The organism is Aeromonas genomosp. paramedia (assembly GCF_023093515.1).
GTDB lineage: Bacteria > Pseudomonadota > Gammaproteobacteria > Enterobacterales > Aeromonadaceae > Aeromonas.
In genome coordinates this window covers 57672-115342 of the sequence record NZ_JAAROG010000017.1, presented here as the reverse complement: position 1 = coordinate 115342, position 57671 = coordinate 57672, and the positions used below count along the sequence as shown (strand labels likewise).

Below are 57671 nucleotides of genomic sequence, written 5' to 3'. Positions count from 1 at the left end.
CTGGCAGGGCTCTTGTGTCTGGTCTCTGTCGCCACCTTTGTGCTGCTGAGTTACTCCCCCATCGACCCCATCAAGGCCTATATCGGCAACGATCTGCTCCATGTGCCGCCCGAGCAGTACGCCCGTATCGCCGCCCGCTGGGGGCTGGATCAACCGCTCTGGCTGCGCTACTGGCACTGGTTTACCCAGGTGCTGCAGGGGGATCTCGGCTACTCCATGCTCTATAACGCGCCGGTGGCTCAGGTGATCGGCAGCCGCTTTGCCGCCTCCTTCCTGCTGCTGGCGGGTGCCTGGCTGCTCTCCGGCTTTTTCGGCATCCTGCTTGGGCTCTGCGCCGGTCGCTATCTCAACCGCTGGCCCGATCGCCTTATTTGCCGCTTTGCCTATCTGCTCGCCTCCCTGCCTACCTTCTGGGTTGGCCTGTTGTTGCTGGCGCTGTTTGCGGTGCACTGGCCACTGTTGCCGGTCTGCTGTGCATGGACGCCGGGCCTCTCCGCCGATGAGGTGGATTGGGCCATGCGGGCTCGCCATTTGCTGTTGCCGGTGACCACCCTGGCACTGCTCGGAGTCGGCAACATTGCCCTGCATACCCGGGGGCGGGTGGCCGAGGTGCTGGCGAGCGACTTTATCCGCTACGCCCGTGCCCAGGGGGATGGCGGCTGGCCCATGCTGCGTTTTCATGTGTTGCGCCACGCCCTGACTCCGGCGCTCTGCCTGCAGTTTGCTTCCCTCGGTGAGCTGATTGGCGGATCCCTGCTGGCGGAGAAAGTTTTCTCTTATCCGGGGCTCGGCCAGGCCACCGTGGATGCGGGGCTGCGGGGCGATATCCCCCTGCTGATGGGAATCGTGCTGTTCTGCACCCTGCTGGTCTTTATTGGCAATACGGTGGCCAGTTTGCTGCTGGCCCGCATCAATCGGGGCTGGGAGGGTGAGCATGCTGTTTAATCCGCTTCCCTCAATATTGCGCCTTGGTGTGGCCCTGATCGGACTGGCGCTGCTGGCCACTTACGGCTGGAGCCTCTCTCATCAGGATGTGCCGATGGATCTGCTGGCCCGTCAGCAGCCCCCCTCGCTGGCCCACTGGTTCGGCACCGATCAGATGGGGCGGGATCTCTGGTTGCGGGCCTTTCAGGGCACCCTCACCAGTCTGGAGCTGGGCATCAGCACGGCTCTCTGCAGTGGGCTGCTGGCCATGGTGGCGGCCAGCCTCTCGCTCATTCACCCCAGGTGCGATGCGGCGGTGCGCCTCGTGATCGACGCCATGCTGGCGCTGCCCCATATGCTGCTGTTGATCCTGATCTGCTTTACCGCAGGGGGCGGCATGCGCGGGGTGATCCTGGCGGTGGCGCTGACCCACTGGCCCAAGCTGGCGCTCATTCTCTGTGCCGAAGCGCGGCGGATCGCCTGCAGTGACTATGTGGTGCTGGCCCGCTGTCAGGGGATGGGGGCGCTGCGCCGCTGGCGCACCCACCTGCTGCCGGGGCTGTTGCCCCAGTGGTTTATCGGCACCCTGCTGATGTTTCCCCATGCGGTGCTGCACAGCGCGGCCTTGAGCTTTCTCGGTTTTGGGCTGGCGGCCCACGAGGCCTCGCTGGGCCTGCTGCTGGCCGATGCCCTGCGTTATCTGGCCGGTGGCGGCTGGTGGCTGGCCCTCTTCCCGGGGCTGATGTTGTTGCTGCTGGTGTTGCTGTTTGATCAGGCTACCCGCGCCTTGCAACAGCTGCTGTGGCACAGGAGTGAACCATGCTGAGTTTTGACCAGGTGACCATAGAGGCGGCCCACTACTCCTGGCTGGGGCGGCGCAGCTGGCAGCCATTGCTGACCGATATCAGCTTGCAACTGGCGCCGGGGGAAATAGTGGCGCTGGTGGGGGGGAGCGGCGAGGGCAAGAGCCTGCTGTTGCAAAGCGCTCTGACCCTGCTGCCGGACAATCTGCGGATGCGTGGTGCCATCTCCCTCGATGGCGTGCCCCTATGCGATGCCAGCCGGGCCCGTTTGCGCGGCCACACCCTCTGCTATGTACCGCAGGGTGTAAGCGCCCTCAATCCGCTGCTGACGGTGGAGCGCCAGCTTGGCCGCGCGGCGCGTCTCTGTGGTCAGAGCGGTTCTCGCGAGCGGCTTGGCGAACAACTGCTGCGCTACCAGCTGCCCGCTGCCACCCTGGACAGATACCCGCGCCAGCTCTCCGGCGGCATGGCCAAGCGCATTCTGGCCTGCACCGCGGCGCTCGGTGGCGCCCGTTACATTCTGGCGGACGAGATCACCGCCTGGCTCGATGAAGGACTGGCCTGCCTGTTACTCAGCCAGTTGCGTGAATTGGCCAATCAGGGCAGCGGCATCCTCTGGGTGACCCACGATCTGGCGCTGGCAGCCCGTTTTGCCGATCGCATCGTGGCGCTGCATCAGGGCCAGGTGAGCGATACCTTGAGCAGCCACCATCTGCGCCAGGGGCAGGGGAGCGAGATGCTCCGTGCCCACTGGCAGGCACTGCCGGAATTCAACGCACTCTTCTCCGTGCCGGAGGTGTCCTGATGTTGGTATCTCTGAGACTAGCCGTGTGCTGCGGGGCAGACATTCAGTGGCAGGCGCTGCCGGAGTTCAACGCGCTCTTCTCCGGGCCGGAGGTTTCATAATGTTGGAACTACGAAATCTCACCATCGCCCAGGGGGAACGCCCTCTCTGGCAGGGGTTGTCGCTGACGGTCAAGGCGGGGGAGCGACTCGGTATCTCTGCACCTAGCGGTTATGGCAAGACCACGCTGGGGCGGGTATTGGCGGGTTGGCAACCGATTGGGGCTGGCGGGAAGATCCTGCTGGATGGGCAGCCTGTGCCTGAACGGGTAAAAGGTTATAACCCCATCCAGCTGGTGCCCCAGCACCCGGAGCTCACCTTCAATCCCTATCGCATTACCGGACAGGCGCTGTGGGATGTATGGCGCCCCGATGACGCCATGCTGGCCCGCTTTATGGTCAAGCCTGCGTGGCTTGGCCGTAAACCCGGTCAGCTCTCCGGCGGCGAGCTGGCCCGCATCGCGCTGCTGCGCGCCCTCGATCCCCGCACTCGGCTGCTGATTGCCGACGAGGTGACTGCCCAGCTGGATCCGCAGATTCAGCGCCAGCTCTGGCGGGAGTTGATGATGGAGTGCGAGCAGCGCGGGCTTGGCATGGTGATCTTCAGCCACCAGCAGGCATTATTGCGCCAGATCTGCCATCGGGTGCTGCGCTTTGGTGAGGTGCCTCTTGCGATGGACGTATTGGCCGAAAGCGCGGCTTGAGGGTTGGCTTCCCCCTCATCCCCAACCCTTCTCCCGCGAGGGGAGAAGGGAGCAGAAGGTGCCATCTCGCCAGGCTCGGGGTTTGGGAAACAGGGGCTGGTTGTATGCTCGCAGGGTCTCTGGGGCGAATATTTCGAGCATATTTCCAGCATCCATGAATAGGTTCCCCTTTCCCTGTTGAGAAAGGGTGCGGAATGCGGCATCCACGAATCGGTTCCCTCTCCCTGGGGAGAGGGCCAGGGTGAGGGGGGCGAGTATGAAACGCTGGCCATTTTGGACAGATAGCACGGCGGGCAAGATTCGCAGATAAAAGAGAGGGAGGCATCAGCCTCCCTCTCTTGCTATCCGCCGTTGGTAACGGCATTTAACCGGTTCTGGTTCAGGCCGTTGCCAGCCAGTTAAGCCAGGCATCCATTCCTTCGCCGGTGGTGGCGCTGACCTGGATCACCTGGATATAGGGGTTGACCCGTTTGGCGTTCTCGATGCAGCGGGTCACGTCAAAGCTGACATAGGGCAGCAGATCAATCTTGTTGATCACCATCAGCTGGGCGGCGGCAAACATATCCGGGTATTTCAGCGGCTTCTCTTCCCCCTCAGTGACGGAGAGGATCGCCACCTTGTACTTCTCGCCGAGATCGAAGCTGGCGGGGCAGACCAGATTGCCCACGTTCTCGATAAAGAGGATGCCCCCTTCATTGGCGGGCAGCTGGTGGCAGGCGTCGTGGACCATCTTGGCGTCCAGATGGCAGCCCTTGCCGGTGTTGATCTGCACGGCAGGGACACCGGTGGCACGAATGCGATCCGCATCGGCGCTGGTCTGCTGATCCCCTTCGATCACCGCGCAGGGGCGCTTGTCGGCCAGCTGGCGCAGGGTTTCGCACAGCAGGGTGGTCTTGCCTGAACCCGGGCTCGACACCAGGTTAAGCACCAGCTGGGCCGCCTCGTCGAAGTGCTCGCGGTTGTGGGCCGCCAGCGCATTGTTCTTGGCCAGCACATCCATCTCGATGGCGATCAGCTGGCGCTGCCCCATGCCGGGCACTGACAATCCCGCTTCCCCCTTGCCGTAGTGCAGGGAGCCCTGCTGATGGTCGTGGTCATGGTCATGGCTGTGATCATGGGAATGCGCGTGGGAATGGCCGTGATCATGAGAGTGGGCATGTTCATGATGATGATCGTGGGGGTGATCATGCCCCTCGTGGCTCATCGGTGCCCGCACCCCGTGGTAGTGGTGATGGACATCCCCCTGATGGTGATAGTGGTGGTGAATGATCAGGGTGCGCGGCGTACTCTGCTGGTGGTCATGATGGTGATGGGCGTCATAAGCGTGATGATGGTCGTGCTTATGACCATGTTCATGGTGATGTTCATGTTCGTGATGATGCTCATGATCGTGCTCATGGCCGGCGATCCGCGCCTGGCCGCATCCGCATACGCTACACATATCAACTTACCTCGATGTCGGTGATGCGCAGGCTATCACCCTGCGCGACTCGTAATTTGTATCCGCCACACTCGGGACAGGCCTGCCCGCGCTCGGTGAGGGTGACCGTCTGGTTGCAGTCGTAACACCAGGCCTCTGCCGCCTGGTGTTGAAAGTGCAGTTGGGCGCCTTGGGCCACGGTGCCCTTGGCGGCGGCCTCGAAGCAGAAGGCAATGGTGTCCGGGTCAACGCAGGAGAAGCTGCCGACCTCGAGCCAGAGGGCGGTCACCTTGGTAAAACCCCGCTGGGTGGCCTGCTCGGCCGCCAGATCGATGGCGGCCATGGCCAGAGACATTTCGTGCATGGTGGCTCCTTAACCGATATGGGGAGGGGCAGTGACTCCTACCCCTCATTGGGAAAACGGCATATGGGTGAACGACATGGCCGATCAGCAGATCCGCGGCAGCAGCTCCCCCTGCGGCAGCTCCAGATAACGGCGGCTGCCCCAGGGGTTATTGAGGATCACCTTGTGGCGCTCGCTTGCCTGCACCACGCCGATCTGGCTGGCGGCGGGGTTGAATTGCCGCAAGATGCCCAGTGCGTCCTGTGCCTGTTCGGCAGGCAGGGCCAGCACCATGGTCCCCTCGTTGGCGAGATCATGGGGCTCGAAGCCGTAGAGCTCGCACAGGCCGCGCACCGGATCGCACACCGGAATGGCGGACTCCTCCAGCTCGATGGCAACGCCGGAGGCGGTGCTCCACTCGTTGAGCACGGCGGCGAGGCCGCCGCGGGTGGCATCGCGCAGGGCATGAGGGGTAATGCCAGCTTTTAGCAGCGCTTTGACCTGCGGCCAGAGGGTGGTGCAGTCGCTCTTGAGCTCCGACCCCAGTTGCAGGGCGTCACGGGCCATCAGGATGCAGGCGCCGTGGCTGCCGATATCCCGCGACACCAGAATGGCGTCACCGGCCTTGAGGTTGCGTACCGAGATGCCCCGGCTCTGTTCAGGCTGCGGGAAAGTGCCGACCCCGCTGGTGTTGATAAAGATCTTGTCGGCCGCCCCCTTGGGCACCACCTTGGTGTCTCCGCAGACGATGCGGGCGCCGCTCTTGGCAAGCTCTGATGCCATCGACTCGACGATGCGGGCGAGATCGGCGTAGGGGAAACCCTCCTCGATGATAAAGCTGGCGCTCAGATACTCGGGCTTGGCCCCCATCATGGCGAGATCGTTGACCGTGCCGGCGATGGCCAGCTTGCCGATATCGCCCCCCTCGAAGAAGAGTGGCGAGACGGTAAAGCTGTCGGTGGTGAAGGCGACGGGGCCGTTTACCGGTAGCAGGGCTGCATCTTCACCGCGCAGCAGGATCTCGTTGCCAAAGTGGCGAAAGAAGAGCTGATTGATAAGCTGGTTCATCTCGACACCGCCGCCGCCGTGGCTAAGTTGGATTTCTCTCATCGGGTCTGGTTCTCCACAAGATTGCAGAAATAGGCTGGTTCATCTCTCCTCATCACCCGACCGCCGTGGCCTGACTGAATTTCTCTCATTGGATCCCCATATATCGGTAGTAGGCATTGCAGGCCCCTTCGGAGCTGACCATGCAGCTGCCCATGGGCTGGGTCGGGGTGCAGCCCCGGCCAAAGACTTTGCACTGGTTCGGCTTGGCCAGGCCGCGCAGGATATCGGCGCACTGGCACGCCTTGTGGTCATCGATGGGGGTCTGATCAAGCTGGAAGTGACGCTCCGCATCGCGCTTGGCGAAGGCATCGCGCAGACGCAGGGCGGAGGCGTTGATATCCCCGAGGCCTCGCCAGCGAAAGTGCTCGCGGGTCTCGAAAAAGCGCTCGACCAGCCGCTGGGCGGCTTTATTGCCGCTGGCGGTGACGGCGCGGCTGTACTGCACCTCCAGCGCGTAGCGACCCTCCACCTTCTGGCGCACCATCATCAAGAGCGCCTCCATCACATCCACCGGCTCGAAGCCGCTCACCACCACAGGTACCTGATAGCGATCGACGATGGGCAGGTAGATATCGGCGCCTGTGATCACGCTGACGTGAGAGGGGCCGATAAAGGCGTTCACCTTGGCAACGCCGTCGGCCATCACCGCATGAATGGCGGGCGGCACCAACACATGGTTGATATGAAACAGGAGGTTCAGGGCCCCTTGCTCTTCAGCGGCAGCCAGCAAGGCGGCGGTCATCGGGGTGGAGGTCTCGAAACCGATGGCGAAGAAGACCACGGTTTTCTCCGGATTCTCTTTGGCGATGCGCAGGGCGTCGAGGGGGTCATAGACCGGCCGGATATCGCTCCCCTTGGCCCGCTGCTGGGCCAGCGTGCCTTTGGAGCCCGGCACCCGGATCATGTCCCCCAGGGTGACCAGAATGACGCTCGGTTGACTCGCCAGCTCGATGGCCTGATCGATGCGCTCTTTGGGCATGATGCAGACCGGGCAGCCGGGGCCGTGAACGAACTCGATGCTCGCCGGCAGCAGCTGGTGCAGGCCGTACTTCATGATGGTGTGGGTATGGCCGCCACACACCTCCATCACCCGTAGCGGCTCGGGCAGATCTTTGGCCAGTTCATTAATTTGGGCGGCGAGGGCGCGGATCACCTCGGGCTGGCGAAAGCCCTGAAACAGGTCATTGAGGGTCAGCATGGCAAGATATCCTGTTTGGGCATCAGGGCCACCATCTGGCGGAAGCTCTCGAGGCTGGCCTGCGCCTCCTCTTCGTCAATCTTGCTCATCACAAAGCCGATATGGAGCAGCACATAGTCGCCAAGGTTGAGGGGCTCTTCGAGCAGCATGCAGCTGACGCGCCGCTGCACCCCCAGGGTGTCGACGGTGACGCAGTTATCTTCGGGGTGCAGTTGCACCACCTGAGAGGGGATGGATAGACACATGGATTTTCAGGACTCCGACAAGGTGGCACAACCGGATGTGACAGGCTGATGCGTGGCAAGATGGTGGATGGCAAACCAGAGCTGACCGGCGGCGATGCCACCGTCATTGAGCGGCAGGGTTTCGCTGGTCAATACCTGCCGGCCAGCGGCTTCGAGAGCGGGAACAAGTTTGTCCATCAGCACCCGGTTTTGAAAGACGCCGCCCCCGAGCGCTACCGGATAGCCGGGGAAGCGCTCGGCAAGGGCGATAACCAGATTGCTGATGGCGCGGATAAAACCGGCGGCCAGGCTGGCAGTGGCGGTGCCTTGGCGCCGCTCGTTGACAAGGGTATTGATGAGCTCGGCCCACTCGATATGCAGTGGCCCTTCCGTTGATTGGCTGAGATCAAAGGCGAGGGGGAAGGGCTGTTTATCGGCGGCCAGCTGCAAGGCGGCTGCCTCCAGCAGGAGCCCCGCTTCGCCCTCGTAATCCGGGGTGTCGATCACCCCCAAGAGCGCCGCCACCGCATCGAACAACCGACCGATGGAACTGGTGTAAGGGGTGTTGCTACCAAGGTTCCAGAGCTGGTGCAGGTTGCTGATCCGCACAGTTTGCAACTTGTTGATCAGCGGAATATCGAGGGCGCTGATCTGCTCAGGAGTGTGCGATTCAAACAGCAGCCCCAGCAGTTGGCGCACCGGCTCGCGAATCGCCGCCTCGCCGCCAATAAGCTTGAAAGGCCTGAGATGGGCAACGCGCTCAAATCCCTGAACGTCTGCGATCAGCAGCTCACCGCCCCAGAGGGTGCCGCCATCGCCAAGGCCGGTGCCATCGAAGGCAACACCCAGCACCGGGCCTGTGATGTTGTGCTCGGCCATCACAGCCAGCAGGTGGGCGTGATGGTGCTGCACCTCGAGATGGGTTGCATTGTGATCGCGGCAATAGCCCTTGGCCCACTGGTGGCTGAGGTAGCCCGGGTGACGATCCGACACCAGCAGTTCGGGGTTGAGATCGTAGAGATCGCGAAAGGTGGCCAGGGTCTGCTCGAAGTGCTCCTGCATCGGCAGGCTGTGCAGATCGCCGATATAGGGGCTGTAGATGCGCTGGCGGCCGAAGGCCAGTGCCAGCTGGTTCTTCTGTTGCGCCCCGACTGCCAAGAGCGGCACCCTGACCGCCTCTTGCAGGCTGGGGGTGCAGGGGGCATAGCCCCGGGCCAGCCGCAACATCTGGCGCCGCCCGCCTGCCCACTGCACCAGACTGTCGTCGCACGGGTGCAGGATGGGGCGGTTGTGATCCAGGATGCCGTCAATCTCGCTGCCGAGCTCCCTGACCACTGCCTCGCACTCGATAAGGATTGGGCTGCCGCGACCATTGGCGCTGGTGGCCACCAGCGGCATGGCGCAGGCATCCAGCAGCAGCTGATGGAGCGGGGTATAGGGGAGCATGATGCCAAGGTAGGGGATGCCGGGGGCGATCCCCTCGGCCAGCGGCGCGGTTGTCAGTAGGGATTCTGAGAGCCGATCATCGTTAATGCGCTTGCGCAGCAAGGTGATGGGTCTGGCCTGAGAGGCGAGCAGTTGCCACTCGTCTTCGCTGCCGGTGACATGCAGTTTGGCCTCGGCAAGGGAGCCCATCATCACCGCTAGCGGCTTGCGTTCGCGCCGTTTGAGCATTCGTAATCTGGCAACACTCTGTTCATTGCGGGCATCACACATCAGGTGATAGCCCCCCATCCCCTTGACCGCAATCAGCGCCCCCGCCTGCAGGGCGCTTGCAGCGGCCTGCAGGGCATCCTCGCGCTCGGCCAAGGCATCGCCACGGCCATTTCGCCAGCTGAGATGGGGGCCGCACTCGGGGCAGCTCACCGGCTGGGCGTGGTAGCGTCTGTCCAGCGGGTCTTCATAGGCCGTCGCACAGCGCCGGCACATGGCAAAGCCCGCCATGGCGGTGTGGGGGCGGTCGTAGGGGAGGCGGCGGATGATGGTGTAGCGCGGGCCGCAGTGGGTGCAGTTGGTAAAGGGGTAGTGATGGTGGCGATCGTTGGGATTGGCCACATCCGTGGCGCATGCCTCGCACATCCCCTGATCCGGCGAGATGGCGACCGTGGCGGCGCTCTGCTGCTGGCTGGCTTTAATTCGAAACTGGCTATGAAATTGGCCATCGAAGTCGGGATCATGAGCAAGGGGCAGTTCCCGCTCGCTGAAGTGATCGATGCGGCTAAGCGGCGGCGCCGATTCGCGCAGTTCGCGGGCAAAGGCGGCCAGCTGCTCAGGGGAACCCTCGGCACCTATGGTGACGCCGCTCGCGTCGTTCAACACATAGCCGGCAAGGCCGTGGCGCAGCGCCAACCCATAGACGAAGGGGCGAAAGCCGACCCCCTGCACTATGCCGTCCAGATGAAATTCGCGGCGCAGCCGGGAACGTATCGGGGTCCTGGCCGTCATAACGCCATCCTGAGGGGGGCTGGCGCCCCTCCCTGATAACAAGGGGGCAGATGGCCCGCCTCGATGACAAGAGGGCAGGGTAGGGCCGGCCATCCGGCGATCATCCTGGGGAATGTCATGCGATATCGAACTCCCGTCTGCTGGCCTGCTGCCATGGCACGGGCTCAGGGTGCAACGAACCAGGTTGCAATGGGCGCCGCGAGGGGAAGGGGCCTTGGTTTGGCAGGGAAAGGAGGAGAGTGGCCCCTGCCGCGGGGGCCAAGTTTATCGGGTCAGTGGCCCCCATTACCTTGATCTCGCACCGGTTTGAGTGCCAGACGCGGCGCTTCTTTGCGATCCTGCGAGACGGGCCCGCTCGTTATTGAGAAGGGGCATCAGGTGAGAGGTGAGAGAATCGACGGGACAGTGACGGCACAGCGTATCGGGCGCCCCGATAGCGCCCCTGCAGGGGGGCGAGGCCAGGGGGCGCTGGCCTCGGGAGGTTTTTTTGTTTGGTTTTATTTGACGATGCTCATTAACCGAATAGAAAAACTAAACATTCTGGGCGCTTTTTATCGTCTTCTCAGCCCTGGGTCGGCCTTGTCGGGTCTGCATGGGCCAGAAAGCGGGGGGCGGCCCGGTTTCCCCGGTGTGCCGGGGATCTGTGTGGCAAGGGGGAGGGGCCATTTGGCGGGATCTGCCATTGGCGCTCGGGGCCGGCTCGGGTATAGTCCTGCGCCAACAAGATAGGTTCGGATGGGGGAGTCGGCGCCGCTTCAGGCAAGCGGGCCGACGCCTCCCTTCGGCGCGGCTTTAAAGGATATCCCCATGAAATTCAGTCCCCTGCTCGATGAGATGATGAAGGCGCTGCAGGTCTTGCCGGGCGTGGGCCCCAAGTCGGCCCAGCGCATGGCGTTCACCCTGCTGGAGCGCGAGCGCAGCGGCGGCCTGCGTCTGGCCTCCCTGCTCAATCGGGCGCTGACCGAAATCGGTCACTGCAGCCACTGCCGCACCTTCACCGAGAACGATCGCTGCGAGATCTGCGCCAATCCCAAGCGCGAGGAGAATGGTCTGCTCTGCGTGGTGGAGAGCCCGGCAGACGTGGCCGCCATCGAGCAGACCGGCCAGTTCTCCGGCCGCTACTTCGTGCTGATGGGCCATCTGTCGCCGCTGGACGGCATAGGCCCGGAGGAGCTGGGGCTGGAGATCCTGGAGCGGCGCCTCAAGGATGAGCACATCAAGGAGCTGATCCTCGCCACCAATCCCACCATAGAGGGGGATGCCACCGCCTGGTACATCGCCGACATGGCCCGCGCCGCCGGGGTGGAGGTGAGCCGCATCGCCCACGGGGTACCGGTGGGGGGCGAGCTGGAGCTGGTGGATGGCACTACCCTGTCTCACTCCCTGATGGGGCGTCAGCGCATCTAAACCTGCTTATGTGCCTGCTGCGAAACCGTGATCAAGGCTCATGTGCTGCTCGGAATCCTCATTTATGCCTATAGACTTCGGTTCCTGCGCGGATCGACACCTTGCTGACGGCTTCTCGCGACGGCTCATAAACAGGTTTGGCTGGATGGTACAAAAAATAGGCAGCTGAGCCTGTGACGAGGGGCGACTGTGCAAGTTTGCACAGTCGCCCCTTGATATTTGAAAGGCCAGCCCCATCTAGGTTGGGAATCTGTTCAACCCGACGTTTTGAGGACTGGTCGATGACCCAAAGTGTTCACGCCGAAACCCACGGCTTTCAGACTGAAGTCAAACAACTGCTGAGCCTGATGGCTCACAGCCTCTACTCCAACAAAGAAGTATTCCTGCGCGAGCTGATCTCCAACGCATCCGATGCGGCGGACAAGCTGCGCTTCAAGGCGCTTTCCGATGCCTCTTTGTTCGAAAACGACGGCCAGCTGCGCGTGCGCCTGGTGGTGGACAAAGAGAACAAGACCCTGACCATCTCGGACAACGGCATCGGCATGACCCGTGACCAGGTGATCGAGCATCTGGGCACCATAGCGAAGTCCGGTACCGCCGAGTTCTTCAAGCACCTCTCCGGTGATCAGGGCAAGGACTCCCAGCTGATCGGTCAGTTCGGGGTGGGCTTCTACTCCGCCTTCATCGTCGCCGACAAGGTGACCGTCATCTCCCGCGCCGCCGGCACAGAGCCGGGCCAGGGCGTACAGTGGGAATCCGAAGGGGAAGGCTCCTTCACCGTGGCTGACGTGACCAAAGAGGGTCGCGGCACCGACGTCATCCTGCACCTGCGCAGCGATGAAGAGGAGTTCCTGGACGACTGGCGCCTGCGCTCCGTGGTTGCCAAATATTCCGATCACATCAGCGTGCCGGTGGAGATGTTCAAGGAGGGCACTCCTGACCGCGAAGAAGACGGCGAGACCATAGTCGGCACCCCGGGCGAGTGGGAGCAGGTCAACCGCGCCACCGCGCTCTGGACCCGCAACCCCAAAGACATCAAGGACGAGGAGTATCAGGAGTTCTACAAGCACGTCGCCCACGACTTCGAAGATCCCCTGCTGTGGGGCCACAACCGGGTGGAAGGGGCTCAGGAGTACACCAGCCTGCTCTACATCCCGGCCCGCGCGCCGTTCGATCTCTACAACCGCGAGCAGAAGCACGGCCTCAAGCTCTACGTGCAGCGCGTCTTCATCATGGATGACGCCGAGCAGTTTATGCCGACCTATCTCCGGTTTGTGAAAGGGGTGCTGGACTCCAACGATCTGCCGCTCAACGTCAGTCGTGAAATTTTGCAGGACAACAAGGTGACCGCCTCCCTGCGCAAGGCCTGCTCCAAGCGGGTGCTGACCATGCTGAACAAGCTGGCGAAAGAGGATGGCGAGAAGTACGCCAAGTTCTGGAGCGAGTTCGGCAACGTGCTCAAAGAGGGTCCGGCCGAGGATTACGCCAACCGCGAAGAGATCGCCAAGCTGTTGCGCTTTGCCAGCACCGCCGGCGAGGGCGAGGCCCAGACCGTCTCTCTTGAGGACTACGTTGGCCGCATGAAGGAAGGCCAGCAGAAGATTTACTACATCACCGCCGACTCCTATGCCGCGGCCAAGAACAGCCCGCATCTGGAGATCTTCCGCAAGAAGGGGGTCGAAGTGCTGCTGATGTGGGAGCGGGTCGACGAGTGGTTGATGAGCCACCTCACCGAGTTCGACGGCAAGCAGCTGGTCTCCGTCACCCGTGGCGAGCTGGATCTCGGCGAGCTGGAGGACGAGGCGTCCAAGCAGGCCCAGGAGGAGGCTGAAAAGGCCAACGCCGGTCTGGTGGCGCGGGTCAAGCAGAGCCTGGCCGATGCGGTGAAAGAGGTGCGTGTCACCCACCGCCTGACCGATTCCCCCTCCTGCATCGTCACCGACGACCACGGCATGAGCACCCAGATGATCAAGCTGATGCGCGCCGCCGGTCAGCCGGTGCCGGAGCAGAAGTACATCCTGGAGCTCAACCCCGACCACGCCCTGGTGAAGAAGTTGGGCGCCATCGAAGACGAGGCGCTGTTCGGCGAGTGGGTCGCCCTCTTGCACGAGCAGGCCCAGCTGGCGGAGCAGGGCGGCCTCAATGATCCGGCGAGCTTCGTCTCCCGTATCAACCGTCTGCTACTCCAGGCGTGATGTGATTGGCCCACTGCAAGGCAGTGGGCTTTTTTTTGACCGACGCCGCCCCCGGGGCGGCGTCGGTCGCCCTGGCGGTTGCTGCATTTTCAATCATTTTTGGTGGCAGGGGCCTGCGTCTTTGGTCGCAGAGACGGTGCCAGGGAGTGGTGATAATCTGGCCACTCACACGGGGCGAGCTTGTTAATATGGGCGAAAACGTGTAGTTTTTTGCCTTCTCAAGAATTGAATAACCAATCAATTAGGAGCGTGTATGCGCATTGTTCTGTTGGGAGCACCGGGTGCCGGCAAGGGTACCCAGGCTCAGTTCATCATGGAAAAACACGGTATTCCGCAGATCTCCACCGGCGACATGCTGCGTGCGGCGATCAAGGCGGGCACCGAGCTGGGCCTCAAGGCCAAGGCCGTGATGGACGCAGGTCAGCTCGTCTCCGACGACATCATCATCGGCCTGGTCAAAGAACGTATTGCGCAACCGGATTGCGCCAACGGCTTCCTGCTGGACGGCTTCCCCCGCACCATTCCCCAGGCGCAAGCCATGAAGGATGCCGGTGTGGTGGTGGACTTCGTGCTGGAGTTCGACGTGCCGGACGAAGAGATCGTCAAGCGCATGAGCGGCCGCCGCGTGCACTCCGGCTCCGGCCGTACCTACCACGTGGTGTTCAACCCGCCGAAAGTGGAAGGCAAGGATGACGTGACCGGCGAGGATCTGGTGATCCGTGCCGACGACGAAGAGACCACGGTGCGCAAGCGTCTGGATGTCTACCATCAGCAGACCGCGCCGCTCATCGGCTTCTACGGTAAGGAAGCGGAAGCGGGCAACACCCGTTACGTCAAGATCGACGGCACCCAGCCGGTGGATCAGGTCAGCCAGCAGCTGGCGGCGATCCTCGGCTAAATCTGGTCTTGCCACCGGCATTGCCCGGCGTGCTGGCAATTCTCTTGCCACGCCAGGGGGCTATCGCGGGGCAACGACATTGAGACAAGGGTCCATACAGGGCCCTTTCTTGCATTATCACAAGCACGACAAACACCCCACGACAGGACGCTAACGTGACCACGAAAACCGGGATCTTGCTCGTCAATCTTGGGACCCCAGCGGCGCCAACCTCGGCGGCCGTCAAGGCCTTTCTCAGTCAGTTCCTGCAGGACCCCAGGGTGGTCGAGATACCTCGCCTGCTGTGGGCCCCGCTGCTGACCTTCGCCATACTGCCGTTTCGGGCCCCCAGGGTCGCCAAGCTCTATCAGCAGGTCTGGACCGAGCAGGGCTCGCCCCTGATGGCCATCAGCCAGCGGCAGCGGGCGGCGCTGGAGCAGGAGCTCAAGCGGGAAGGGGTCGATGTGCCCGTGGTGCTGGCCATGACCTATGGCTCGCCCTCCCTCGACGAGGGCTGGCAGGCGCTCAAGGCCCAGGGGGTCAACCGGGTGATACTGCTGCCGCTCTATCCGCAGTATGCCGCCAGCACCACGGCCGCCGTGTTCGACGGCTGGGCCCGGGTGATGAAGAAGGAGCGCCACCTGCCGGTGATGCGCCTGATCCGCGACTATCACAACCACCCTGAGTACATTCAGGCGCTGGCCATGAGCGTGCGTCGCCAGTGGGAGCAGCAGGGCCAGGGTGAGCACCTGCTGATGTCCTTCCACGGCATTCCCCAGCGCAGCGAGGACGAGGGGGATCCTTACGGTCATCAGTGTCGCCGCACCGCCGCCCTGCTGGCGGAGGCGCTGGGTCTGTCCCCCGAGCAGTGGAGTGCCAGCTTCCAGTCCCGCTTTGGCAAGCAGGAGTGGCTCAAGCCCTATACCGACGTCACCATAGCCCAGCTGGCGGAACAAGGGGTCAAGCGGCTCGATGTGATCTGCCCGGCCTTCTCGGCGGATTGCCTCGAGACCCTGGAGGAGATCCAGGTCGAGAACCGCGCCGTCTTCATGGACGCGGGGGGAGAGCAGTTCCACTACATACCGGCCCTCAACAGCGATCAAGCCCACATCCGCATGATGGTGTCGCTGATCTGCCGCGAGCTGGCGTGAGGGGTCTTCACGGTCGCGACTATGCGCGCCGGGTGTTCGGGTTCAACGATAAAGGAGTGTCTTGAGGATGCATATCACGCTGATCTACGCAGGCCTCTTGGGGCTCCTGTTCCTGCTGCTCTCGTTCTGGGTGGTCAAGCGCCGTGCCCAGTTCAAGGTGATGATAGGGGAAGGGGAGGCGCCCGAGATGCTCTCCGCCATCCGTGCCCACGGCAACTTCGCCGAGTACGTGCCGCTCACCCTGCTGCTGATGGCCCTGTGCGAACTGGCCGGGGTGGGGGCGCTCTGGCTGCACCTGGGTGGGTTGCTGCTGCTGGTGGGGCGCATCCTGCACGCCATCGGCATCCAGATCCCAAAGGCGCCGAACAAGCCACGGCTCTTCGGCACCCTGTTCTTCTGGCTGGCCCTGGGACTCTTCTCGGTGCTGGCGCTGGTGCAGGGGCTGTCATTCGGCTGAGGCCGGGGGCCACTTGAGTGCGAAAAACCACCTCACCGCGAGGTGGTTTTTTGATGGGGAAAGATCAAACGTTTTCCTCGCAAACCCTTGCCTATACTGACCTCAAAATTTAATCGGGCGACTTTTCGGCGGGGTGGATTGTGTTAAAATCCCGCCCCTCTTTCCCCCAGAGCACAGAAGATTGCCATGAAATTTCCCGGTCAGCGCAAGTCCAAACACTACTTCCCGGTCGACAGGCGTGATCCCCTGATCCCGCAAAATCCACAGCTCACCGAACTGGGCAAGGCCTATGTGGTGGGCATAGATCAGACTCTGGTGGATATCGAAGCCCATGTGGACGAGGACTTTCTGAACCGGTACGGCCTGAGCAAGGGCCACTCCATGCTCATCTCCGACGACGTGGCCGAGCGGGTCTATGAAGAGCTCAAGGCCAACAACATGGTGGTGAGCGAATTTGCCGGCGGCACCATCGGCAACACCATGCACAACTACTCTGTGCTGGCGGACTCCCACTCCATCCTGCTCGGGGTTATGAGCCAGGACATCCGCATCGGCAGCTACGCCTACCGCTATCTGTGCAACACCTCCTCCCGGGTCAACCTCGACTACCTGCAGCCGGTGGACGGCCCGGTCGGTCGCTGCTTCACCTTCATCACCGAAGGGGGCGAGCGCAGCTTCGGCATCAACGCCGGCAAGATGGACCACCTGGACGTGGCGCACATCCCGGAGGCCATCATCAAGGACTCCTCCGCCCTGGTGATCACCGCCTACCTGGTGCGCGGTGCCGACGGCACCCCCATGAAGGAGGCCGCCATGGCTGCGGTCCGTTATGCCCGCGAGGCCGGTGTGCCCGTGGTGCTGACCCTGGGCACCCGTTTCGTCATCGACGAGAACCCCCAGTGGTGGCGTGACTTCATCAGCGAGAACGTGACCGTGCTCGCCATGAACGAGGACGAAGCCGAGGCCCTGACCGGGATCAAAGACCCGCTCGGCGCCGCCGACAAGGCGCTGGACTGGGCCGACATGGTGCTCTGCACCGCCGGTCCCATCGGCCTCTACATGGCGAGCTACACCGACGAGGATTACAAGCGCGAGACCACCCATACCCTGCTGCCCGGCGTCATCCCCGAGTTCAATATGTATGAGTTCAGCCGTCCCATGGCCCGCGAGAAGTGCCGCAAGCCGGCGCGGATCTACTCCCATATCTCCCCCTACATGGGCGGCCCGGAGAAGATCAAGAACACCAATGGCGCCGGGGATGGCGCCCTGTCCGCCGTGCTGCACGACATGGTGGCCAACGCCTATCACCGCATGAATGTGCCGAACTCCGCCAAGCACCTCTCCGAGTTCCTCACCTACTCCTCCCTGGCCCAGGTGTGCAAGTACGCCAACCGGGTGAGCTACGAGGTGCTGGCCCAGAGCAGCCCGCGTCTCTCCCGCGGCCTGCCGGAGAAGGAAGACAGCCTGGAAGAGGTGTACTGGGAGCGGTGATCCCGTCATCCGGTCGACAACAAGAAAGGGTGCCCAGTGGCACCCTTTCTTGTTTTTGGGGCTGGATCATGTTTTTGGCACTGCTTTTGCTGACATCGTGGACAGGGCGCGCCGTGGCGGCATACCTTGTGTTAAGGATATGTAGCTGCTGCGGGGCTGGGGTATGTTGAGACAATGGAGTATCGGTCGGCGCCTGTCGCTGGTGACCCTGATGGTGCTGGCGCTGCTGGGACTGCTGCTGTTCTTCTGCCTGCAGATCTATCATCAGGGGCTGATGGGGGAGAAGAGCCGCCAGACCCGGGCCCAGGTGGACACCGCCTACAGCCTGGTGGCGGGGCTGGAGGCCAGGGTGCGCAAGGGAGAGCTGGGGGAGGCGAGCGCCAAGGCCGAGGCCCTCGCGCTGATCAAGGGGCTGCGCTATGGCGCCGATGACTACTTCTGGATCAACGACAGCCACCCCACCATGGTGATGCACCCCATGAAACCCGAGCTGGACGGCAAGGATCTCTCCGGGGTGGAGGACAAACAGGGGCTCAGGCTGTTCGTCGCCTTCGCCGATCTGGCGCGGGCGCAGGGGGCCGGGGAGGTGGCCTACTACTGGCCCAAGCCCGGCGTGGAGGAGCCGGTGCGCAAGATCTCCTACATCAAGCGCTTCGCCCCCTGGGACTGGATCATCGGCACCGGCGTCTACGTGGACGACGTCGAAGCCCAATATCAGGAGGTGCTGCGGACCCTGCTCGGGGTCGGCCTGGTGCTGGCCATCCTGCTGTTTGCCGTGGTCGGGCTCATAGTGCGCAGCATAGTGGTGCCCCTCTCCCAGTCGGTATCGGCCCTCGGCAACATCGCCAGGGGGGAGGGGGATCTGCGTTTTCGGCTGCCGGAGTCGGGCCGGGACGAGCTGAGCCAGCTCTCGGTCAACTTCAACCTCTTCGCCGGCCAGATGGCGCAGCTGGTGGGGCGCAGCCAGCAGATCACGGCCCAGAACCGGGAGCAGGCGCACCAGCTGGCCCAGATCGTCGATCGGACAGGCGCCATCGTCACCGGCCAGGAGCAGGACACCCTGCGGGTGGCCAGCGCCATGGAGCAGATGACGGTGAGCAGCCGGGAAGTGGGCCAGCACGCGGCCCAGGCCGCCGAGGCGGCGGACTCCGCGCTCAACCTCGCCCGGCACGGGCGCCAGGTGGTGGCCCAGACCCGGGAGACCATCAGCCAGCTGGCGGACGAGATGGTGGAGACGGTGCAGGCGGTGAGCCGGCTCGAGCAGGAGACCCAGCAGATTGGCTCGGTGCTCGACGTGATCCGGGGAGTGGCGGAGCAGACCAACCTGCTGGCCCTCAACGCCGCCATCGAGGCGGCCCGGGCCGGGGAGCAGGGGCGCGGCTTTGCGGTGGTGGCCGACGAGGTGCGCACCCTGGCGACCCGCACCCACAGCTCCACCGACGAGATCCGGCAGATGATCCAGCGGCTGCAGGAGGGGGCGGGCCGGGTGGTCAGCGGCATCACCCAGTTGCAGCAACTCTCCCGCTCGACCGCGGACAGGGCCGGTGACGCCGACGGCGCCATTCATGCCATCGATGGATCCGTGCACACCATCAATGCGATGAATAGCCAGATCGCCACCGCCGCCGCCGAGCAGAGCCGGGCGGCCGAGGAGATCAACCAGCGGCTGGTGGCCATCACCGAGCTGGCGGCAGATGCCCTGGCCCAGAACCGGTTGACCGAGCAGGCGGCAAGCCAGCTGGCGCTCTCCTGCGATGAGTTGGGGGCCCTGGTCGCCCAATATCGTACCTGATGGCGCTTATCCCCGCCTTTTTGGGGATAAGGCTTGAGTCTGGGGGGCTTTTGGGACACCATCAGCCCCATTATTGGCCAGCGTTGGCCGACCGCCTGCAAGAGAGAGACCCCCATGAGCAAACTAACTGACAATCTTGACGCCAATTTCCAGCTGTTCATCGAAGAAGTCCGCGAGTCGGGTCAGGTGTGGGGTCTGCGTTACGGTGAAGACTGGGTGGTGTGCCGCTCCGCCGAGTTCGAAGATGCCGACGTCATGCCGCTCTGGTCTGCCGAGGGCGATGCCCGTCTGCACTGCGTGGACGAGTGGGCGGACTACGAGCCGGAAGTGATCGAGCTGGAAGAGTTCCTCGACATCTGGGTCAACGATCTGGACGAAGACGATGTGCTGGTCGGTCCGAACTGGAACGCCGATCTGGAAGGCCAGGAGCTCGAGCCCATCGAGCTGGCCAAGGCGCTGGTTGAGCTGGACGCCTGAACCGTGCTGCACTGATGGCCCCGACGCGGGCCATCGCCGAGACCAGAACCGACGGCTGCGAGGCCGTCGGTTTTTTTATGGCCGGCAGGGCGCCACGCTGGGCAGGCGATTTGGCTTTGCACCCGTCGCCGAGATGGGTCATCATCAACCCTTTGCCGATCGGGAGGTGCCATGTTTGTCTTTGACGTGACCACAGCGGCGGGCGCGCGGGCCCGGATCCGGGTGCAGGCGCTGGACTGGGGCCAGAGCGGTCCCGTGACCTTCCAGTGCGACAGCGACGCCCTGGCCCTGGTGCTGCTGACCGGCTGCCGCTGCGATGCGGTGGGCTATTTCGATCTGCTGGCCGGTTGCAAGCCGCTCTATGTGGAGCAGTGGCTCGCCTACCTGCAGGAGAGCGGCCATCTCGACAAGCAGAGCTGCCAGCTGGAGAGCCCGTCCCAGGAGGACTATCTGGCCCGGGCCGGGCTGGATGACGAAGAGCTCAATGCTCTGCTGGGACAGGTCTACAAGGTGGCCGGCTTCAATCGCCTGCAGATCAACCGTTACCTCAAGAACCGCCACAACCCGACCATGCTGGCGACCCGTTACGATCAGAAGGAGCTGGAGCGCTATCGCCAGCTCAATGACATCATTCTGACCTTGCTGAAGTTGAAACGTCCCCAGTGAAGATCCCCGGATGGGGAATGTCGGGCCTCAGCTCCTGGGGCCGTGCGATCAGATACCCCTGCAATCCGTCCACATACATGCCTTGCAACAACTGCTTCTGACCGAGCTCCTCCACCCCTTCCGCTATCACCAGACAGCCCATGCGATGGGAGACGTCGACTATCATCCGCACGAACTGCTGGTTGGCGATGTCCCGCTCCAGGGTGCCAAGCAGCAGCGGATCCAGCTTCACATAGTCCGGCCTCAGCTCATGAAGCAGGGTGAAGGAGTCCATCCCCTTGCCGAAGTTGCGAATGGTGGAGCGACTGCCATGGCGCCTGAGCAGTTCAAACAGCCGCTTTCCACCGACCATGTTGTGTTTCAGGTGCTCTTCATCCAGGGCGAAGACCAGATTGGCGCTGATGTTCGCATCCTTTTGCAGCTGGTGATCAAACCAGATCAAAAAGGCGCTGTTCTGCAACAGGCAGATGGAGAGGTTGATCCCCCAGCGGTGGGGCTGCTGGTCGAAGGCGCGATACTGGCGCATGACATGGGTGATCAGCATCTGCTCCAGCCGCATCAGCATTTCCAGTCGCTGCGCCATGGCAAAGAGCGTGTCTGTGGGGAGCTGTATGCCCTCTCGATTGCTGAAGCGGGCAGAGATGTCCTGGTAGGGCACCATGTCCCGATTGAACGACTGCACCGGCTGGCTGTAGAGCGTGATGCAATCCGGCTGCGACAGCAGATCCTCCAGCACTCTCTTCCAGTGCTGCTGGCCATGGAGGTTGCTGGAGTGATCATGCTGCTGGATGGCCCAGCCGTTGATGGTTTCAGTCTGGGCCCGTGCCAGGGCGAGATCGGCGCGGGCCAGGATAGCCTCGATATTCTGCGCGCGGGAGAGCTGGGTCAGCCCTGTGTAGGCCACGTTTTCCAGCTCCCGCTCCCGATGATAGTGATCGAAGGCCCGCTTGAACTCCTGTCCCAGCAAATGGGGCGGAATGTTGATGTCAGAGGGGAGCAGCACCGCAAAATCAGAGCCCGAGATGCGATAGACCTGGTGCCCGGGAAAGCGGTTGACCACCAGATTGATGAGGTTGGAAATATCCCGGATGTAGGCATCCCCGGACTGGAAGCCGCGCTGGGCGTTGAGGCGGGCAAGCTCGGTGGCGCGGATCAGCACCAGGATGGCGGTCTGGGTCGTCTCCTGCAGCAGCAGCTCGGTGAGATCGCGCCTGAACGCATGGCGGTTGCGCAGGCCCGTCATCTCGTCCTGGGTCGCCTGCTGCTGCAGCTCGCTTATCTGGCGATGTGCATCGAGTTCGGCTTCACTGAAGGAGGCAAGCAGCTGGCGTAGCGCCGTTTGTGCCTGCGGACTCTCCAGCATGGCGGGATCCCGTTGTTGCAGCGCCAGCAGCCAGCGCTGCTCCTGCCTCTCCCGCTCCCCCTTGCGCACGCTGTGGGTGAGAAAGAGCAGCAGGGCAAAACCGATGAGGGTGGTCATCAGGACCAGCAGCAGGGTGAGGGGGGAGGCCGGAGGCGCAAGCCAGAGCCCCTGCAGCAACAGCATGGGAATGCAGACCAGGGCGCTGACCAGCAGCAGATTTCCCTCGTGTTTATTCAACATCGTTTCATCCTTGATGATGCTCGTGATGTAGAAATTCTAACCAAGCCGCCGGCACAACGCTTGAGTACTCACGCAACTCCATGAAAAGGGCCGTCGGAAAGCGACTAAATGTGAGTGAAAACACTTTCACAGTTCGCAAAAAAAGCGAAGATGGGTTGAAAACAGCCCCAACAGAGCAGAGGTAGATATGTTGCTAGAACCCGTAGACACAGCCAAAGCACGGCAACTATTGAATCAGAGTATGGCCTTGGTGCTCGCAGGGGGACGCGGTAGTCGCCTGAAGCAGTTGACCGACAATCGCGCCAAGCCTGCCGTCCATTTCGGCGGCAAGTTCCGCATCATCGATTTCGTGCTTTCCAACTGCATCAACTCCGGCATTCGCCGGGTGGGTGTGGTCACCCAGTACAAGTCCCACAGCCTGCTGCGCCACCTGCAATCCGGCTGGTCCTTCCTGCGCTATCAGATGAACGAGTTCATCGATCTGCTGCCCGCCCAGCAGCGGGTGGACGAGGTGCACTGGTATCGCGGCACCGCCGATGCCATCTACCAGAACGTCGATATCATTCGTGACTACGGCCCCAAATACATAGTGGTGCTGGCGGGGGATCACATCTACAAGATGGACTACGCCGCCATGCTGCTGGATCACGTGCGCCTCGGCGCCAAGGTGACGGTGGCCTGCATCGAGGTGCCGCGCGCGGAGGCGTCCGCCTTCGGGGTCATGGACATCGACGAGCAGCGCAAGATCCGCGCCTTCGTGGAGAAGCCGGCCAACCCGCCCGCCATGCCGGGCAATGACCAGGTCTCCCTGGCCTCCATGGGGATCTACATCTTCGATGCGGAATACCTCTATCAGCTGCTGGAGGAGGACATCCACAACCAGGAGTCCAAGCACGACTTCGGCATGGACGTGATCCCGCGCATCGTGGGAGAGGGCAAGGCCTTTGCACACCCCTTCACCATCTCCTGCGTCGGGGCCAAGGAGGGACAAAAGCCCTACTGGCGCGACGTGGGAACCCTGGACTCCTTCTGGGAGGCGAACATGGATCTCGCCTCCGTGGTGCCCGAGCTCGACATCTATGACGAGAACTGGCCCATCTGGACCAGCCAGAACATGTCGCCCCCCGCCAAGTTCGTGCAGGACAGAAACGGTCAGCACGGCATGACCATCAACTCCATGTTCGCGGGCGGCTCCATCGTCAGCGGCTCCTTCGTGCTGAACTCGGTGCTCTTCACCAATGTGCGGGTGCACTCCTTCTGCACCCTGGATCAGGCGGTGATCTTCCCCGGGGTCGAAGTGGGGGCGGGCTGCCGCCTGCGCCGGGTGGTGGTGGACAAGGGCTGCAAGCTGCCCGATGGCCTGGTGGTGGGGGAGAACGCGGACGAGGATGCCCGTCGCTTCTACCGCTCCGAGCAGGGCATAGTGCTGGTGACCAAGGAGATGCTGGCCAAGCTCGCCTGATGAGATCGAGACCAACAAAAAGGGAGCCGTATAGGCTCCCTTTTTCATGCGGTCATCGCCGACTTATTCGCTGACGATGGCCTTGCCGGCCATCACCATGGCGGTGCCGTGCTTGCCACCGGCGGCGGTCACCTGGGGCACGCCGTCTTCGTCGGTGTCACCACCGGCGCCGTCGATGACGTTCTCGCCGGAGTCGCCGACCCACTCGGCCATCTGCATGCCGCCGTTGACGGTGCCACGGAACCAGCTGACGTACTGCTGGGTCAGCTTGGCCAGCTCCAGCTCGGGGGCCTTCTCGGCCCCTTCGTTGCGCAGGTTCAGCATGGCGGAGCGCAGGGCGCCGGAGATGGCGGCCTGGGTCCAGGGGGTGTATTCACCCTGCTTGCCCGCCAGCCAGGTGCCCGCCTTGGCATTGAAGTAGGCCTTGTCGGTGGCGATGAAGAGATCCCGTGCGGCAGTGCGGTACTTGGCATCCGAGGTGGCCAGGAAGGCGGCGGTCAGGCCACGGATGGCGGCAAATTGCGCCTCCATGGATTGACCGGCGTCCAGCGCCCCGCCCAGGGTCAGGCCGTCGTGGACCAGGCCGTTCTTGCCCACCAGCTTGCCGAGGATGAAGTCAGCCTGCTTGCGTACCAGCTCGAGTGCCTGTTGACCCTGCCGGGTCTTGAGGTTCAGCTCGCCGTTGTCACCGGCGGCGTAGCCGACCGGCAGGGCATCCTGGGCGCGCTGGAAGATCTGCAGGGCGACCAGGGCGTAGGCGGCGTCGAAGGTGGTGACGTGAGTGCCCTGCTTGCCACCTTGCCAGCTGTCCACCAGGGTACCGGCCTTGGGCTCGAAGTGCAGGGCGGCCAGGTTCTTGAAGGTCAGGTTGGAGAGATTCAGCGCCAGGGAGAAGGCATCGCTGCCCGCCACCGCCTTGCCCAGATCATTGGCCTTGTTGGCGGCCGGGGCCGCGGCAAACGGGGCGCCGTCAAACACGGCGTGGAAGGCCGGGTTCTGGTTGGTGTTGGCCGTGCGCTGATCGCTGAAGGCGTAGAACTCGGAGAGCGGCCACAGCAGCATCCAGGCGTCGCGCAGCTGGGCGGAGCCGTCCACCACCTCCAGCTTGCCGATGGCGCCGACCTCATTCTTGCTGGTCTCGGTCACTTTCACCTGATGGGGGAAGTAGACGACCCCCTTGGCCGGATCGTACTGGGGGCTGATCTTGGCGCCGAGCTGCTTGCCGTCGAAGCCGAGCTGGTTCTGCATGATGGCCAGCTTGTCGATGGACTGCTCGGTCAGCATCATGCCGTTGAAGCCGTCGGCGGCAGAGACGCCAAGCTTGTGCTTGCCATCCTGATCCATGGTGGCGGACGCGGCTTCCACCTCTTCATCGCTCTCGGCCACGTGCATGCCGCCGAGGAAGTCCTGGGACCACATCACTTCCTTGAGCAGTATGCCGCCCACGGCCGCCGGCACCAGCAGGTTGTCACTGCCGCTCCAGCGCAGGGTGGCGTAGTCGCGGAAGTAGGCCGGCAGCTGGGTCTTGACCGCTTTTTCCGTGCCCTTGGCGGTCTTGATGGTGAGCTGATCGCCGTTGACCGGGGCGGCGTTCACCGCCTGGGCGAACTCCGGATTGGCGGAGGCGTAGGGCAGGGAGAGGGGATACATGCCCTGGGGCACTTCATCGGCCGGGAAGCCGACGGCGTCGGCCATGGCCAGCACCCGCTTGCCAAGGTCGGCCAGGGTGCCGCCACGGGCCAGGTTCTGCGGCCCGTTCACCAGGTGCGGGCCCATGCCGGACTGGTAGTTGAGGGCGTACATCGCCTCTTCGGAATACTCGTAGGATTCGATGCCGGCGGCGAAGTCGAAGGGGGTCGGCTCATCGGCGCGGTTGGCGTCCAGCACGTCCAGATCCAGCCCCAGGGCCTCGGCCAGCGGCTCGCCGGAGAGTTCGAATTCAGTATAGGCCAGCATGCTGGCGGCGGTGTTGAAGGTCTTGTCTTCCACCTTGACGGCAGCGTGCGCGGCGCTGCTGAGCAGTGCACAGGCGATCGCCTGCACCAGTACGGTCTTTCTCATGTCCTTTTCACCCATATGTTTGATTTTATTATGACGCTTCTCATGAATCTAAATGAGAATGGTGTGCATTATGAGGCAAGGGAGGGAACTTTAGAAGCGAAAAACCGCGCCCCGGGTCCCGGGAATAGGGGGGCGCGGCGGCAGGGGTTAGGTAGGGGTTACATCAGCTTGAAGGGGATCACCAGGCGACCCGGCTCCACCTTGAGGGCCTCGACCTTCTCCTTGATACGCGCCTCGTTCTTGCGGCTGCCATCGAGCCGATAGACGGGGGTCTGGGAGAGGAAGAGGGAGAGGGACTGGTTGAAAGTGGGCAGCAGCGGGGTGAGGGCGGCGCCCACGTCGGCCGGCTCTGTCTTGACCGAGATGAGTTCGAGGTCACGCAGGTAGATGGCGCCCTGCTCCGCCACATAGTCCGGACGTGCGCTGAGGGAGAGGCGGATCTTCATCTGCTGGCTGCCAAGGGGGCTCGCCACCTGCAGATCGCCGGCGGCATCCAGCTCGACCCTGTCGGTCTGGTTGCGACCGATGCGACTCTCCATGTCGTCCAGGCGGATCTTGCTCGACATGATGCCGGGGATCCCCAGCTGTTTCTCGAAGGCGACTCGCTCCTTGAGGTACTGGTTGATCTCGCCCTCGCTGACGCTGTACTGGGTGAGGGAGCAGGCCGCCAGCAGCAGGGCGAAGGGGAGCAGAAGCAGGTGCTTTAACATGGGAAGGTTCCATCAAATGGGTGGCAACAACGGATGGCGCCATCTTAGGGGCAAAGCGGGTCGGCCGCCAGTGGAGGCTCCCTCGTCCCGTTTCTGTCGCATCCCCCATATGGGGATGGCAATTCGTGTTCATTCGAGTAGCGTTGTCATCCCCTGCGCCAGCAGGCCCGCCACGGCGCCATGGCGCCAATATCCACAGAAAAGCCCCTGTTTTATCGACTCAAAATCCCATTGACCCCGTGATTTCAAAGCGAGTATTTTACCGCCGCACAAAGTCAAACTGATAATCATTATCATTTTGAATCTTCTTTGAGGGTGTAACGTGAATACTCGAGTAATGGAAAATGGCGCACCTGCCGAGGCGAAGATGTCGCCTGATTTCTTGTTTACCTCGGGTCAGGGCACGATCAGTGCCACTGACCTGGGCCAGCCCATCACCACCCCCGCCTGTGAATGGCCTTTGCTAGAACAGCAGATTGCCGACGCGCTGGCTGCCGCCAGGGCCGCCGGCCAGGCCAATCCCTTGCTGATCGGCGCCTTCGCCTTCGACCCGGCGGAAGCCTCCTGTCTCTATGTGCCCGGCCGCTATGAGCGGGGCGATCGTCCTGTCCCGTTGGCACAGGCGGTGGCAGAGCAGGCCGCCGAGACCAACAGTGTCATCTCGGTGCAGAGCACCCCGGCGTCTGGCGAATTCCAGGCCTCGGTGAGTGCTGCGCTGGATGCGTTCGCCCAAGGCAAGCTCGCCAAGGTGGTGCTGTCACGCAAGCTCACCCTTACCCTGCATCAGCCCGCCGACCCTAAGCGGGTGCTGGCCCGTCTGATGGCCCAGAATCCCCACGCCTTCCACTTCTCCCTGCCGCTCGGCCAGGGCCGCCGCCTGCTCGGCGCCAGCCCGGAGCTGCTGCTGCGGGTCAGCGGGGGAGAGGTGTTCACCCACCCGCTGGCGGGCTCCGCCAGACGGGCGAGCGAACCGGCGCAGGACGAGGCGGTGGCCCGGGAGCTGCTGGCCTCTCGCAAGGATCAGCATGAACACAAGTTGGTGATCGACGAGATCCGCCGGGTGCTGACGCCTCACTGCCGCGAGCTGGCGATCCCCTCCCACCCTTCCCTGATGAGCACGGACACCCTCTGGCATCTGGGCACCCCCATAGCGGGACAGCTGCACGGCAGCGATGCTTCGGTGTTGTCGCTTGCCTGCCAGCTCCATCCTACCCCGGCCCTGTGCGGTTATCCCACGGATCTGGCTCGCGAGTTCATCCGCGAGCAGGAACCTTTCCGGCGTGCCCTGTTCAGCGGCATCGTCGGCTGGTGCGACAGCCAGGGCAACGGCGAGTGGGCCGTGGTGATCCGCTGCGGCGTGCTCGATGGCCACCAGGTGGAGCTGTTCGCCGGCGCTGGAATCGTCGCGGGCTCGGATCCCGCCATGGAGTGGGCCGAGACCGGCACCAAGCTGGGCACCATGCTCAAGGCCCTGGGCCTGAGTCCGGAGGTGGCGCAATGAGCCAACGTCAATACCTGGGCTGGCCGAGCGGGCAGCCGAATCTGAAAGCCCTGGGCCTGAGTCCGGAGGTGGCGCAATGAGCCAACGTCAATACCTGGGCTGGCCGAGCGGGCAGCCGAATCTGAACGCCCTGGGCCTGAGTCCGGAGGTGACGCCATGACTCGGTCTAACCGCTTCCTGCCCTATACCCGCTGGCCCGACGCGTTGGCGGAGCTGTACCGCGCCAAGGGCTATTGGCGCGGTGAGCCCCTGACCGCCATGCTGGCGTGTCAGTGCGAGCTGGCCCCCGATGCCGAGGCCATCCTCTGCGGCGAGCGTCGCTTCAGCTATGGCGAGCTGGACGCCGCCTCGAGCCGGCTGGCCGCAAATCTGGTCCGCCACGGCCTGGGAGTGGGAGATACCGCCCTGGTGCAGCTCCCCAACGTGGCCGAGTTCTATCTGGTGTTCTTCGCCCTGCTCAAGGCCGGCATAGCGCCGGTCAATGCGCTCTTTAGTCACAACCGGCTGGAGCTGGTGTCTTACGCAGAGCAGATTAAACCCCGCCTCTTTGTCGGTTCGCTGGCCCATCCGCTGTTTGCGACCAAGGGTCGCGAGAGCGAGCTGCTGGCAACCATAGGCGCAGAGCTGGTGTTGCTGGATGGTGACGCGGGAGAGCTGAGCCTGGCCCATTGGCTAGGGGAACTGGATACCGATGGCGCAGCATCTCCCGCCTTTGGCCCGACTCCGGCGGACGAGGTGGCCTTCTTCCAGCTCTCCGGCGGCAGCACAGGCACCCCCAAACTCATCCCCCGCACCCACGACGACTACCTCTACAGCGTGCGCCGCAGCAATGAAATCTGTGAATTGGGGCCCCACACCCGCTATCTGTGCGCCCTGCCGGCACCCCACAACTTCCCCCTGAGCTCCCCGGGTGCCCTGGGGGTATTCGAGGCGGGCGGCACCGTGGTGCTGGCGCCGGATCCCAGCCCCATCAGCTGTTTCCCGCTGATCACCCGCCACCGGGTCAACCTCACCTCGCTGGTGCCGCCGGCGGTCTCCCTCTGGCTGCAGGCTGCCGAAGCGGACTCCGCTGCGCGCACTCAGCTCGAGAGCCTCGACTTGCTGCAAGTGGGCGGCGCCAAGCTGGGGGAGGCGGTGGCCAGCAAGATAGGGCCGCTGCTCGGCTGTAGGCTGCAGCAGGTGTTCGGCATGGCGGAGGGCTTGGTCAACTACACCCGGCTGGACGACCCGGACGAGAAGGTCATTCACACCCAGGGTCGCCCCATGAGCCCGGACGACGAGGTGCGCATCCTCGATGAGGCGGGCAACCCGGTCGCCCTCGGCCAGCCTGGCGCCCTGCACACCCGCGGCCCCTATACCTTCCGCGGTTACTTCCAGAGCCCGGCCCACAACGCCCGGGTGTTCGATGCCGAGGGCTTCTACTGCTCCGGCGATCTGGTGGTCCAGGATGCCGATGGTTACCTCACCGTGGTTGGGCGACAGAAGGATCAGATCAACAGAGGCGGCGAGAAGATCGCGGCGGAAGAGGTGGAAAACCAGTTGCTGCACCACCCGGCCATCACCCATGCGGCCTTGGTCTCCATGCCCGACAGCGCCATGGGGGAGAAGAGCTGCGCCTTTATCGTCACCACAGAGCCGGGTCTCAAGGCGCTGGCCTTGCGCAAGTTTCTGCGCGAGCGCGGGGTGGCGGACTTTAAGCTGCCCGACCGTTTCGAAACCCTGGATGCCCTGCCCATGACGGCGGTGGGCAAGATTGACAAGCAGGGGCTGCGGGCGCGCATTGCGCACCTCATCGCCGCCGGCAATCCCCTGACAACAGCATAAAACTAACAAGGAATCATGACGTTATGGCTATCCCAACCCTGAACAACTACGCCATGCCCAGCCAGTGGAAGGCCAACAAGGTCAACTGGTCTCTGGATCCCAAGCGCGCCGCCCTGCTGATCCACGACATGCAGGAGTACTTCACCGCCTTCTACGGCGAGAACAGCCCGCTGATCGCGGCCCTGACCGAGCGCCTGGCCGCCGTGCGCAAGCAGTGCAAGGCCCTCGGCATTCCGGTCTTCTACACCGCCCAGCCCAAGGATCAATCCCCTGAAGATCGCGCCCTGCTCAACGACATGTGGGGCCCGGGTCTCAACAAACGGCCCGAGCAGCAGCAGGTGGTGGCCGCGCTGCGCCCGGAGCGTGACGACACCGTGCTGGTCAAGTGGCGCTACAGCGCCTTCCAGCGCTCCGAGCTCGAGCAGATGCTCAAAGCGCTGGGGCGGGATCAGCTGATCATCGGCGGCATCTACGGCCATATCGGTTGCATGATGACCGCCTGCGACGCCTTCATGCGCGACATCCAGCCCTTCTTCCTGGCGGACGGGGTGGCGGACTTCTCCCTGGCCGACCACCAGATGGCGCTCGACTACGTGGCGACCCGCTGCGGCAAGGTGATCCCCTGCGAGGAGGTGCTGGCGCTCGCTCCGGCTTCCGTTTCTGCCGCCCAAACCAATCCGTTACTGACGTACGAGGGGCTCAAGGCACGGCTGCTGAGTCATATCGACGAGGAGGAAGGGGAGTTTGACCCCGACGAGAACCTCATCGACTACGGTCTGGATTCGGTGCGGATCATGGCCCTGCTCACCGAGTGGCGCGCCGCCGGGGTGGAGCTCGGCTTCGTGGACTTGGCCAAGCTGCCGACCCTCAACGGCTGGTGGCGCCTCATCGAGGCCAAACTGGCAGCCCAGGCCCTGGAGGTGACTCCATGAGCCGCTTCCCCTTGACCATACCCCAGCAGGGGCTCTGGTCCGGTCATCTGCTGAACGACGACAAGGCGATGTTCAACACCGCCGAGTGCATCGCCTTCGACGGCAAGGTCGAGGCGGCCGTGCTGGTGGCCGCCCTTGCCAGGGCGGTGGGGGAGTGCGAGGCGCTCAAGGGCCATTTCGAGCAAGACGGCGAGACGGTCTGCTTCGTCCCGGCCGAGCTGCCCCTAGCCTATGAAGAGGTCTCCCTCGAGCGCGATGACGAGACGCTGGCCCGCGCCTGGGCCTGGGCCGATCTGCGCCGCCCGTTCGAGCTGACCCAAGAGGCGCCCTGCCGCTTCGCCCTGCTGCGCGGCCCTGGCCGCGATTATCTCTACAGCTGCGTGCACCACATCGCCCTCGACGGCTTTGGCACCACCCTGCTGTTCCAGCGCATCGCCGAGCTGTATGCAGAGGTGCTGGCCGGTGAGATGGACTCCCCATCTCCCTTCGGCTCGTTGGCTGAGGTGCTGGCGGAAGAGGCGAGCCGCGAGCAGAGCGGCAAGAACGCCGCCACCCGCACCTTCTGGCAGGATCAGTTGCAAGACTGGCCCGAGGTGAAGTCCTTTGGCGAGACCCGCGCCCCCATCGCGGCCGAATTTATCCGCGAGAGCCGCCCACTGCCGGCGGCGCTCTGGCAATCCCTGACCGGCTTTGCCGACGAGCACAAGCTGGGCTGGCCCGATCTGCTGCTGGCCGGCCTCTCTGCCCAGCTCTCTTTGGCAAGCGGCCAGCGCCAGACCCTGCTCGGCCTGATGATGATGAACCGCATCGGCTCGGCGTCCCTGACCGTGCCCTGCATGCAGATGAACATTACCCCCCTTGCTCTGGAGCTCGAAGAGGGGTTGGATCTGGAGGGAGCCGCCAGCGCCGTGGCCAAGGCCAAGCGTGGCGTGCGCAAGCACCAGCACTACCGCTACGAGCTGCTGCGCCGCGACCTCGGTCTGGTGGGGGGCGAGAAGCGCTTGTTCGGCCCCCTGGTCAACATCATGCCGTTCGATCACGCCCGTCGCTTCGGGCCGCTCGAAGCCCATATTCTTAACATCAGCGCCGGCCCGGTGGAGGATCTCACCATCGAGGTGCAGGTCGGCGTCGATGGCCAGCCACGCCTGGATCTGGATGCCAACCCCGGCTGCTACCGGCAGGCGGATCTGGCAGCCATCGCCGATACCCTGTTTGCCCTGCTGGGCCGCTGGCTGGCCGAGCCCGCCCAGACCCTGGGTGCGCTCAAGGCCGACTGGCTGGCGGAGCAGCGAGCCAGCGCCCTGATCGCCGGCCCCACCCACGAGGCTATCCAGGTGCGCCCGGTGCTGGAGGCGCTCTGCCACTTCGCCGCCCAGACCCCAGACAAGATAGCGCTGGAGCAGGGAGAGACCCGCTTCAGCTACGAGGCGCTGCTGGCCCGATCCGAACAGATGGCGGCCGCTCTGCAGGCCGAAGGCGTCGCCCCCGGCGACAAGGTGGGGGTCATGCTGGCCCGCACCCCCCAGGCCATCTTCGCCCAGCTGGCGGTGCTCTTGGCGGGCGCCGTCTACGTGCCACTCGACCCCGAGCAGCCCCTGGAGCGTCAGGGCCATATCCTGCGGCTGGGGGAGGTCAAGACCCTGATCACCCAGGCCGAGTACCGTCACAAGCTGGCCAGCCTGTTCGAGGGACGCACCCTCCTGGCGGGGGATCTGGTGAGCGATAACCGCTTGAACCAGCCGGCTGCCGGCCGCGCCGTCGCCTACCTGATGTTCACCTCGGGCTCCACCGGTCTGCCCAAGGGGGTGGCGGTCAGCCACGGCGCGCTGGATCACTTCGCCGCCGCCGCCCGCTGCCGCTACCACCTGGGCGAGGGGGCGCGGATGCTGCAATTCGCCCCCTTCAACTTCGACGCCAGCATCGAGGAGGTGTTCGCCACCTTGAGCGCCGGCGCCACCCTGGTGCTGCGCACCGACGCCCTGCTCGAATCCATGCCCGCCTTTGCGGCCGGGGTGGAGCAGATGGGGATCACCCACCTCGACCTGCCCACCGCGTTCTGGAACGAGTGGGTGGTGGCGCTGACGGCGGGTCAGGCCCAGATACCTTCCGGGTTGGCCACCGTTATCATCGGCGGCGAGGCGGTCTACCCCGAGCAGCTGGCCCAGTGGCAGCGCCAGGGCCGCGCCGATGTGCGCCTCTTCAACACCTACGGCCCCACCGAAACGACCGTGGTGGTGACCACCCAGGAGCTGCAGCAGGAAGATCCGAGCCAGGCCCAGCTACCCATCGGCCTGCCGCTCCCCGGCATGCAGGCGCTCATCCTGGGGGCGGGGGAACAACCTGCCGAGGAAGGCGAACTGGTGCTGCTCGGCCCGCAGCTGGCCAACGGCTATGTGGGCAGCGCGCAGAGCGCGAATGTGCAGAGTGCGCAGGGCGGTTTCGGCGCCCTGCGGATCGGTGAGGAGGATGTACCCGTCTATCGCACCGGCGATCGGGTGCGCTTGGTGGCTGGCCGGCTGGTCTACCTCGGCCGGCGCGACAACGAATTCAAGATAAGTGGCTATCGCATCCAGCCCGGCGAAGTGGAGGCCCAGCTGCTGGCTCTGCCCGGGGTGGACGAGGCCTGCGTGCAGGGGGTGAGCCAGGGCAGCGTGCGCCGGCTGGTGGCCTTCGTGGCGGGGCCTGAGCGCGACAGCCGGGTCATCAAGGCGCAGCTGGCCAGGGTGCTGCCTGCCGCCATGATCCCCACCGACTATCGCCACTATGACCAGCTGCCCCGCACCGGCTCCAACAAGCTGGATCGCAAGGCCTTGCTGGCCGCCTACCAGGCGGGCGGCGAAGCCCTGACCTTGGGCAGCGAGACCGAGAACCGGGTCGGCGCCATCTGGCAGCAGATCCTGGGGCTCGCCACCATGGCGCCGGCGGACAACTTCTTCGAGTTGGGGGGCCAGTCCCTGCAGACCATCCAGATCGTCAACCGGCTCGGCGCCGAGTTCGGGGTGCAGGTCAAGGTCTCCGACGTGTTCGATCACCCGCGCCTCGACGACTTCTGCCGTTTCCTCGACGGCCTGCTTTCCGAGGACGAAGAGAGCGTGGAGATGGTGTGGTGATGAGCAAGGAGCAACAAGCAATGGCCTTTGATTTCACTGGCAAGCGGGTCTGGGTGACCGGGGCCGGGCGCGGCATCGGCCGCGAGGTGGCAACGCAGTTCGTGGCGGCCGGAGCAATCGTGGTGGGGCTGGATCTGGCGTTTCCCGAAGCGGACTACCCCTATGCCACCCGGCTGCTCGATATCGGCGACTCGAAGGCGGTCAACGCCTGCTGCGCAGCGCTGCTGGCGGACGGCGGGCTCGATGTGCTGGTGAACGGGGCCGGGGTGCTGCGCCTCGGTTCTACCGAAACCTTAAGCGATGACGACTGGCACGACTGCATGACGGTCAACGCCAGCGGTGTCTTCTATCTGCTGCGGGCCCTGGTGCCCCACTTCAAGGGGCAGCAGCGCGGTGCCATCGTCACCATCGGCTCCAACGCCGCCCATGTGCCGCGCATGCAGATGGCGGCCTACTGCGCCTCCAAGGCGGCGGTCACCAGCCTGACCCAGACGGTGGGGCTGGAGCTGGCCCCCTTCGGCGTGCGTGCCAACCTGGTGTCGCCGGGCTCGACGGATACCCCCATGCTGCGCGGCATGCTGCCGGACGAGGGGGCCATGGCCCGCACCATTGCCGGGCTGCCGGAGCAGTTCAAGCTCGGCATCCCCCTGCGCAAGGTCGCTACCCCGGCGGAGATCGCCCATACCGTCCTCTTCCTGGCCTCGGATCTGGCCAGCCACATCACGCTGCAGGATCTGGTCGTCGATGGCGGCGCCACCCTGAGTGCCTGAGGCTTGAGAAACAGATGAACAATATGATTTTGCTGTTGAAACAGCTGGAGCGGCAGGGGGTCAAGCTGGCTCTGAACGAGAAAGGCCAGCTTATCTCCCAGTCGAGCAAGGAGGCGGTGACGCCAGCCATCGGCGCCACCATCAAGGCCCACAAGGATGAGCTGGTGCGCTGCCTGGCGGCCCGCGCCGCCTTCGAGGCGCCCATTGTCGCCGAGGGCGCCCTGCAGGGGCCGCTCTCGTCCTCCCAGAGCGGGCTCTGGTTTATCGAGCAGTACGAGGAGGCCTCCCACCTCTACAATATGCCGGTCTACTTTCGCGTTAAGGGAGAGCTGGACACGGCGGCGCTGGAGTTTGCCTTCGACCACCTGTTTGCCCGCCACCCCAGCATGCGCACTCGCTTCATCAAGGACGAGGCGGGCAGGGGGGCTCAGGAGATCCTGCCCCACACGCCCTTCAAGTTGCAGATTGAGGACGTGAGCGCAGAGCCCATTGTCGAGCGTGAGGCCTATGTGGCCCGCCGGGTGCGCGAGGAGATCGGGCGTCCCTTCTCCCTGACCCAGGGGGATCTCAGCCGGGTGCACCTGATCCGCCTCGGCAGCCGCGAGCACGTGCTGCTGATCACCCAGCACCACATCATCTCCGACGGCTGGTCGGTCAAGAACATGTTCGCGGATCTCAAGCGCGCCTTTCTTGCGCATCAGAACCGCGAGCCCCTGCAGCTGAGCGAGCTACCGCTCACCTACATCGACTATGCCCGCTGGTTCAACTCACCGCGCTTTCTCGATTATCACGCCGAGTTCAAGCCGTTCTGGGTCGACCGGCTCGGTGGCAGCCCCGAGGTGCACGGTCTGCCGCTCGACAAGCCGCGCCCGGCCCATCAGGACAGCGGGGGCGAGCTGGTCTTCTCCACCATCGACAACGAGTTGTGGGAGAGCTTCAAGCGCCTCTGCCAGCGCCACAGCACCTCCAACTTCATCGGCCTGCACGCCCTGTTTGCCTTGCTGATGGTGCGCCAGAGCGGCGAGAAGGAGGTGGTGATCGGCACCCCGCTCGCCTATCGTGAGCGCCACGAGATCGAGTCCCTGGTGGGCTTTTTCGTCAATACCCTGGTGCTGAGAACCCAGCTGACAGGGCGGCCCAGCTTTGTCGACTACCTGCAGCAGTGCCGGGAGGAGGATCTGGCGGCCTTCGATCACCAGCTCTACCGATTCGAGGCGCTGGCCGAGGCCATTGGCGCCGATCGCACCACCGCCATCAACCCCATCTTCCAGATCATGCTGGTTTATCAGGCCAAGGTGGACTTCAACGATCTCATCCCTGGCTGCCAGCTGGTGGAGGAGACCTCGCCTGTGCTGCCGGCCAAGACCGACATCTCGGTCAAGGTGACCGAGCTGATGGACTCCGTCAGGGTGGACTGGCTGTTTGCCACCGCATTGTTCGAGCGAGAGACCATCCAGGCTCTTGCCGATCGCCTGCTGCACCTGATGCGCGCCGTGGTGGCGGCTCCCGAGACCGACATCTGGCAGTTGCCGCTGGAGGCGGGCACCGACCAGGCAGCGCTCGCCGCACAGCTTGCCGAGCTGCCGCTGGACTACCCGAGTCGCGACACCCTGCTCTGTCATATCGAGCGGCGCGCCGGGAAGTCGCCGGACGCGCTGGCGGTCAGCGACGGTGCGCAATCTTTGACCTATGGCGAGCTGGAGGTGCGTGCCAACCGGCTGGCCCACTGGTTGCTGGCTTGCGGCGTCACCCCGGGCGCCGCCATCGGCATCCAGGCGAGACGCGATGTCGCCTTTGTCATCGCCCTGCTCGCCTGCTGGAAGGCGGGGGCGGCCTATGTGCCGCTCGACCCTGCCTATCCCGCCGAGCGGCTGGCCCATATCCTCACCGACGCTGGCATCAGCCTGGTACTGGGTGGCGTGCCGGATGGGCGCCTTGGCGAGGCGCTGGCGGGCACGACTGCCGCGTATCACGATCTGCACCAGCTTGCGCTGGACAAGATGCCAACCAGCACGCCTGCACTGCCTCGGGACGCCGCCATGCTGGCCCAGATCATCTACACCTCCGGCAGCACCGGCCTGCCCAAGGGGGTCATGGTGGAGCAGGGCAGCCTGGTCAACCTGATGGCGGATCACGGCGAGCGCATCGCCCTTGAGAGCGGTGGGGCCATGTTCAACTGCATGTCCCTCTCGTTTGATGCGGGCAACATGACCAGCTTGCTGCCCCTGTACTGCGGCGCGGCCCTGCACTTCGGCGAGCCGGGGGAGGGGGTGATCGGTGCCGCGATCGCGCGGGGTGCCAGCCACATGATCCTGCCCACGGCGCTGTTGGCGAATCTATTGCCCCCGGCGGATCTCGGATCGCTGCGGGCCATCGGCTTTGGCGGCGAGGCGTGCCCGAGCAGCCTGGTGGAGCGTTGGGGGGAGCGGGTGGCGCTCTACAACATGTACGGCCCGACCGAGTGCACCGTCACCGCGCTCTGCGCGCGGCTCACCCCGGGGGCGCCCATCACCATAGGTCGCCCCGTCAACAACCTGAAGGCGCTGATCCTGGACGAGGCGGGCAACCTCTGCCCGGTGGGGGTGCCCGGCGAGCTCTGCCTGGCGGGGCTGGGGCTGGCCCGCGGCTATCTCAATCTGCCAGAGCGCACCCAGGAGGCCTTTATCGAGCTGGCGCTGGCTGATCGTACCCATCGCCTCTATCGCACCGGCGATCGGGCCCTTATGCGCCGCGACGGCAACATCCAGTATCTGGGCCGGATAGACGAGCAGATCAAGCTGCGGGGCTATCGCATCGAGCCGGGTGAGATAGAGACCCGGCTTGCCGAATTGTGCCCGGCGATGCGCCAGATCAAGGTGGTGGTGCAGGAGGGTCGCCTGCTGGCGTATGCCTGTCTGCAGGCCGGGGAAAACGAGCCCGACGGCGATGCCCTGCTGCAGCGGGCCGGCGAGTGCTTGCCCGAATACATGGTGCCAGCACGCCTCTGCTGGCTGCCCGAGATGCCGCTCACCCCCAACGGCAAGCTGGACCTGCGCCGTCTGCCCGCCATCGTCTGGCAGCAGAGCAAGGGCGAGCCGCAAAACGCACTGGAGCAGACAGTGCTTGCCATCTGGCAAGGGGTGCTCAAGCAGCCCCTCGGGGTGGAGGATGACTTCTTCCGCTTAGGCGGTGACTCCATCCTCAGCATCCAGCTCACCACCCGGTTGCGGGATGCGGGGCTGCACTGCAGCGTGAAGGACGTGTTCGAAGCCAAGACGGTGCGCCGCCTCTGCCGCCAGCTCGGCCAGCAGCAGGCGGTCAGCCACAGGAGCGAGCAGGGCAGCCTGACCGGCGAGTTCCCGCTTCACCCCATTCAGCACTGGTTCTTCGAGCAGGGCTTTGCCAGGTCCGGTCACTGGAACCAGGGGGTGATACTGCGCCTGCCAGCCGGGGTGGAAGACGAGGCCCTGCGCGGCTGGCTGGATGCGTTGCGCCAGCACCACGATGCCCTGCGCCTGGCGGTGACCCCGACCGGCCAGCGCTACCTGGCCGAGCTGCCATTGCCGCCGCTGCCGACCCTGGATGCCGGCAGCCTCGATGAGGCCGGGCTGCAGGCCCGCCTGACCGAACTGCAGGGGGATCTCGATCCTGCCTGTGGCCATACCCTGGCCTGGGCCCGCCTGCGCAATTTGATGGTGGACGGGGAGACGGTGGAGGGGCTCTTCCTAGCCTTCCATCATCTGGTGATCGATGCGGTCTCCTGGCGCATTCTGGCCGAGGATCTGGCCCGGGTGAGCAGGGGCGAGCCGCTGCCCGCCAAGGGCAGCAGCTATCGCCAGTGGGGCGAGGGGCTCGCGGTCTACGCCAAACGGGAAGAGGAGCAGATGGGCTTCTGGCTGGCTCAGGGGGAGGGCAGCCAGGGTCACTTGCTGGAAGCGGCTCGTGCTGCCGATGGCCGCGCCGCCGCCAGCCTGCTGCAACTGAGTCAGGAGACCACGGCCCGCCTCATCGACACCGCCAACCAGGCCTATTTCACCCGGGTGCCAGACCTGTTGCTGGCGGCACTGACCCGCACCCTGAGCGAGCAGGGTTACGGCAACCGTCACTGCGTGATGCTGGAAGGACACGGCCGCGAGGCCATCGATGCCGAACTCGATGTGAGCCGTACCCTGGGCTGGTTCACCAGCACCTACCCGCTGGCGCTGGAGGATGCCAGGGAGTGGGATGCGCTGGTGTGCGCCACCAAGGAGCGGCTGCGCGCCGTGCCGGACAAGGGGGTGGGCTTCAACGCCCTGCGCCTGCACCATCCCCGTGGGCAGGAACTGCCCCAGGCCCTTGTCGTCTTCAACTATCTGGGGGTCAGCCATCAGGGGGAGGCCGCTCAGCCCTGGCAGCCCCTGCCCGTGGCGCCGGGGGCTCCCTCTTCGCCGGACAACCTGCCGCGGGAGCTCATCAGCCTGCACGGGGGCGTCTATGACGGCCGCCTCACCCTGCGCCAGGTGGGCGCCCTCAACCAGCAAGGGAGCGACGCCCTGATGGCGCGGCTGGCGGACAACCTGACGGCGCTGGTGGAGCACTGCTGCACCCGGGCGGCTCCGCACCACACCCCGAGCGACTTCCCGGGGCTGGGACTCTCCCAATCTGCGCTCGATAGGGTGCTGGCCGGGCGCGAGGTGGAGACCCTGCTGCCCATGACGTCGCTTCAGCAGAGCATGTTCCATCACAGGGCGCTGGTGCCCGGTGACACGGCCTATCACCTGCAGACCGAGATCGACTATCACCAGCCGCTGGACGTGGCGGTCTACCGTCAGGCCTGGCAGGGGCAGATCGCCCGCTGGCCGGCCCTTCGCAGCGAACTGGTGCTGGCGGACGGAGTCGCGCTGCAGCGCATCATGAAGCGCGCCGAGCTGCCGTTCCACTATGAGGACTTGTCCGAGGTGGAAAATGCAGAGGCACGGATCCAGGCCTATCGCCAGCAGGATCTGGCCCGCCCGATCCCGCTCGAGCAGGCACCTCTGCTGCGCCTTGCCTGCTTCAAACTGGCCCCCGATCACCACAAGGTTGTCTTCAGCGCCCATCACGGCGTGCTGGATGGCTGGAGCGGCCCGGTGTTGCTGGGGGCGCTGCATCACGGCTATCAGGCGCTGATGAATGGCCTGCTACCGCAGCGAGATCCGGACACCGCCTGGTTCGAGTTTGGCCGCCATATCGTGAGCCAGACCCGCAGCGCCGACGCCTACTGGCAGGGGCGTGGCGAGCTGCTGGCCAGGCCCAACGATCTCGCCTGCCTGTTCGGGGTGGCGCTGGATCCCCAGCTGACCCGGTGCCATACCCAGCGTCGGCCTGCGGTGTGCGGCCAGCCCCTGGCACCGGCGCTGTCGCGCCAGCTGGAGAGCCGTGCCCGCGATCTTGGCGTGACTGCGGGCCTGTTGGCCCAATATGCCTGGCATCGTTTGCTGGCATGCCGCTCGGGCGATGCCGTCACCCTGGTGGGGAACGTGACCCCGGGCCGGGACTACCCCATCGAGGGGATCACCCAGAGCGTCGGCCTCTACATCAACAGCCTGCCGCTGGCCCTGGCGTGGTGCACCGAGCTGAGCCTGGCCGAGCATATCGCCCGGCTGCAGTCGGACCTGATGGCCCTCAACGAGCACGGCACCCAGTCGCTGGCGGCGCTGACGAAAGGGCGGGCGCGTCTGTTCCAGAGCCTGTTCGTGTTCGAGAACTACCCCATGCCGGCGGCCCCTGCCGCCCCCGAGCCCCACCAGCTGGTGCCGCGCTTTGGCGCCGTGGTGGAGAAGGTGGAGCTGCCGCTCTCCCTGGTGGTCAATGCCCGTGGCGGCCAGCTCAACCTGCGCCTCGAGTTCGACGGGGATCAGATCCCCATGGCGAAGGCCGAGGCCGTGCTGGCCGACTGGATAAGAGAGCTGGAATGGCTGGCGCAGGCGAGTCTGGCGCAATCGGCCAGATCCGAGGCGCCGACTCTGACGACGCAGGTGACCGCGCCCGCCGCAGGGGCTGAGCCCTGCCCGGCTGACATCCCTGTGGCGGCCCGCTCCCTGGTGGATCTGTGGCAGCGTCATGGCGGCGTGCCAGGGGGCTGGCAGCAGAGCCTGCAGGATCTTGGGGTGGACTCGGTGCAGCAGCTCGCCCTGCTGGCGGCCCTCAATGAGGCCTTTGCCGATGGGCGGGTCCCCCTCACCCTGGGGGATCTCAAGAGATATGGCTCCCCCAGCCGGCTGTTCAACCATTGGCTGGTGCGCCAGCCCGAGGAGGTGCTATGACGATGGCGATAGGCTCAGGCAAGGGGGCGGGGGGCGGGGCCAGGGAGCACTCCCTCGGCTCTCGGCTGGCGGCTTGCCTCGCCGCCACCCCGCTGGCCCCCGCCATCCGTATGGGCGTGGGCATGAGTGTGGAAATGGCAGAGACCCGGGATGGTGCAACCGCAGGGCAGTGGCTCAGCTACGGTGCGCTCAATGGGCGGGTCGAGCACGTCGCCGCCCGCCTGCAGGGGCTGGCGGTGGGAGAGCGGGTCGGCCTCTATCTCTCCCGCAGCCCGGATCTGGTGGCCAGCCTGCTGGCCTGCCTGCGGCTCGGCCTCTGCTTCGTGCCGCTCGAACCTGACTTTCCCCTGGAGCGGCTGCAGGGGATAGCCCGCCAGGCCAGGCTCTCGGCGGTGATCTGCGATGAGGAGGCGGGGACCCCGGACTTCGGTTGCCCCCTGCGCCCCCTCAAGGGGCCGGCAGCGGCAGGGCCCGTCTCCTGGCCCCAGGTGGATGACGCCCTGGCGGCCTACATGATGTTCACCTCGGGCTCCACCGGCGAGCCCAAGGGGGTGGTCATCAGCCGCCGGGCCCTGCTCTGTTTCCTCGACGGGATCCGCGAGCGGCTAGGACTCTCCCCGAGCTGCCACTGGCTCTTTATCACCACCCCGGCCTTCGACATCTCCTTGCTGGAGATGCTGGGGCCGCTCTGGGGCGGTGGCCGGCTGACGGTGGCGGGCGGCGAGCACAACAAGGATCCCCTGGGGATGCTGGCGCTGCTGGCGGCAGATCCTTCCATCAACGTCCTGCAGGCCACTCCGGCCTGCTGGCGCATGCTGCTCAAGGCCGGCTGGCAGGGGGACGATACCCTCACCGCCCTGTGCGGCGGCGAGGCGCTGGATATGGGGCTGGCCGAGCAGCTTTGCGCTCGCACCCGGCGGTTGTGGAACTGCTACGGGCCCACCGAGGCCACCGTCTGGTCCCTGGTGAGCGAGGTGCGCTGGCCACCGGCTGGGGGGCAGATCACCATCAGCCACAGCCTGCCCGGCTATCGCCACTGGGTGCTGGACGAAGCGGGGCGGCAGGTGCAGGAAGGGGAGGTCGGTGAGCTCTGCATCGAGAGCCCGGCCCTGTGCGAGGGGTACTGGCGCAAGCCCGCCCTGACGGCGACCGCCTTCCTGCGCCTGGGGAGCCATCGCCTCTATCGCACCGGCGATAGGGTACGACTGCTTGGGGCGGACAGCTTCCTCTATCTGGGGCGGCGGGACGATCAAGTCAAGCTGCGGGGCTTTCGCATCGAACTCGGGGAGGTGGAGGCGGGGCTGCGCCGTCAACCCGGGGTGCAGGAGGCTGCGGTGCGCCTGGTGGGCGAGGGGGACGAGGCCATGCTGGTGGGCTATGTGGAGGCGAAAAGCGGGGTGACCCTCCATCGCCTGGCCCTGCGCAAGGGGCTGCAGGCCACGCTCCCTCACTACATGGTGCCGGCGCGACTTATCCTGCTGGATGCCCTGCCCAAGACCGGCAGCGGCAAGCTCGATAGAAAGGCGCTGCCCCTGCCGGAGTAGCATTGCCCGTTGCTCGCAAGCGTTGATAAACAAAGAAGCCCGCATCAAGCGGGCTTCTTGTTGGCAGTCAACCGAGATGGGGATCAGTGCGCGATGGGGGCCGCGTCCGGCTTGGTGAGCAGCTGCTCGACGTCGTCGATCACCTTGAGGGCCGCCTGGGGGCCGCCGGTGGAGGTCCAGAGCGACCCGTCCACGGCGCCGAAGCGCTTGCCCTTGATGGCGCCAAGTTGCTGGAAGGCCGGGGTCTGCTCGGCCTGCTTCATGGCATCCACCGCATCGCCGCTGGTGCTCAGGGTGCCGACCACCAGCCAGTCACCGTCCAGCAGGTTGAGGGATTCGAGGCTCAGCGCCGGGGAGTGGGGGCTCTTGTCGCCGATCTGGTGGGCAGGGCGAGCCAGCCCCATCTCGGTGACCACGCTGCTGGCGAAGGTGCCGCCATGCATGTAGCTAGGCCCCTTGGGGTTCCAGCGCACTATGCTCACCTGCTCCCCCTGGTGCTTGGCGAGCTTGCTGCGGGCCTCTGCCAGGCGGGCGTCATACCGGGCGAGGAAGGCCTTGGCCTCGGCCTCCTTGTTCATCACATTGGCGCTGCGGTTGAACACGGTCTTCCAGGGCTCGCCCCAGTTGCCGGTGACGACTGTGGGGGCTATCTCCTTGAGCAGGGCCAGGAGCTCGGGCTTGGTCTGGCCGGTGAGGATGAGGTCGGGCTCCAGATCGATGAGTTTCTCCAGATTGGGGTTGTCCAGATCCCCGACCACCTGGATCTCCTTGCCCGCCATGCCCAGCAGATAGCGGGGCAGGGTGGACTGGCCGCGGCCGTTGACTGTGCCGACCGGTTGCACCCCCAGGGTCAGGGCGCTGTCGAGATCGAGCTCGCTCAGCACCACGACCCGCCGGGGCGCATCGGGGACAGTGTGGGTCTGGCCGTTGGCATCGAGCACCTGGCGGGTGCCTGCCTGGGCCTGAAAGCCGACCAGACTGGCCAGCATGAGCGCGGCGGCCAGGGGGGAGAAGATCTTCATGGTTACATCCTTAATGGGTGAAATCGGCGGCACGCTTGGCCCATGCAGGGCGGCCCCTGTTGGTCGTGCCTGCCAGTCAGCCTAAAACCGGGGTCCAAATGGGCGGGGACATGCTATCACAGAAGCGCAAGTGAGAAACATTGTCATTTGTATTTGTGGTGTCTACCCTGGGGGTTTTGATACCATGAGGCGCCATTGCGAGGAGCCCAGATGCCCCCCTTATCCCCTCTCACCGCCTTCCTTTTGCAACGGGATCAGCTGCTGCTGCCGGGAACGCCCCCCTTGACCCTGCATCGCATCTGTTTCGATGCCGCCGCCTTTACTCCCGCCTGCTTCGCGGCCCACGACATGGCGCTGCCCGCCAGCCTGCAGCGTGCGGCCCCCAAGCGGCTGGGGGAGTTTCTGGCCGGTAGGCTGGCAGCCCGCGAGGCCCTGCGCCCCTTTGGCCTTGCGGAATGCCGCGTGGCCATCGGGAGCGCCCGGGAGCCGCTCTGGCCTGCGGGAATGGAGGGGAGCATCAGCCACAGCCAGCTGGCGGGGCAGGGGGTGGCGCTGTGCGGGGTGCGCCCCGCACAGGGGGGGATGGGGCTGGATCTGGAGGCCTGGCTGGGGCCGGAGCAGGGGAGTCAGCTCTGGCCCGGCATAGTCGATGAGGATGAGTGGGGGCGACTGGAGGCCGGGGCCCGCGCGCTCGGGCTGGACAGGGCCAGAGGGCTGACCCTGGTGTTTTCCGCCAAGGAGAGCCTGTTCAAGGCGCTCCATCCCAGGGTGGGGCGCTACTTCGACTTTCTCGATGCCCGCTGGCTGGGGATGACGGCCCAGAGCCTCACCCTGGAGCTGAAGGTCCCGCTGACGCCGGCCCTGCCGGCCGGCTGGCGCTGCACCCTGCACTGGCAGCCACTGCCGGGGGGCGTGCTCACCGCATTGTTGCTATGAGAGTGAGGCTTCGGCCCAGACAAAGAAACCGCCATCAGGCGGTTTCTTGCTATCCGGCTCAGGCCGATTGCGCATGGTCGACGCGCCTGCGGGGCACTATGACGGGGGCTCCGTCGCCGGGGGCGTGCAGTATGTCCACGTCGGTCTGGTAGAGCCGATCGATGAGGGACTTGGTCACCACCTCCCGGGCCGGGCCCATGGCCTGGATGCCGCCGTCCCCCAGGGCAATCAGCTCGTCGCAGTAGCGGGCGGCGGTGGCGAGATCATGGATGACGATGAGCACTGTCTTGCCCTCGGCGGCGACCCTGTGGATGGCCTCCATCACCTCGGTCTGGTGGCCTATGTCCAGGGCGCTGGTGGGCTCGTCCAGCAAGATGAGATCCGCATCCTGGGCCAGCACCATGGCGAGCCAGACCCGCTGGGCCTGGCCGCCGGAGAGGGAGCTGGCGCTCTGCTGCCAGATGGCATCGAGCTGCATCCGCTCCCTGGCCCAGCCCACCATGCGGGCATCCTCCTCGCTCCACTGGGTGAACCAGCCCTGATGGGGATGGCGGCCATATTGCACCAGCTGCTCGACCCGGATGCCGGGCGGCACCAGGGGGCGCTGGGGCAGGTAGGCCAGCTCCCGGGCCAGGGCCTTCATGCCATAGCTCCCCAGGGGCTTGCCCTTGAGCAGTATCTCCCCGGACTGGGGCTGCTCCTGGCCCGCCAGCAGTTTGAGCAGGGTGGACTTGCCGCCCCCGTTGGGGCCGACGATGCCCACCAGCTTGCCCTGGGGGATGGAGAGGGAGATCTCCTTGAAGATGGCCTTGTGCTGATAGCCGAAATGGAGTCGATTCACGGTGAGCGTCATCAGGCGGCCCTCGGTCTGTCTTGGAAATGGATGAATGGCATGGTCAGTCCGCCCGTTGTCTGTCTTTGATCAGGATGAACAGCAGCAGCAGGCCGCCGAGAATGCGGGTCATGATGCCGGTGGCCACCTCGTGGGGGCTGGCCAGCACCCGCACCAGGGTGTCGCTGGCGAGCAGCATCAGGGCGCCGCACAGGGCCGCAATCCAGAGCGGCACTATGCGATCCCGGGAGAGCCAGGAGGCGAGTATGGGGGCCGCCATGGCGATGAAGACCACAGGGCCGCCGATGGCGGTGCCAAGGGCCGCGACTATGATGGCCTGGGCCAGTACCCCGAGCTGCACCCGGTTCACGTTCACCCCCAGGGTTCTGGCGGTGACGGGGCCGAGGCGCAGCACGCCGAGGGCGCGGGAGAGATAGACGACCCAGGGGCAGACCAGCAGGATCAGTATCCCCACCGGCAGCACCGTGCCGTAGCCCTGGCCGACGAAGTTGCCCATGTTCCAGAGATAAAGGCTGGTGAGGTGCACCAGGGACTGGGTGGACATGGCGAACTGGCCGATGGCGTTCATCAGCTCGGAGACGCCGATGCCGATCACCACGAATAGGTAGCCCTGCTCCCCGGGCTTGTTGCACAGGGCATAGAGCACGGCGGCGGCAAACAGGGCGCCGAAGGGGGCGGCCCACCAGGGCCAACTGCCGAGGGTCAGGTAGAGGGAGAAGATGATGATGGCAAGGGACGCCCCCTCGTTGACCCCTATCATGTCCGGGGTGGCGAGGCGGTTGCGGACCAGGGTCTGCACCAGGCAGCCGGAGAGGCCCATGGCGGCGCCAGCCACCAGCACGGCGACGATGCGCGGCAGCCGGATCTTGAACACTGTCACCTGGTCGAGCCGGCTCCCCTCTCCAAGCAGTGTCTGGATCACCCCCGGCATGGTGATCTTGCCTGAGCCCAGGGTCAGGGCCAGCAGGGAGAGCAGGATGAGGGCGAGCACCAGCGCCAGGGTGACGAGCCAGGCGCGGCGCTCCAGCAGCAGGGTGCGGCGGCCGAGGCGCAGGCGCAGGGTGCCGGTGGGGAGTGGGGTCTCGGGCAGGGAGCCCGGCAGGGTGTCATTCATGGGGTTGTTCATGGGAGGGCACCTTATTTGACGGCCAGCAGGGAGCGGAAGCCGCCGCTGCGCACCACCAGGATGAGCACGGGGGCGCCGATCAGCGCCAGAATGACGCCGTTGGGCAGCTCGAACGGCTGCAGCAGCCAGCGCGCCAGTATGTCGGCACCGAGCAGGAACAGCACCCCGAACAGGGCGGAGAAGCGCACCTGGATGGCGAGGCGCACCGGCTCCACCAGGCGGGCGCAGTAGGCGGCCAGGAAGCCGACGAAGCCGATGGGCCCGGCGATGGCGATGGCGCAGGCGGTGAACAGGGTGGCGGCCAGCAGCACGCCGATGCGCACCCGGGTCGGCCGGATGCCGAGGGCCTGGGCCTGGTTGTCCCCCATCTGCATCAGGGTGAGCTGGCGGCAGAGCGCCAGGGTCAGCAGCAGGGCGGCCAGCGCGAAGGGGGCGACCGTCAGCACGGACTCCAGGCTGGAGGCGGCAAGGGACCCTAAGTTCCAGAAGCGGAACTGCTCCAGCACCACCCGGTTGGAGAGCAGCAGGAAGTTGGAGAGACCGCCGAAGGTGGCGGAGAGGGCGACCCCCACCAGGATGAGCTTGAGGGGGTTGGAGCGCCCCACCATGAGGCCGAGGCCGAGCACGATGAGGTTGCCAAGCAGGGCCCCCATGCCGGACCAGAGCAGGTAACCGTAGGCGGATTCGACGCCAAACCAGGTGAGGCCGATCACCAGGGCGAACACGGCGCCGGCGTTGACCCCGAGCAGGCCGGGCTCGGCCAGGGGATTGCGGGTGGCGCTCTGCAGCATGGAGGCGGCGAGCGCGAGACAGACCCCCACCACCAGGGCCGCCAGGGTGCGGGGCAGGCGCAGGGTATTGACTATCATGGCGAGTTTTTCATCGGCCAGGAAGGCGGGATCGCCCATCAGGAAACCGGCGACCTCGCGGCCACCATAGACACCGGCACCTGTGGCCAGTGACAGAGAAATCAGCAGTAAGAGGAGCAGCACTCCGAGCCAGAACAGCTGTGCTTGGTATCTGAGCACGCAACAACTCCTTTGATACGGGGCAGTAGAAACGCAAAAAGGGAGCCCCGATCTCGGGGCTCCCGCAGGGAGAGCTTACAGCTTGTAATCGACACCGGCGTAGACGGTGCGTCCTTCCAGGATGAAGTCGGCGTCGGTGGCCACCTCGTCACGCTTGGTGTTGGTGAGGTTGGTGATGCCGAGCTTGAAGTCCAGCGCCGGGGTGACGGTCCAGTTGGTGTTCACGTCCAGGGTCTGGTAGTGCTTGGAGGTGAACGCCTGGGAGTTGCGGGCCGGCACCTTGATCACCTGGCTGCCTACGTACTGCCAGGCCAGGTTGGCGCTGACGAGCTCGCTCGCCTGCCAGTCCAGGCCGAGGTTGCCGGTGTGATCCGGGGTCTTGGCCAGATCATCCCCTGTACTCCTGTCCTCGGAGTCCAGCAGAGTGAAGTTGCCGGTCAGCTTGACGTTGTCCAGCACGTCGACCCAGCCGGTCAGCTCCAGACCCTTGATGCGGGCCTCCTTGACGTTGAGGTAGGTCATCACGGTCGGACGGTAGCCCGGGCCCCACTGATCGCTCTGGATCAGATCCTCGATCTCGTTGTGGAAGCCGGTCACCCCGGCGCCGAAGCGCGCGGCCTCGTAGGCGGTGCCCAGCTCGTAGCTGACGGCGGTTTCCGGCTTCAGGTTCGGGTTGCCGATGACCTGGCAGGCGCCGCGGCAGGCGGTGGTGGAGAAGCCTTCGCTGGACTGGGCCAGGGTCGGGGCCTTGAACGCCTTGCCGGCGCCACCCTTGATCACCCACTCGTCGGTCAGGGTGTAGAGGGCGTAGGCGCGCGGGCTGAACTCGGTGCCATAGGTCTCGTGGTGATCCAGACGACCGGAGAGGGTCAGGGCCAGATCGCCGAAGCCGAACTCGTCTTGCAGGTAGACGGCGCTCTGGGTCGCATCCACGCTGCCATTGGCGATGTTGCGGCTGTGCTCCAGCTCGGTCTTGCGCAGCTCGGCGCCTGAGGTGAGCAGGTGATCACCCAGGTAACCGCTGACCTGACCGTCCACCGTGTTGTTGGTCTGGGTGATGTCGGCGGCGCCGCCATTGAGCTGGGAGTCATCCATCAGATCAATCTGCTCGAAGTAGTAACGAGCGCGGCTGTCGAAGTGCTCCCAACGGCCGTTGTGGGTCAGCCCCAGGCTCAGGCGATCCAGGTTCTGCACGTTGTGGGGGGTGGCCGGTGCGGTCGGGGCGCGGGGCACGTTGTTGAAGTAGCTGTCCATGTCGTTCTGGTTGTAACCCAGATCGAAGTCGATGTCCTGGTTGTCCGCCACCAGCCACTTCAGGCTGGTCAGCACGTTGACCACTTCACGCTTCTCCAGGGCATCGGCGTCCGGGTTGTTGGACTGATCGCTCTTCCAGTTGTCGCGCTGATAGCCTTCCACCACCACGCTGCCCAGCAGCTTGTTGTCGATCAGGGCGCCGGAGACATAGGCGCTGGCCTGGTTGGCATCGCCGCCATCACCCTCGGTGGGCATGCTGTGGGTGTAACCGACGGCAGCCTCTGTCTTCTCCTTGGCCTGGCGCAGGATCACGTTGACCACGCCCCCCAGGGCATCGGCCCCGTACAGGGAGGAGACGGGACCACGGATCACCTCGATGCGCTCGATGGCGGCCATGGGGATGGAGCTCAGGTCGAAGTCGTTGCCGTAGGCGCTGCCCAGGGTCTCGCGGGCGTTGACCCGCTTGCCGTTGATCAGCAGCAGGGTGTAGTCACCCCCCATGCCGCGGATCTTGATCTCGTTGCGGCCGGTGGGGTTGGTGGAGACGATGTTGACGCCCGGCACGTGCTTGAGGGCATCGCCGATGTTGTTGACGTTCATCTTGTCCAGATCGGCACGGGTCACTACCGAGACGCTGGCCGGGGCGGACAGCTCGGTGTGCTTGGTCTGGGTGGCGGTGACCACCATGGTCTCGTTGGCCTTGACCGACTCTGCCTGGGCCAGGCCCGGTACGGCCAGCAGGCCGAGAGAGAGCAAAATCGGGTTCAAACGAAATACGCCATGCTGCAACTGCATTGTCAAAACTCCATGAATAAACAGAGGTTATGGGGTAGGGCGCGGTGGGCCCAAATGCTCACTGACTTCCTTGTCTGGCAGTACCAGAGGCAGGATTATTGTTATCTCTTGTCCGCTCCAGTCCCCGGATGAGGAACCAGACGCCGGTGCAGGCCAGGAGGCCGCAGCCGATGTTGATCCAGGCCAGGGTGGAGAAACCGTGCAATGCGCCTCCCTCGTCGGAGACCAGGTATCTGGCGGAGATCAGGCTGCCGAGGCCCGCCGCCACATTGGTGACCGTGCCCTGGAAGGACATGAAGGCTGCGCGCTGATGGGGGGCCGGAATGGCGGCGGTGACCGCGAGGGTGGTGCTGGCGCGGGCCGAGCTCAGGGCCATGAAGAGGGTGAACAGCAGGTAGACGGGCAGACCGACCGGCAGGGCGAAGCCGAGCAGGGTGACCAGGGCCAGCAGCAGGCTGGTGAGCAAGATGGCGCCCTGGGCGCGGCCCTGGTCTATCCAGCCGCCGCACAGGCGCATGGTGGCCATGCTGGCGAGGCCGCCGCACAGATAGAGGGCGGCGATCTGCTGGCGCGGGAAACCGAGGTTGAACTGGAAATAGTTCGCAAAGTGCGGGATCAGCAGGAAGTGGCCGAACATCTGCAGACAGAGGATGCACAGGGCTCCCTGACAGAGCGGCGATCCTAGCAACTGGCGCAGCCCCTGGCCCTGCGGGGCGCGGCTGACCGGCAGCGAAGGCAGCAGGCGGGCGCAGATCAGGGCCAGCAGCAGGCCGATCGCGCCAAACAGCAGGAAGGGGCTCTGCCAGCCGAGCCACTGGGCCAGCACCAGGGCGACGGGCACCACCAGGATGGCGGCAAGTGAAAACGCCATACCCACGTAGGCGAGGCGGCGTCCACGCTCGGCCGGTGGCACCAGGTCCAGCACGGCGGCCATCAGGATGGCGGCAAGGGGCCCGGCCACGCAGCCAGAGAGGATAAAAAGCAGCAAGAGTTGCTGGCTGTCCTGCACCAGGGCGCAGGCCATCAGCAGCAGGAAACGCAGGGTGAGCAGCACCAGCAGGGCGGGTTTGCGATTGACCCGATCGAGCCAGGGGGCGGCAAGGAGCCCCATCAGGGCGGCTCCCAGGGTGGCGCCGCCGCTGAAGTAACCTGTCTGCTCCGGGGCCATGCCGAGGCTGGTCACCAGATCGGGCCCGAGCGGCATCACCATCATCATGCTGCCCATGGAGAGCATGTTGATCAGCAGGGCCAGATGGATGGCAGCAGGGGAGGAGACGACAGGTTCTGGCTTCATCAGAGGCTGACTCGAAAAAATGAGTCCGAATTGTATCCGAGGGATATTGTCGTGACAACAAATGATAACCATTTTTATTTGTATTGAGTGGTCTCTCAATGAGTCTTTGCTTTGGGCTCTAAAGCGAGCCGGAAAAGGACCTTCATGATATCGTTCTGGGCCAGGCAGCTTGCCCCTTGCCATTGCAATCGGGGCGCCATGGCCCATGATCGCAAGGAGTGATGAGAAAGACGCCATGAGAGACGCCATGAGAGACGGCAAGAGGGAGACGAGGATGAGAGCTTGGTGTTGGGTGCTCGGGTGTTGCGGACTCTGGGCCTTGCCCCTGCAGGCCGAGGTGAAGGTCATCCCGGTGTTTGAGGCAGAGGGGACGGTGCAGACCCTCAAGGAGCTCTACCCCGAGCTTGGGGTCAGTGCCATGGGCAACCAGCTGGTGCTGAGCGGGACGCCCGCCCAGTTGCAGGAGGCCGAGAAGGTGCTGGATAAGCTCAATCAGCCGCCCCAGAGCCTGCTCATCGAGTGGCGGGTGGCGGGGGAGTCCGGCAGTCGACAGGTGGGAATCGGCGTCGGCAATGACAATGCCAAACGGCGCTGGCTGGTGGAAGGGGGCGCCGAGGATTACCAGCGCACCCAGCAGGACAACTGGCAGGTGCGCGGCCTCTCTGGGCGGCCCGTGCTGCTGCAGATGGGCTCCTATCAGCCGGTCACCTTCTACCGCTGGCAGGGAGGCCGGGTGGTGGCCATGATGCCGCTGATAAGCGGTCTCTACGCCACCGCTACCCTGATAGGGGACAGGGTACAGATAGCGCTCAGCAGCGAGCAGGCCAGGCTTGAGCGGGGCGACATCAAGACCGGCCAGAGCGCCACCGAGGTGAGCGGCGCCCCGGGTCAGTGGCTGACGGTGGGGGAGCTCTCCACCAGCCAGGAGGATCAGGGGGCCGCGCTATCCAATCCGTCACGGGTCGGGGTGGCGAGCGGCAGCGAACGCCAGACCCTGCAGATCCGGGTCACCCGTCAATGAGGCGGCCGACGGCGCCTGTTAATGGGGTTGATCCCGAGTGTAATCCCGCAACTGGCGGCTCTTGAGCAGATACCAGAGCGCCCAGAGGCTGGCGACCAGCACCAGGGCGGTGGGCCAGCTGAACGACCACGCCTGCAGATTGAGGCTGTGCAGCTGCATCACCAGACCGCTCGCGGTGGAGCAGAGCAGCAGGCCCCGGCTGTGGCGCCTGAGTCTGGCGCGAATGCCCTGGGTCTGCTGATAGGTGCCGCCGCAGGCGAGCAGCGCCAGCATGGCGGGCACGTCCGTCAACAGGCCGAGATAGAGGCTCATCTTGTCCGGGTAGAAGAGGGTCAGGATGGCGCTGCCGCTCTCCCGGGTGACGCCGGCCATCAGAAACAGCCAGACCGAGCGGGTCAGCAAGAGGGCGATGGGCCAGAACCAGAGCGGCGGGCGCAGCTGGCCATGATCGTCGTAGCGATGTTCGGGGTAGAGGGTCATAAGGCCCGTTCCGGGGTTGAACTATTGATGCAGGGGATATGGGGCGGGGGGCGGCCCTTTGCAAGGCGGGGCAATGAATCGGGGGGCCATGCCCCCCAATCTCTGTGCCGCTTGTCTGACGCCGGAAGACGTTACAGCCAGCCCTTGCGCTTGAAGAAGAGGCCGGTGCCGAGCGACGACATCACCATCAGCACCAGCGACATCTGATAGCCGTACTCCCAGGCGAGCTCCGGCATGCGGCCGAAGTTCATGCCGTAGATGCTGGCGATAAGCGTCGGCGGCAGGAAGATCACCGCGGCCACCGAGAAGATCTTGATCACCTTGTTCTGCTCCAGATTGGTCACCCCCATGGACGCCTCCAGCTGGAAGTTGATCTTGTCGAACAGGAACTGGGTGTGGGGCAAGAGGGACTCCACGTCGTGCAGCATTTCGTCGATCCACTTGTTCTGCTCCCCTGTCATGCGCTGGCGCAGGCTGCGTTTGAGGAAGCGCAGGGCACGACGGGTATCGTGCAGGGAGAGACGGATCTGGCCGTTGGCCTCTTCCTGGGCCATCAGCTCCTTGAGCATGGAGTTGATCTGATCCGGCTCGAAGATCTGATCGGCGGTGTTCTCCAGGGTCTTGTAGCCATCCTCGATGAGATCCGAGAGGTACTCCACCTTGAGGTTCTGCACCTCCAGCAGGATATCGAGGGCATTCTCCACCTCCAGCCGGTCCTGACGCATGTAGTGGCGCAGCAGGCGCACCAGGCCGATGTCATCCTCGCGAATGCTGATCAGCAGGTTGTTGCGCAGGGTAAAGGAGACGTGGACACCCTTGGTGTCGCGGCCGATGCGCTGGGGGAACAGGGAGTGGATGTGCAGACCATCTGTGTCCCAGTAGAAACGGGCGGACGCCTCTATGTCGTCCAGCTCTTCCTTGTCGGGGACCTCTTCCAGAAACAGGCCCGTCAACCATTCTCGCTCCGCCGTATCCGGCTTGTAGGCATCCAGCCAGACGGTGTTGTCGGGGACTATGTCGTCCGGCCCGAGCGTGACTATGTCCAGCACCTTGTTGTTGAGAATGTAGGCGGTGATCATCTGTCCCCCCTTAAGAAGTCGTGGGTAATCAGGGATGGTTGCACAGGTTCATGCGGCCCTAGATCGCACAGAAAGCGATCCCATGAAATAGCATAACGAGGCCGATGGACAACCTGAATGCGGCGAACTATACAGGGGCGGGCCCCGCTTGTCAGGGGCTATTCATCGGGGCTTCAGCCTGTTTGCTCAAAAAAACGGCGAGGTCGGAGCAGCTGTTGACATCCCGTTACCGCTTCAAAGAATGCGCTGCTCTGCCTCCCCGGGACTGGGCATCTTTGGCGTTTTCAGACTCAGATCTGGAGCGCACCGGTCAGATATTGGGGTAGTTCACCCCCGAGCCTCCCAGGGGCTGAGCATCCTTGATGTTGCAGGTCCTTGTACCATCACATATTGGGATAGTTTGGCCCCGAGCCTCCCTGGGGCGGTGTCCAGACGATGTTCTGGCTGGGATCCTTGATGTCACAGGTCTTGCAGTGAATGCAGTTGGCGGCGTTGATCTGCAGCCTTGGCCGGGTATCCCCATCCAGGATCTCGAACACCCCGGCCGGGCAGTAACGCTGGGCGGGTTCGGCCCAGGTGGGCAGGTTGACCGCCACCGGGATGCGCTCGTCCTGGAGCCTCAGGTGGCAGGGCTGATCCTCGTCGTGGCTGGTGTTGGCCAGGTACACCGAAGAGAGCTTGTCAAAGCTGAGCCGCCCGTCCGGCTTGGGGTAGTCGATGGGCCGGCAGCGGCTGGCCAGGCGCAGTTGGCGATAGTCCGGCTCCTTGTCCAGCAGGGTAAAAGGAGAGGCGCGGGGGAACAGCCGCTGCTCCAGCCAGTTGAAGGCGCCGCCGAGCCAGGGGCCGAAACGGTGCAGGGCGGCGCCAAAGTTGCGGGCCGCGATCAACTCCCGGGCCAGCCAGCTCTGTTGCAGCGCATCGCTATACTCGGCGAGATCCCGCCCGCCCTCATCGCCGCCGCGCAGGCTCATGGCGACCGTGGCGGCCGTCAGCATGCCGGACTTCATGGCGGTGTGAATGCCCTTGATGCGGGAGAAATCCAGGGTGCCCGCATCGCAGCCGATGAGCAGGCCGCCGGGAAAGTGCATGCGGGGCAGGGAGTGCCAGCCCCCCTTGGTGATGGCACGGGCGCCGTAGCTGATGCGCTCTCCCCCCTGCAGGGTCTCTGCGATAAGAGGGTGGTGCTTGAGGCGCTGGAACTCGTCGAACGGACTGAGCCAGGGATTCTGGTAGTTGAGATCGACGATAAGGCCGACCGCCACCTGGTTATCCGCCAGATGATAGAGATAGAAGCCCCCCTGACTCTTGCTGCCCCGCTGCTCTCCGAGCGGCCAGCCGCTGCCGTGCAGCACGCGGCCGGGATGGCATTGACCGGCGGGCACCTGCCACAGCTCCTTGAAGCCGATGGCATAGTGCTGCGGTTGGTGCCGGGGCTGGGCGGTTTTTTCCAGCGTGAACAGGGCGCCAAGCTGCTTGCCGAGGTGGCCGCGGGCCCCTTCGGCGAACAGGGTATAGCGGCCATAGAGTGCCATGCCGGGCACGTGATCTGCCTTGGGATTGCCCTCTTTGTCGAGACCCAGATCCCCCGTCAGCACCCCTCTTATCCTGCTCTCTTCCACTATGAGCTCGCTCGCCGCGAAGCCGGGGTAGATCTCGACCCCGAGCGCCTCGGCCTCCCGGGCGAGCCAGCGGCAGAGGTTGCCGAGGCTGATGATGTGGCAGCCGTCATTGTGCATGCGCGGCGGCACCGCCCAGCGGGGCAATTGCAGGGAGTTGGACGCGCTTTGCAGCAGATGAACCTGATCATCCGTGACCGGCACGCCGAGGGGGGCCTCTTGCCAGCGCGCCGGCAGCAGCTCCTTGAGGGCGACGGGATCGAGCAGGGCGCCGGAGAGCAGATGGGCACCCACTTCCGCCCCCTTCTCCAGCAGGCAGACCGAGAGATCCGGGGCCTGCTGCTTCAATGCGATGGCGGCACTGAGGCCAGCCGGGCCGCCACCGACGATGACGACATCAAATTCCATTGCTTCGCGTTCCATCTTGCCTCTGCGCTCGACTTGGCCTAGGGTAGTGCTGGTAGTTTACGTAAACGTAAATCATTTTGTCAGCATAAAAGTGTGAGAGTGCAAAATGGATTCACTCAACCGATACGAGGGATGACCGCCATGAAGCTGCTGGTCGCTGTCAAACGGGTCGTTGATTTCAACGTCAGGATCCGGGTCAAGAGCGATGGCTCCGATGTGGAGCTCGCCAATGTGAAGATGGGCATCAACCCGTTTTGTGAGATCGCGGTGGAGGAGGGGGTGAGGCTGCGCGAAGCCGGGGTGGCCACCGAGCTGGTGGTGGTGACCTTGGGCCCCGAGGCGGCGGCCGAACAGCTGCGCCATGCCCTGGCGCTGGGGGCGGATCGGGCCCTGCACTATGTCACCGACGAGACCCTGGCCCCACTCACCGTGGCCCGTGCCCTGCAACAGGTGTGCGAGCAGGAACAGCCAGATCTGGTGTTGCTCGGCAAGCAGTCCATCGACTCTGACAACAACCAGGTCGGCCAGATGCTCTCGGCCCTGTGCGACTGGCCGCTCGCCACCTTCGCCTCCGCCGTCAGGCTGGTGGAGGGGGAGCTGCAGGTGACCCGCGAGATAGACGGCGGTCTCGAGACCCTCGGCATGGGGCTGCCTGCCGTGGTGACCGTGGATCTGCGCCTCAACGAGCCCCGCTTCGCCTCGCTGCCCAACATCATGAAGGCCAAGCGCAAACCGCTTGAGAGTGCCCCCTTTGCGGCCCTGGGGGTCGAGCCCGCCGGTCAGACCCGGTTGCTCGGGGTGATGGCGCCAGCCCCCCGACGCGCCGGTGTCAGGGTGGGCTCGGTGGACGAGCTGCTGGACAAGCTCAAGAACGAAGCCAAGGTGATCCCATGAGCGCATTGAGGGTCAAGGCCTATCCCGCGGGCCGGCTGATTGCCGCCAGCGGGCGCGCTGGCGAATGGACAGGAAGATCAACGGACGACATCAAGGTGCTGCCATGAGCGTACTCATCATTGCCGAACATCATCAGGGCCAGCTGGCGGACAGCGCCGCCCGTCTGGTCACGGCGGCGAGCCTGCTCGGCGCCGAGGTCCACCTGCTGCTGCTGGGTCAGGGTCTGGCGGAGGCGGGGGAGCAGGCGGCCTCCTTGCAGGGGGTCAACCGGGTGCTGCTGGCCGAGCATCCCATGCTGGCGGAAGGGCTCAATGACGGGCTCGATCGACTGCTGGCCCCCGTGGTGCGGGACTATCAGCACTGCCTGATGGCGGCGAGCAGCCACGGCAAGGATCTGCTGCCGCGGGTGGCGGCCAGGCTGGGGGTGGAGATGATCTCCGAGGTGACGGGCATAGAGGGGCCGGATACCTTCCTGCGCCCCCTCTATGCGGGCAACGCCATTGCCCGGGTGGCGAGCACGGCGCCCGTCAAGGTGCTCGGCATACGGGCATCGGCCTTCCCAGGCGTCGAGAGCGGGGGGGCTGGGGCCAGGGTCGAGCACCTTCCCGTCCCCGAGCTGGCGTGCCGGACCCGGCTCATCGAGCGGCGTGCGGTGCGATCCGCACGGCCCGAGCTCGGCGCCGCGCGAGTGGTGGTCTCAGGCGGGCGGGCGCTCGGCTCCAAGGCGCAGTTTGCCCTGATTGAAGCCCTGGCCGACAAGCTCGGCGGGGCTGTGGGTGCCTCGCGGGCCGCGGTGGACGCAGGCTTCGTGGCCAACGATCTGCAGGTGGGACAGACCGGCAAGGTGGTGGCCCCCGAGCTCTACATCGCCATCGGCATCTCCGGGGCCATCCAGCATCTGGCGGGGATGAAGGAGTCCAAGGTGATCGTCGCCATCAACAAGGACGCCGAGGCCCCCATCTTCCAGGTGGCGGACTACGGCCTGGTGGGGGATCTCTTCACCCTGCTGCCTGAGCTCACCGCCAAGCTGTAAATGTGCCAAAAGGGGGCGCAGAAAGCCGTCTGTGCTGTCTCGCCTCCGTTTCCATGCATGTTCTCTGCAAGCCCTGGCCCGTTCAGGGCTTTTTCCATGGCGGCGACGTAGGCCAGGTGAGGCAAAAGGTTGCGCTGGATCCCAAAAAGCCTTTGCCCCCACGGGGGCCTGTCGTGTAAAAACATTCAAGTCATCGATCACACTCATCCATTCACGGAAAGCGTCATGAGCAAACAGATTTACAACTTCTGCGCCGGCCCCGCCATGTTGCCGGTTGAAGTCATGGAGCGCGCCCAGCGCGAATTTTGTAATTTCCAGGGGCTGGGAGCCTCGGTCATGGAGCTGTCCCATCGCGGCAAGCCCTATATGGCGGTCGCCGAGAAGGCCGAAGCGGATCTGCGGGATCTGCTGGCGGTGCCGGACAACTACAAGGTGTTGTTCATGCACGGCGGCGGTCGCGGCCAGTTCTCTGCCGTGCCCATGAACCTGCTGGGTGGCGCCAACAAGAAGGCGGATTATCTGCTG

Annotated in this window: 46 protein-coding genes (2 of these 46 cut by a window edge); 27 read left to right on the top strand and 19 right to left on the bottom strand. The window is 64.8% G+C overall.

What is annotated here, in order from left to right:
* The 4 genes from HB860_RS11070 to HB860_RS11055 all read left to right on the top strand — a co-directional run.
* On the top strand, nucleotides 1-945 hold the 3' portion of the coding sequence (locus HB860_RS11070) for an ABC transporter permease (protein WP_247626680.1). 66 nt of this gene lie to the left of the window's left edge; the window shows 945 of its 1011 coding nt (coding positions 67-1011); its start codon lies off the left edge, out of view; its stop codon occupies nucleotides 943-945.
* Nucleotides 935-1750 carry an ABC transporter permease gene (locus tag HB860_RS11065; protein ID WP_247626679.1) on the top strand — a complete coding sequence of 272 codons (816 nt, stop codon included), beginning with the start codon at nucleotides 935-937 and terminating at the stop codon, nucleotides 1748-1750. Before HB860_RS11070 ends, HB860_RS11065 begins: the two co-directional genes overlap by 11 nt.
* A complete protein-coding gene (locus HB860_RS11060; RefSeq protein ID WP_247626678.1) occupies nucleotides 1744-2532 on the top strand; it encodes an ATP-binding cassette domain-containing protein in 789 nt (262 codons plus the stop codon). The genes HB860_RS11065 and HB860_RS11060 overlap by 7 nt, the downstream gene beginning before the upstream one ends.
* 100 nt (nucleotides 2533-2632) lie before the next feature.
* Nucleotides 2633-3274, top strand: a complete 642-nt coding sequence (locus tag HB860_RS11055; RefSeq protein WP_247626677.1) for an ATP-binding cassette domain-containing protein — start codon at nucleotides 2633-2635, stop codon at nucleotides 3272-3274.
* Between the two features lie 379 nt (nucleotides 3275-3653).
* Here HB860_RS11055 and hypB read toward each other — a convergent pair whose 3' ends face one another.
* Nucleotides 3654-4478: a hydrogenase nickel incorporation protein HypB gene (gene hypB / locus HB860_RS11050; RefSeq protein ID WP_247626676.1), complete on the bottom strand. Its 825-nt coding sequence runs from the start codon at nucleotides 4476-4478 to the stop codon at nucleotides 3654-3656.
* Between hypB and HB860_RS11045 the strand changes: the two genes are divergently transcribed.
* Nucleotides 4359-4739 (top strand): hypothetical protein, encoded by a 381-nt coding sequence (locus tag HB860_RS11045; RefSeq protein WP_247626675.1) that lies wholly within the window; start codon nucleotides 4359-4361, stop codon nucleotides 4737-4739. The genes hypB and HB860_RS11045 overlap by 120 nt on opposite strands.
* On the opposite strand, the gene hypA is transcribed toward HB860_RS11045, so the two are convergent.
* From hypA to hypF, 5 genes are all read right to left on the bottom strand, one after another.
* Nucleotides 4717-5058: a hydrogenase maturation nickel metallochaperone HypA gene (hypA, locus tag HB860_RS11040; RefSeq protein WP_069652614.1), complete on the bottom strand. Its 342-nt coding sequence runs from the start codon at nucleotides 5056-5058 to the stop codon at nucleotides 4717-4719. The two genes, HB860_RS11045 and hypA, sit on opposite strands and share 23 nt — an antisense overlap.
* Before the next feature lie 84 nt (nucleotides 5059-5142).
* Nucleotides 5143-6147, bottom strand: coding sequence for a hydrogenase expression/formation protein HypE (hypE, locus tag HB860_RS11035; protein WP_247626674.1), 1005 nt, complete (start codon nucleotides 6145-6147; stop codon nucleotides 5143-5145).
* A gap of 85 nt (nucleotides 6148-6232) precedes the next feature.
* Nucleotides 6233-7345 (bottom strand): hydrogenase formation protein HypD, encoded by a 1113-nt coding sequence (gene hypD / locus HB860_RS11030; RefSeq protein WP_247626673.1) that lies wholly within the window; start codon nucleotides 7343-7345, stop codon nucleotides 6233-6235.
* Nucleotides 7339-7590, bottom strand: a complete 252-nt coding sequence (locus tag HB860_RS11025) for a HypC/HybG/HupF family hydrogenase formation chaperone (RefSeq protein ID WP_043136559.1) — start codon at nucleotides 7588-7590, stop codon at nucleotides 7339-7341. Before HB860_RS11025 ends, hypD begins: the two co-directional genes overlap by 7 nt.
* Before the next feature lie 6 nt (nucleotides 7591-7596).
* Nucleotides 7597-10014 (bottom strand): carbamoyltransferase HypF, encoded by a 2418-nt coding sequence (hypF, locus tag HB860_RS11020; protein WP_247626672.1) that lies wholly within the window; start codon nucleotides 10012-10014, stop codon nucleotides 7597-7599.
* An 807-nt stretch (nucleotides 10015-10821) separates the two neighbouring features.
* On the opposite strand from hypF, the gene recR reads away from it, so the two are divergent.
* The 9 genes from recR to HB860_RS10975 all read left to right on the top strand — a co-directional run bounded on the left by recR (nucleotide 10822) and on the right by HB860_RS10975 (nucleotide 20527).
* Entirely contained in the window at nucleotides 10822-11421 is a 600-nt protein-coding gene (recR, locus tag HB860_RS11015; protein WP_025326665.1) for a recombination mediator RecR, read from the top strand.
* Between the two features lie 281 nt (nucleotides 11422-11702).
* Nucleotides 11703-13616, top strand: a complete 1914-nt coding sequence (gene htpG / locus HB860_RS11010) for a molecular chaperone HtpG (protein ID WP_247626671.1) — start codon at nucleotides 11703-11705, stop codon at nucleotides 13614-13616.
* A gap of 253 nt (nucleotides 13617-13869) precedes the next feature.
* A complete protein-coding gene (adk, locus tag HB860_RS11005; RefSeq protein ID WP_025326667.1) occupies nucleotides 13870-14514 on the top strand; it encodes an adenylate kinase in 645 nt (214 codons plus the stop codon).
* Nucleotides 14515-14669: 155 nt separating this feature from the next.
* Nucleotides 14670-15644 carry a ferrochelatase gene (gene hemH / locus HB860_RS11000; protein WP_025326668.1) on the top strand — a complete coding sequence of 325 codons (975 nt, stop codon included), beginning with the start codon at nucleotides 14670-14672 and terminating at the stop codon, nucleotides 15642-15644.
* Between the two features lie 67 nt (nucleotides 15645-15711).
* The gene (locus tag HB860_RS10995) at nucleotides 15712-16101 is read left to right on the top strand and encodes an MAPEG family protein (protein ID WP_247626670.1); all 390 of its coding nucleotides are present in this window, start codon (nucleotides 15712-15714) and stop codon (nucleotides 16099-16101) included.
* A gap of 186 nt (nucleotides 16102-16287) precedes the next feature.
* Complete coding sequence (locus HB860_RS10990; protein ID WP_139439438.1) at nucleotides 16288-17592, top strand: inosine/guanosine kinase; 1305 nt, start codon at nucleotides 16288-16290, stop codon at nucleotides 17590-17592.
* A 163-nt stretch (nucleotides 17593-17755) separates the two neighbouring features.
* A complete protein-coding gene (locus tag HB860_RS10985; RefSeq protein WP_247626669.1) occupies nucleotides 17756-19384 on the top strand; it encodes a methyl-accepting chemotaxis protein in 1629 nt (542 codons plus the stop codon).
* A gap of 114 nt (nucleotides 19385-19498) precedes the next feature.
* Nucleotides 19499-19861: a DUF2750 domain-containing protein gene (locus HB860_RS10980; RefSeq protein WP_247626668.1), complete on the top strand. Its 363-nt coding sequence runs from the start codon at nucleotides 19499-19501 to the stop codon at nucleotides 19859-19861.
* A gap of 171 nt (nucleotides 19862-20032) precedes the next feature.
* Entirely contained in the window at nucleotides 20033-20527 is a 495-nt protein-coding gene (locus HB860_RS10975) for a hypothetical protein (protein WP_139439436.1), read from the top strand.
* Here HB860_RS10975 and HB860_RS10970 read toward each other — a convergent pair.
* Complete coding sequence (locus HB860_RS10970; RefSeq protein ID WP_247626667.1) at nucleotides 20490-22130, bottom strand: EAL domain-containing protein; 1641 nt, start codon at nucleotides 22128-22130, stop codon at nucleotides 20490-20492. The genes HB860_RS10975 and HB860_RS10970 overlap by 38 nt on opposite strands.
* 187 nt (nucleotides 22131-22317) lie before the next feature.
* Between HB860_RS10970 and glgC the strand changes: the two genes are divergently transcribed.
* Nucleotides 22318-23592 carry a glucose-1-phosphate adenylyltransferase gene (gene glgC / locus HB860_RS10965; protein WP_025326674.1) on the top strand — a complete coding sequence of 425 codons (1275 nt, stop codon included), beginning with the start codon at nucleotides 22318-22320 and terminating at the stop codon, nucleotides 23590-23592.
* 63 nt (nucleotides 23593-23655) lie between these two features.
* On the opposite strand, the gene HB860_RS10960 is transcribed toward glgC, so the two are convergent.
* The 3 genes from HB860_RS10960 to HB860_RS10950 form a co-directional block, all read right to left on the bottom strand.
* Nucleotides 23656-25653 carry a hypothetical protein gene (locus HB860_RS10960; RefSeq protein ID WP_247626666.1) on the bottom strand — a complete coding sequence of 666 codons (1998 nt, stop codon included), beginning with the start codon at nucleotides 25651-25653 and terminating at the stop codon, nucleotides 23656-23658.
* Nucleotides 25654-25811: 158 nt separating this feature from the next.
* Nucleotides 25812-26363 (bottom strand): lipoprotein, encoded by a 552-nt coding sequence (locus HB860_RS10955; RefSeq protein ID WP_247626665.1) that lies wholly within the window; start codon nucleotides 26361-26363, stop codon nucleotides 25812-25814.
* 129 nt (nucleotides 26364-26492) lie between these two features.
* The gene (locus tag HB860_RS10950) at nucleotides 26493-26660 is read right to left on the bottom strand and encodes a hypothetical protein (RefSeq protein WP_247626664.1); all 168 of its coding nucleotides are present in this window, start codon (nucleotides 26658-26660) and stop codon (nucleotides 26493-26495) included.
* Nucleotides 26661-26685: 25 nt separating this feature from the next.
* Here HB860_RS10950 and HB860_RS10945 point away from each other — a divergent pair, with 25 nt between their 5' ends.
* The 7 genes from HB860_RS10945 to HB860_RS10915 all read left to right on the top strand — a co-directional run bounded on the left by HB860_RS10945 (nucleotide 26686) and on the right by HB860_RS10915 (nucleotide 42307).
* Nucleotides 26686-27864, top strand: a complete 1179-nt coding sequence (locus HB860_RS10945; protein ID WP_247626663.1) for an isochorismate synthase — start codon at nucleotides 26686-26688, stop codon at nucleotides 27862-27864.
* Between the two features lie 156 nt (nucleotides 27865-28020).
* Nucleotides 28021-29688, top strand: a complete 1668-nt coding sequence (locus HB860_RS10940) for a (2,3-dihydroxybenzoyl)adenylate synthase (protein WP_247626662.1) — start codon at nucleotides 28021-28023, stop codon at nucleotides 29686-29688.
* Between the two features lie 23 nt (nucleotides 29689-29711).
* Nucleotides 29712-30620 carry an amonabactin biosynthesis bifunctional protein AmoB gene (gene amoB, locus HB860_RS10935; RefSeq protein WP_247626661.1) on the top strand — a complete coding sequence of 303 codons (909 nt, stop codon included), beginning with the start codon at nucleotides 29712-29714 and terminating at the stop codon, nucleotides 30618-30620.
* On the top strand, nucleotides 30617-33730 hold the full coding sequence (gene amoF, locus HB860_RS10930) for an amino acid adenylation domain-containing protein (RefSeq protein WP_247626660.1): 3114 nt from the start codon (nucleotides 30617-30619) through the stop codon (nucleotides 33728-33730). The genes amoB and amoF overlap by 4 nt, the downstream gene beginning before the upstream one ends.
* Nucleotides 33731-33750: 20 nt before the next feature.
* A complete protein-coding gene (gene amoA, locus HB860_RS10925) occupies nucleotides 33751-34500 on the top strand; it encodes an amonabactin biosynthesis protein AmoA (protein ID WP_247626659.1) in 750 nt (249 codons plus the stop codon).
* A 14-nt stretch (nucleotides 34501-34514) separates the two neighbouring features.
* A complete protein-coding gene (locus HB860_RS10920; protein ID WP_247626658.1) occupies nucleotides 34515-40763 on the top strand; it encodes a non-ribosomal peptide synthetase in 6249 nt (2082 codons plus the stop codon).
* Complete coding sequence (locus tag HB860_RS10915; RefSeq protein WP_247626657.1) at nucleotides 40760-42307, top strand: amino acid adenylation domain-containing protein; 1548 nt, start codon at nucleotides 40760-40762, stop codon at nucleotides 42305-42307. Before HB860_RS10920 ends, HB860_RS10915 begins: the two co-directional genes overlap by 4 nt.
* A gap of 83 nt (nucleotides 42308-42390) precedes the next feature.
* On the opposite strand, the gene HB860_RS10910 is transcribed toward HB860_RS10915, so the two are convergent.
* Nucleotides 42391-43329 carry an ABC transporter substrate-binding protein gene (locus HB860_RS10910; protein WP_139439734.1) on the bottom strand — a complete coding sequence of 313 codons (939 nt, stop codon included), beginning with the start codon at nucleotides 43327-43329 and terminating at the stop codon, nucleotides 42391-42393.
* A 210-nt stretch (nucleotides 43330-43539) separates the two neighbouring features.
* Here HB860_RS10910 and HB860_RS10905 point away from each other — a divergent pair, with 210 nt between their 5' ends.
* On the top strand, nucleotides 43540-44265 hold the full coding sequence (locus tag HB860_RS10905) for a 4'-phosphopantetheinyl transferase family protein (protein ID WP_247626656.1): 726 nt from the start codon (nucleotides 43540-43542) through the stop codon (nucleotides 44263-44265).
* Between the two features lie 58 nt (nucleotides 44266-44323).
* On the opposite strand, the gene HB860_RS10900 is transcribed toward HB860_RS10905, so the two are convergent.
* The 5 genes from HB860_RS10900 to HB860_RS10880 all read right to left on the bottom strand — a co-directional run bounded on the left by HB860_RS10900 (nucleotide 44324) and on the right by HB860_RS10880 (nucleotide 50615).
* A complete protein-coding gene (locus HB860_RS10900; protein WP_041205522.1) occupies nucleotides 44324-45118 on the bottom strand; it encodes an amonabactin ABC transporter ATP-binding protein in 795 nt (264 codons plus the stop codon).
* A gap of 43 nt (nucleotides 45119-45161) precedes the next feature.
* Nucleotides 45162-46244 (bottom strand): FecCD family ABC transporter permease, encoded by a 1083-nt coding sequence (locus HB860_RS10895; RefSeq protein WP_247626655.1) that lies wholly within the window; start codon nucleotides 46242-46244, stop codon nucleotides 45162-45164.
* An 11-nt stretch (nucleotides 46245-46255) separates the two neighbouring features.
* Entirely contained in the window at nucleotides 46256-47272 is a 1017-nt protein-coding gene (locus HB860_RS10890) for an amonabactin ABC transporter permease subunit 2 (protein ID WP_139751283.1), read from the bottom strand.
* A 75-nt stretch (nucleotides 47273-47347) separates the two neighbouring features.
* Entirely contained in the window at nucleotides 47348-49321 is a 1974-nt protein-coding gene (locus HB860_RS10885) for a siderophore amonabactin TonB-dependent receptor (protein ID WP_139435299.1), read from the bottom strand.
* A gap of 58 nt (nucleotides 49322-49379) precedes the next feature.
* Nucleotides 49380-50615 (bottom strand): MFS transporter, encoded by a 1236-nt coding sequence (locus tag HB860_RS10880; protein ID WP_247626654.1) that lies wholly within the window; start codon nucleotides 50613-50615, stop codon nucleotides 49380-49382.
* A 274-nt stretch (nucleotides 50616-50889) separates the two neighbouring features.
* On the opposite strand from HB860_RS10880, the gene HB860_RS10875 reads away from it, so the two are divergent.
* Nucleotides 50890-51636, top strand: a complete 747-nt coding sequence (locus tag HB860_RS10875) for a hypothetical protein (protein WP_247626653.1) — start codon at nucleotides 50890-50892, stop codon at nucleotides 51634-51636.
* Between the two features lie 18 nt (nucleotides 51637-51654).
* Here HB860_RS10875 and HB860_RS10870 read toward each other — a convergent pair whose 3' ends face one another.
* The 3 genes from HB860_RS10870 to HB860_RS10860 all read right to left on the bottom strand — a co-directional run bounded on the left by HB860_RS10870 (nucleotide 51655) and on the right by HB860_RS10860 (nucleotide 55234).
* Entirely contained in the window at nucleotides 51655-52116 is a 462-nt protein-coding gene (locus HB860_RS10870) for a DUF2919 domain-containing protein (protein WP_139435305.1), read from the bottom strand.
* 131 nt (nucleotides 52117-52247) lie between these two features.
* Nucleotides 52248-53195, bottom strand: coding sequence for a magnesium/cobalt transporter CorA (corA, locus tag HB860_RS10865; protein ID WP_005332981.1), 948 nt, complete (start codon nucleotides 53193-53195; stop codon nucleotides 52248-52250).
* A gap of 383 nt (nucleotides 53196-53578) precedes the next feature.
* A complete protein-coding gene (locus HB860_RS10860; RefSeq protein WP_247626652.1) occupies nucleotides 53579-55234 on the bottom strand; it encodes an electron transfer flavoprotein-ubiquinone oxidoreductase in 1656 nt (551 codons plus the stop codon).
* Nucleotides 55235-55360: 126 nt separating this feature from the next.
* On the opposite strand from HB860_RS10860, the gene HB860_RS10855 reads away from it, so the two are divergent.
* The 3 genes from HB860_RS10855 to serC all read left to right on the top strand — a co-directional run.
* The gene (locus HB860_RS10855) at nucleotides 55361-56113 is read left to right on the top strand and encodes an electron transfer flavoprotein subunit beta/FixA family protein (RefSeq protein WP_247626651.1); all 753 of its coding nucleotides are present in this window, start codon (nucleotides 55361-55363) and stop codon (nucleotides 56111-56113) included.
* Between the two features lie 103 nt (nucleotides 56114-56216).
* Nucleotides 56217-57146: an electron transfer flavoprotein subunit alpha/FixB family protein gene (locus tag HB860_RS10850; RefSeq protein WP_247626650.1), complete on the top strand. Its 930-nt coding sequence runs from the start codon at nucleotides 56217-56219 to the stop codon at nucleotides 57144-57146.
* Between the two features lie 225 nt (nucleotides 57147-57371).
* Nucleotides 57372-57671: the beginning of a 3-phosphoserine/phosphohydroxythreonine transaminase gene (gene serC / locus HB860_RS10845; protein WP_202045254.1), read on the top strand. It continues 789 nt past the right edge of the window; 300 of the gene's 1089 nt are visible here — the first part of the coding sequence; it begins with the start codon at nucleotides 57372-57374; its stop codon lies off the right edge, out of view.

What these genes read in the sequence shown, in the direction of transcription:
- HB860_RS11065 (WP_247626679.1), top strand. Translation starts at nt 935, where the DNA reads ATGCTGTTTAATCCGCTTCCCTCAATATTGCGCCTTGGTGTGGCCCTG.
- HB860_RS11060 (WP_247626678.1), top strand. Translation starts at nt 1,744, where the DNA reads ATGCTGAGTTTTGACCAGGTGACCATAGAGGCGGCCCACTACTCCTGG.
- HB860_RS11055 (WP_247626677.1), top strand. Translation starts at nt 2,633, where the DNA reads ATGTTGGAACTACGAAATCTCACCATCGCCCAGGGGGAACGCCCTCTC.
- HB860_RS11045 (WP_247626675.1), top strand. Translation starts at nt 4,359, where the DNA reads ATGGTCGTGGTCATGGTCATGGCTGTGATCATGGGAATGCGCGTGGGA.
- hypB (WP_247626676.1), bottom strand. Translation starts at nt 4,478, where the DNA reads ATGAGCCACGAGGGGCATGATCACCCCCACGATCATCATCATGAACAT.
- hypA (WP_069652614.1), bottom strand. Translation starts at nt 5,058, where the DNA reads ATGCACGAAATGTCTCTGGCCATGGCCGCCATCGATCTGGCGGCCGAG.
- hypE (WP_247626674.1), bottom strand. Translation starts at nt 6,147, where the DNA reads ATGAGAGAAATCCAACTTAGCCACGGCGGCGGCGGTGTCGAGATGAAC.
- hypD (WP_247626673.1), bottom strand. Translation starts at nt 7,345, where the DNA reads ATGCTGACCCTCAATGACCTGTTTCAGGGCTTTCGCCAGCCCGAGGTG.
- HB860_RS11025 (WP_043136559.1), bottom strand. Translation starts at nt 7,590, where the DNA reads ATGTGTCTATCCATCCCCTCTCAGGTGGTGCAACTGCACCCCGAAGAT.
- hypF (WP_247626672.1), bottom strand. Translation starts at nt 10,014, where the DNA reads ATGACGGCCAGGACCCCGATACGTTCCCGGCTGCGCCGCGAATTTCAT.
- recR (WP_025326665.1), top strand. Translation starts at nt 10,822, where the DNA reads ATGAAATTCAGTCCCCTGCTCGATGAGATGATGAAGGCGCTGCAGGTC.
- htpG (WP_247626671.1), top strand. Translation starts at nt 11,703, where the DNA reads ATGACCCAAAGTGTTCACGCCGAAACCCACGGCTTTCAGACTGAAGTC.
- adk (WP_025326667.1), top strand. Translation starts at nt 13,870, where the DNA reads ATGCGCATTGTTCTGTTGGGAGCACCGGGTGCCGGCAAGGGTACCCAG.
- HB860_RS10995 (WP_247626670.1), top strand. Translation starts at nt 15,712, where the DNA reads ATGCATATCACGCTGATCTACGCAGGCCTCTTGGGGCTCCTGTTCCTG.
- HB860_RS10990 (WP_139439438.1), top strand. Translation starts at nt 16,288, where the DNA reads ATGAAATTTCCCGGTCAGCGCAAGTCCAAACACTACTTCCCGGTCGAC.
- HB860_RS10985 (WP_247626669.1), top strand. Translation starts at nt 17,756, where the DNA reads ATGTTGAGACAATGGAGTATCGGTCGGCGCCTGTCGCTGGTGACCCTG.
- HB860_RS10980 (WP_247626668.1), top strand. Translation starts at nt 19,499, where the DNA reads ATGAGCAAACTAACTGACAATCTTGACGCCAATTTCCAGCTGTTCATC.
- HB860_RS10975 (WP_139439436.1), top strand. Translation starts at nt 20,033, where the DNA reads ATGTTTGTCTTTGACGTGACCACAGCGGCGGGCGCGCGGGCCCGGATC.
- HB860_RS10970 (WP_247626667.1), bottom strand. Translation starts at nt 22,130, where the DNA reads ATGTTGAATAAACACGAGGGAAATCTGCTGCTGGTCAGCGCCCTGGTC.
- glgC (WP_025326674.1), top strand. Translation starts at nt 22,318, where the DNA reads ATGTTGCTAGAACCCGTAGACACAGCCAAAGCACGGCAACTATTGAAT.
- HB860_RS10960 (WP_247626666.1), bottom strand. Translation starts at nt 25,653, where the DNA reads ATGAGAAAGACCGTACTGGTGCAGGCGATCGCCTGTGCACTGCTCAGC.
- HB860_RS10955 (WP_247626665.1), bottom strand. Translation starts at nt 26,363, where the DNA reads ATGTTAAAGCACCTGCTTCTGCTCCCCTTCGCCCTGCTGCTGGCGGCC.
- HB860_RS10950 (WP_247626664.1), bottom strand. Translation starts at nt 26,660, where the DNA reads ATGATAATGATTATCAGTTTGACTTTGTGCGGCGGTAAAATACTCGCT.
- HB860_RS10940 (WP_247626662.1), top strand. Translation starts at nt 28,021, where the DNA reads ATGACTCGGTCTAACCGCTTCCTGCCCTATACCCGCTGGCCCGACGCG.
- amoB (WP_247626661.1), top strand. Translation starts at nt 29,712, where the DNA reads ATGGCTATCCCAACCCTGAACAACTACGCCATGCCCAGCCAGTGGAAG.
- amoF (WP_247626660.1), top strand. Translation starts at nt 30,617, where the DNA reads ATGAGCCGCTTCCCCTTGACCATACCCCAGCAGGGGCTCTGGTCCGGT.
- amoA (WP_247626659.1), top strand. Translation starts at nt 33,751, where the DNA reads ATGGCCTTTGATTTCACTGGCAAGCGGGTCTGGGTGACCGGGGCCGGG.
- HB860_RS10920 (WP_247626658.1), top strand. Translation starts at nt 34,515, where the DNA reads ATGAACAATATGATTTTGCTGTTGAAACAGCTGGAGCGGCAGGGGGTC.
- HB860_RS10915 (WP_247626657.1), top strand. Translation starts at nt 40,760, where the DNA reads ATGACGATGGCGATAGGCTCAGGCAAGGGGGCGGGGGGCGGGGCCAGG.
- HB860_RS10910 (WP_139439734.1), bottom strand. Translation starts at nt 43,329, where the DNA reads ATGAAGATCTTCTCCCCCCTGGCCGCCGCGCTCATGCTGGCCAGTCTG.
- HB860_RS10905 (WP_247626656.1), top strand. Translation starts at nt 43,540, where the DNA reads ATGCCCCCCTTATCCCCTCTCACCGCCTTCCTTTTGCAACGGGATCAG.
- HB860_RS10900 (WP_041205522.1), bottom strand. Translation starts at nt 45,118, where the DNA reads ATGACGCTCACCGTGAATCGACTCCATTTCGGCTATCAGCACAAGGCC.
- HB860_RS10895 (WP_247626655.1), bottom strand. Translation starts at nt 46,244, where the DNA reads ATGAACAACCCCATGAATGACACCCTGCCGGGCTCCCTGCCCGAGACC.
- HB860_RS10885 (WP_139435299.1), bottom strand. Translation starts at nt 49,321, where the DNA reads ATGCAGTTGCAGCATGGCGTATTTCGTTTGAACCCGATTTTGCTCTCT.
- HB860_RS10880 (WP_247626654.1), bottom strand. Translation starts at nt 50,615, where the DNA reads ATGAAGCCAGAACCTGTCGTCTCCTCCCCTGCTGCCATCCATCTGGCC.
- HB860_RS10875 (WP_247626653.1), top strand. Translation starts at nt 50,890, where the DNA reads ATGAGAGCTTGGTGTTGGGTGCTCGGGTGTTGCGGACTCTGGGCCTTG.
- HB860_RS10870 (WP_139435305.1), bottom strand. Translation starts at nt 52,116, where the DNA reads ATGACCCTCTACCCCGAACATCGCTACGACGATCATGGCCAGCTGCGC.
- corA (WP_005332981.1), bottom strand. Translation starts at nt 53,195, where the DNA reads ATGATCACCGCCTACATTCTCAACAACAAGGTGCTGGACATAGTCACG.
- HB860_RS10860 (WP_247626652.1), bottom strand. Translation starts at nt 55,234, where the DNA reads ATGGAACGCGAAGCAATGGAATTTGATGTCGTCATCGTCGGTGGCGGC.
- HB860_RS10855 (WP_247626651.1), top strand. Translation starts at nt 55,361, where the DNA reads ATGAAGCTGCTGGTCGCTGTCAAACGGGTCGTTGATTTCAACGTCAGG.
- HB860_RS10850 (WP_247626650.1), top strand. Translation starts at nt 56,217, where the DNA reads ATGAGCGTACTCATCATTGCCGAACATCATCAGGGCCAGCTGGCGGAC.